Source organism: Pontibacter chitinilyticus (assembly GCF_039748935.1).
GTDB lineage: Bacteria > Bacteroidota > Bacteroidia > Cytophagales > Hymenobacteraceae > Pontibacter > Pontibacter chitinilyticus.
The window spans coordinates 1-57,671 of the sequence record NZ_JBDIZJ010000005.1; the positions used below are offsets into that span (position 1 = coordinate 1).

General features: G+C 51.6%; 34 protein-coding genes (1 of these 34 running past the window's edge). 30 read left to right on the top strand and 4 right to left on the bottom strand.

Features of this window, described 5'->3' with window-relative positions:
- The first annotated feature begins 81 nt into the window (after nucleotides 1–81).
- The 6 genes from ABDW72_RS09810 (at nucleotide 82) to ABDW72_RS09835 (ending at nucleotide 6,942) form a co-directional block, all read left to right on the top strand.
- On the top strand, nucleotides 82–288 hold the full coding sequence (locus tag ABDW72_RS09810; protein ID WP_347158373.1) for a family 43 glycosylhydrolase: 207 nt from the start codon (nucleotides 82–84) through the stop codon (nucleotides 286–288).
- 7 nt (nucleotides 289–295) lie between these two features.
- Nucleotides 296–1,084, top strand: a complete 789-nt coding sequence (locus ABDW72_RS09815; protein ID WP_347158374.1) for a family 43 glycosylhydrolase — start codon at nucleotides 296–298, stop codon at nucleotides 1,082–1,084.
- Between the two features lie 267 nt (nucleotides 1,085–1,351).
- Nucleotides 1,352–3,346 (top strand): alpha-L-arabinofuranosidase C-terminal domain-containing protein, encoded by a 1,995-nt coding sequence (locus ABDW72_RS09820; protein ID WP_347158375.1) that lies wholly within the window; start codon nucleotides 1,352–1,354, stop codon nucleotides 3,344–3,346.
- Nucleotides 3,347–3,408: 62 nt separating this feature from the next.
- Nucleotides 3,409–4,950, top strand: coding sequence for an alpha-N-arabinofuranosidase (locus ABDW72_RS09825; protein WP_347158376.1), 1,542 nt, complete (start codon nucleotides 3,409–3,411; stop codon nucleotides 4,948–4,950).
- Between the two features lie 132 nt (nucleotides 4,951–5,082).
- The gene (locus tag ABDW72_RS09830; RefSeq protein ID WP_347158377.1) at nucleotides 5,083–6,093 is read left to right on the top strand and encodes a glycoside hydrolase family 43 protein; all 1,011 of its coding nucleotides are present in this window, start codon (nucleotides 5,083–5,085) and stop codon (nucleotides 6,091–6,093) included.
- Between the two features lie 180 nt (nucleotides 6,094–6,273).
- Nucleotides 6,274–6,942, top strand: coding sequence for an HAD family hydrolase (locus tag ABDW72_RS09835; protein ID WP_347158378.1), 669 nt, complete (start codon nucleotides 6,274–6,276; stop codon nucleotides 6,940–6,942).
- Between the two features lie 116 nt (nucleotides 6,943–7,058).
- On the opposite strand, the gene thrC is transcribed toward ABDW72_RS09835, so the two are convergent.
- From thrC to thrA, 3 genes are read right to left on the bottom strand one after another with little or no spacing between them, the layout of a single operon-like run.
- Nucleotides 7,059–8,366 carry a threonine synthase gene (thrC, locus tag ABDW72_RS09840; RefSeq protein WP_347158379.1) on the bottom strand — a complete coding sequence of 436 codons (1,308 nt, stop codon included), beginning with the start codon at nucleotides 8,364–8,366 and terminating at the stop codon, nucleotides 7,059–7,061.
- A gap of 10 nt (nucleotides 8,367–8,376) precedes the next feature.
- Nucleotides 8,377–9,324: a homoserine kinase gene (locus ABDW72_RS09845; protein ID WP_347158380.1), complete on the bottom strand. Its 948-nt coding sequence runs from the start codon at nucleotides 9,322–9,324 to the stop codon at nucleotides 8,377–8,379.
- Nucleotides 9,325–9,344: 20 nt separating this feature from the next.
- Nucleotides 9,345–11,792 (bottom strand): bifunctional aspartate kinase/homoserine dehydrogenase I, encoded by a 2,448-nt coding sequence (gene thrA, locus ABDW72_RS09850; RefSeq protein ID WP_347158381.1) that lies wholly within the window; start codon nucleotides 11,790–11,792, stop codon nucleotides 9,345–9,347.
- An 835-nt stretch (nucleotides 11,793–12,627) separates the two neighbouring features.
- On the opposite strand from thrA, the gene ilvD reads away from it, so the two are divergent.
- From ilvD to ABDW72_RS09880, 6 genes are all read left to right on the top strand, one after another.
- Nucleotides 12,628–14,349 carry a dihydroxy-acid dehydratase gene (gene ilvD, locus ABDW72_RS09855; RefSeq protein WP_347158382.1) on the top strand — a complete coding sequence of 574 codons (1,722 nt, stop codon included), beginning with the start codon at nucleotides 12,628–12,630 and terminating at the stop codon, nucleotides 14,347–14,349.
- On the top strand, nucleotides 14,309–16,045 hold the full coding sequence (gene ilvB / locus ABDW72_RS09860; RefSeq protein WP_347158383.1) for a biosynthetic-type acetolactate synthase large subunit: 1,737 nt from the start codon (nucleotides 14,309–14,311) through the stop codon (nucleotides 16,043–16,045). The genes ilvD and ilvB overlap by 41 nt, the downstream gene beginning before the upstream one ends.
- 39 nt (nucleotides 16,046–16,084) lie before the next feature.
- Nucleotides 16,085–16,693 carry an acetolactate synthase small subunit gene (ilvN, locus tag ABDW72_RS09865; protein WP_347158384.1) on the top strand — a complete coding sequence of 203 codons (609 nt, stop codon included), beginning with the start codon at nucleotides 16,085–16,087 and terminating at the stop codon, nucleotides 16,691–16,693.
- A 267-nt stretch (nucleotides 16,694–16,960) separates the two neighbouring features.
- Nucleotides 16,961–18,001, top strand: a complete 1,041-nt coding sequence (ilvC, locus tag ABDW72_RS09870; RefSeq protein WP_347158385.1) for a ketol-acid reductoisomerase — start codon at nucleotides 16,961–16,963, stop codon at nucleotides 17,999–18,001.
- An 11-nt stretch (nucleotides 18,002–18,012) separates the two neighbouring features.
- Nucleotides 18,013–19,287, top strand: a complete 1,275-nt coding sequence (gene ilvA, locus ABDW72_RS09875) for a threonine ammonia-lyase IlvA (protein WP_347158386.1) — start codon at nucleotides 18,013–18,015, stop codon at nucleotides 19,285–19,287.
- Between the two features lie 111 nt (nucleotides 19,288–19,398).
- Nucleotides 19,399–19,530, top strand: a complete 132-nt coding sequence (locus tag ABDW72_RS09880) for a hypothetical protein (RefSeq protein ID WP_347158387.1) — start codon at nucleotides 19,399–19,401, stop codon at nucleotides 19,528–19,530.
- A 12-nt stretch (nucleotides 19,531–19,542) separates the two neighbouring features.
- On the opposite strand, the gene ABDW72_RS09885 is transcribed toward ABDW72_RS09880, so the two are convergent.
- Nucleotides 19,543–21,087, bottom strand: a complete 1,545-nt coding sequence (locus ABDW72_RS09885) for a hypothetical protein (protein WP_347158388.1) — start codon at nucleotides 21,085–21,087, stop codon at nucleotides 19,543–19,545.
- Nucleotides 21,088–21,252: 165 nt separating this feature from the next.
- On the opposite strand from ABDW72_RS09885, the gene ABDW72_RS09890 reads away from it, so the two are divergent.
- The 18 genes from ABDW72_RS09890 to ABDW72_RS09975 all read left to right on the top strand — a co-directional run.
- Nucleotides 21,253–22,419, top strand: coding sequence for a 2-isopropylmalate synthase (locus ABDW72_RS09890; RefSeq protein WP_347158389.1), 1,167 nt, complete (start codon nucleotides 21,253–21,255; stop codon nucleotides 22,417–22,419).
- Between the two features lies 1 nt (nucleotide 22,420).
- The gene (leuC, locus tag ABDW72_RS09895) at nucleotides 22,421–23,815 is read left to right on the top strand and encodes a 3-isopropylmalate dehydratase large subunit (protein ID WP_347158390.1); all 1,395 of its coding nucleotides are present in this window, start codon (nucleotides 22,421–22,423) and stop codon (nucleotides 23,813–23,815) included.
- Complete coding sequence (gene leuD / locus ABDW72_RS09900; protein ID WP_347158391.1) at nucleotides 23,815–24,411, top strand: 3-isopropylmalate dehydratase small subunit; 597 nt, start codon at nucleotides 23,815–23,817, stop codon at nucleotides 24,409–24,411. Before leuC ends, leuD begins: the two co-directional genes overlap by 1 nt.
- A complete protein-coding gene (gene leuB, locus ABDW72_RS09905; protein WP_347158392.1) occupies nucleotides 24,399–25,517 on the top strand; it encodes a 3-isopropylmalate dehydrogenase in 1,119 nt (372 codons plus the stop codon). The genes leuD and leuB overlap by 13 nt, the downstream gene beginning before the upstream one ends.
- A gap of 284 nt (nucleotides 25,518–25,801) precedes the next feature.
- Nucleotides 25,802–29,962 (top strand): two-component regulator propeller domain-containing protein, encoded by a 4,161-nt coding sequence (locus ABDW72_RS09910; protein WP_347158393.1) that lies wholly within the window; start codon nucleotides 25,802–25,804, stop codon nucleotides 29,960–29,962.
- Between the two features lie 401 nt (nucleotides 29,963–30,363).
- Nucleotides 30,364–33,225: a TIM-barrel domain-containing protein gene (locus tag ABDW72_RS09915; RefSeq protein WP_347158394.1), complete on the top strand. Its 2,862-nt coding sequence runs from the start codon at nucleotides 30,364–30,366 to the stop codon at nucleotides 33,223–33,225.
- A 68-nt stretch (nucleotides 33,226–33,293) separates the two neighbouring features.
- Nucleotides 33,294–36,350 carry a SusC/RagA family TonB-linked outer membrane protein gene (locus ABDW72_RS09920; RefSeq protein ID WP_347158584.1) on the top strand — a complete coding sequence of 1,019 codons (3,057 nt, stop codon included), beginning with the start codon at nucleotides 33,294–33,296 and terminating at the stop codon, nucleotides 36,348–36,350.
- A gap of 18 nt (nucleotides 36,351–36,368) precedes the next feature.
- Nucleotides 36,369–37,961, top strand: coding sequence for a RagB/SusD family nutrient uptake outer membrane protein (locus tag ABDW72_RS09925; protein ID WP_347158395.1), 1,593 nt, complete (start codon nucleotides 36,369–36,371; stop codon nucleotides 37,959–37,961).
- Between the two features lie 130 nt (nucleotides 37,962–38,091).
- The gene (locus ABDW72_RS09930; RefSeq protein WP_347158396.1) at nucleotides 38,092–39,474 is read left to right on the top strand and encodes a hypothetical protein; all 1,383 of its coding nucleotides are present in this window, start codon (nucleotides 38,092–38,094) and stop codon (nucleotides 39,472–39,474) included.
- A gap of 226 nt (nucleotides 39,475–39,700) precedes the next feature.
- Complete coding sequence (gene galB, locus ABDW72_RS09935; RefSeq protein WP_347158397.1) at nucleotides 39,701–42,175, top strand: beta-galactosidase GalB; 2,475 nt, start codon at nucleotides 39,701–39,703, stop codon at nucleotides 42,173–42,175.
- Nucleotides 42,176–42,229: 54 nt separating this feature from the next.
- Nucleotides 42,230–42,994, top strand: a complete 765-nt coding sequence (locus ABDW72_RS09940) for a 3-keto-disaccharide hydrolase (RefSeq protein ID WP_347158398.1) — start codon at nucleotides 42,230–42,232, stop codon at nucleotides 42,992–42,994.
- Nucleotides 42,995–44,159: 1,165 nt separating this feature from the next.
- A complete protein-coding gene (locus ABDW72_RS09945; RefSeq protein WP_347158399.1) occupies nucleotides 44,160–47,378 on the top strand; it encodes a SusC/RagA family TonB-linked outer membrane protein in 3,219 nt (1,072 codons plus the stop codon).
- 19 nt (nucleotides 47,379–47,397) lie between these two features.
- Nucleotides 47,398–49,059: a RagB/SusD family nutrient uptake outer membrane protein gene (locus tag ABDW72_RS09950; protein ID WP_347158400.1), complete on the top strand. Its 1,662-nt coding sequence runs from the start codon at nucleotides 47,398–47,400 to the stop codon at nucleotides 49,057–49,059.
- 35 nt (nucleotides 49,060–49,094) lie between these two features.
- The gene (locus ABDW72_RS09955) at nucleotides 49,095–50,252 is read left to right on the top strand and encodes a glycan-binding surface protein (RefSeq protein ID WP_347158401.1); all 1,158 of its coding nucleotides are present in this window, start codon (nucleotides 49,095–49,097) and stop codon (nucleotides 50,250–50,252) included.
- Nucleotides 50,253–50,274: 22 nt separating this feature from the next.
- Complete coding sequence (locus tag ABDW72_RS09960) at nucleotides 50,275–52,326, top strand: IPT/TIG domain-containing protein (protein ID WP_347158402.1); 2,052 nt, start codon at nucleotides 50,275–50,277, stop codon at nucleotides 52,324–52,326.
- A 140-nt stretch (nucleotides 52,327–52,466) separates the two neighbouring features.
- A complete protein-coding gene (locus tag ABDW72_RS09965) occupies nucleotides 52,467–54,140 on the top strand; it encodes a glycosyl hydrolase (RefSeq protein WP_347158403.1) in 1,674 nt (557 codons plus the stop codon).
- 154 nt (nucleotides 54,141–54,294) lie between these two features.
- On the top strand, nucleotides 54,295–56,784 hold the full coding sequence (locus tag ABDW72_RS09970; RefSeq protein WP_347158404.1) for a xyloglucanase: 2,490 nt from the start codon (nucleotides 54,295–54,297) through the stop codon (nucleotides 56,782–56,784).
- Between the two features lie 229 nt (nucleotides 56,785–57,013).
- Nucleotides 57,014–57,671: the start of a VCBS repeat-containing protein gene (locus tag ABDW72_RS09975; protein ID WP_347158405.1), read on the top strand. It continues 2,708 nt past the right edge of the window; only the first 658 of its 3,366 coding nucleotides appear in the window; its start codon is at nucleotides 57,014–57,016; the stop codon falls past the right edge of the window.

Sequence of the window (57,671 nt, forward strand, 5' to 3'; positions counted from 1 at the left end):
CACAGCTTACACTTTCTTGGAGCAGAACAGTAAATTCAAACCTGCCAGAATCAATGCCTAATTTCCGAGTTCACGTTAAGTATGATCGCTTTCCTGTGGCTGACGCTGGCCCAGTTTTCCCTGGCACAAAGCAATCAGATATCCGTGCACGACCCGGTGATCATCAAGCAGGACGACACCTATTACATTTTTGCTACAGGCCCCGGTATTGCGGTCTGGTCATCAAAGGACATGCAGCACTGGAACAGGGGAAAAAAGCGTTTTTGCAGCGGCTCCAAAATGGGCTGATGCGGTAGTGCCCGGCTTTGAGAATCACATCTGGGCCCCGGATATTTCATACCACAACGGCCAGTATTACCTCTATTACTCCGTCTCTGCTTTCGCCAAAAATACCTCCGCTATAGGCGTGGCCACTAACAAAACACTGCACCCCAACGACCCGAATTTCAAGTGGGTAGATCATGGCATCGTGGTGGAGTCGGTGCCCGGCCGCGACATGTGGAATGCGATCGATCCGAACCTTGCCTTGGATGAACAAGGGCAGCCTTGGCTGGCGTTCGGCTCCTTTTGGAAAGGTATAAAGCTCGTTCGGCTGAAGCCGGACCTGCTGTCCATCGCCCAACAGCCGCAGGAGTGGTATACGCTTGTGGAGAGAGCCCGCGCCGATACACTGGATGAAAGAGATCCGGGCGATGGTGCTGTAGAAGCTCCCTTTATTGTGAAGAAAGTGAAGAAAGGCAAGTACTTTTATCTTTTCACCTCCTTCGACCTCTGCTGCCGTGGCGCTCAGAGCACCTATAAAATGATGGTAGGGAGAGCTGAAAAAATCACAGGACCATACCTAGATAAAGAAGGGAAGAAAATGACGCAGGGAGGAGGAAGCCTGCTGCTACAGGGCGACAAAGAATGGTATGGTGTAGGCCACAATGCTGTCTACAGCGAGAATGGCCAGGACTACCTCATCTTCCATGCTTACGATGCTAAAGATAACGGCAAACCCAAATTACGAATAGAGAAGCTGACATGGGACAAAAACGGCTGGCCAGTAGTGCAGCGTCAGAATTCGGCTACCGGGAAGCAGTAGCCGTAAGTGCGATTTAATGAAAGTATAGCAGAAGTATAAACCGGGATGCGGCTTCAGGCAAGTATAAAGCTAGGCTAACTGCTGTCTCTGATAATAAATGTATTTTTTACAATAATAACTTTTTAGTTATTTTCAATACCATTATATTTGATTGGAGTGTTTGGTAGTTTTCAGCACTTTAGGTCTTGCAGATTCTAGGTATGGGGCCAAAATTGTGGGAGTGGTATAAGTTTGTGGCTGGCGCTAGCTGAAATGAAATAATTATCTATGACAAAGCATCATATCATCGCATGCTGCATGGCAGCAGGCTTGTTAGCCGCTCCTGCCGGTGCTTTTGCACAAGCAACCAAGGTTTTCACCGTGAAAGCAGATCAGGTGAAAGCAACGATACAGCCTACCATGTGGGGGCTCTTTTTTGAAGACATCAACATGGGCGCAGACGGCGGCATTTATGCCGAGCTGGTGAAGAACCGCTCTTTTGAATTCTACAATCCGATGATGGGCTGGAAAGAACTGCAGAAGGATGGTGGCCGTGGCAAAGTGCTGGTGCTGAACCAGGAAGCCATCAATCCCATCAACCGGCATTATGTTCGGATTGAGTCAACTTCTGACCAGGCCAACTACGGTATCTCTAACGAAGGCTTCCGCGGGATAGGCATCAGGAAAGGCGACCAGTACAACTTCTCGGTGCTGGCACGCCAGCAGGAAGGCAGCAATGTGGCGCTGGTAGTGGAACTGGTAAACCCAGAGGGCAAATCGATCGGTACGGGAACAGTAACGCCACAGGGCACGCAGTGGAAAACCTATAAGGTGAGCTTTACGGCAACCGACACTGCACCAAAGGCACAGCTCAACGTGTGGTCCAAGGGCAAAGGCACCATCGATCTGGACATGATTTCGCTTTTTCCGGACGCAACCTGGAAGCACCGCGCCAATGGCCTGCGTGCCGACATGGTGCAGCTGCTGGCCGATATGAAGCCGGGCTTCCTGCGCTTCCCCGGCGGCTGTATTGTAGAGGGCCGTACGCTGGACGAGCGGTTTCAGTGGAAGAAAACTATCGGTCCGGTAGCTAATCGGGAGCTGATCGTGAACCGCTGGAACACAGAGTTCAATCACCGCCCCACCCCGGACTATTACCAGTCTTTTGGCCTGGGCTTTTTTGAGTATTTTCAGTTAGCTGAAGACATTGGGGCGGAGCCGCTGCCGATTCTGAACTGCGGCATGGCCTGCGAGTTTAACACAGCCGAAGTGGTGCCGCTAGACCAGCTGGAGCCCTTCATACAGGACGCGCTGGACTTGGTGGAGTTTGCCAATGGCCCCGTTTCGTCGCCGTGGGGTAAGAAACGCGCCGACATGGGCCATCCGGCGCCATTTAATATGAAGTACCTGGGCGTAGGCAACGAGCAGTGGGGCGAGCAGTACATCGACCGCTATAAAATGTTTGAAAAAGTCCTGCACGATAAATACCCGGACCTGGAATTGGTGACCACCACCGGTCCTTTCCCGGAGGGCAAGGAGTTCGATTACCTGAATACGACCTTGCGAAGTATGAAAGACGAGGACGTGGATATCATTGACGAGCACTATTACAAGCCGCCGCAGTGGTTCCAGGATAACGCCACCCGCTACGACAACTACGACCGCAAAGGACCTAAAATATTTGCGGGCGAGTATGCCGCGCAATCCGTAGCGATTGCCAGCCCGGACAACAAGAATAACTGGAACACGGCTATGTCGGAGGCTGCCTTTATGACCGGACTCGAGCGCAATGCCGATGTGGTGGTAATGGCTTCCTATGCCCCGCTGTTTGCCCATGTGGAAGGCTGGCAGTGGACGCCGGACCTGATCTGGGTAGATAACCTCCGCTCGTACGGCACGCCCAATTACCAGGTGCAGAAGCTGTTCTCGACCAACAAAGGAACGCAGGTGGTGCCGGTGCTGCTACAAAACAAGGCTGTTACAGGCCAGGAGGGTTTGTTCGCCACGGCCAGTATCGACAGCAAGACAAACGAGTTGATCCTGAAAGTGGTGAACACCACCGCGAAGGTGCAGGCGAGTGAGTTTGTAGTGGATGGCGCGAAGAAACTCGCCCGCAGCGGCACCCTGACAGTGCTGCAAAGCGACAACCTGGACCAGGTAAATTCCTTTGAGCACCCAGATGCCGTGAGCCCCGTGCAGAAGCCGGTGCAGGTGAAGGGCGGCAAAGTGAATGTGTCGCTGCAACCCTATTCGGTGAACGTGATCAGGGTAAAGCTGTCGTAGTGGCCAGCGAAGTATAAACGCCGCAACGGAGACAAGTATAAAAAGAATCAAAATAGAGCATCATGAAGAAAACCTTACTAGGCGCGCTGCTGCTGGTTGGCAGCTTGTCGGCCAACGCCCAAACCACGGCCCAATTGGAGGCGAAGCCAGCAAAAGAGGTGGTGATTAACCGCAACATTTACGGCCATTTTGCCGAGCACCTGGGGCGCAGCATTTATGGCGGCTTTTACGTGGGCGAAGGCAACACCAAAATTCCCAACACCAACGGCGTGCGCAACGACGTGGTGGAGGCGCTGAAGAAGCTGAAGATACCAAACCTGCGCTGGCCGGGCGGCTGCTTCGCTGACACCTACCACTGGAAAGACGGCGTAGGTCCGAAAGACAAGCGCCCGACGATTGTAAACACTTGGTGGGGCGGCGTGACGGAGAACAACAGCTTTGGTACGCACGACTTCCTGAACATGTGCGAGCTGCTGGGCGCCGAGCCGTACCTGGCCGGCAACGTAGGCAGCGGCACGGTACAGGAGCTAGTGGACTGGGTGCAGTACGTGAACTTCGCGGGGGAGAGCCCCATGTCGAAGTGGCGCCGCGAGAATGGGCGCGACAAGCCGTGGGACGTGAAGTTCTGGGGCGTGGGCAACGAGGCCTGGGGCTGCGGCGGCAATATGACCGCCGAGTATTATGCCGACGTGTACCGCAAGTATGCCACCTTCATGTCGGGCTGGAGCCAGGACGGCCACATCTTCCGTATTGCCTCCGGGGCCAACGGCGACGATTACCACTGGACGGAAGTGCTGATGAAAAACATCCCGCAGCATTTGATAGAAGGCGTGGCGCTGCACTATTATTCCGTGATAGACTGGAGCAAGAAAGGTCCGGCTACCGGCTTTTCAGAGGAGCAGTACTTTACAACCATGAAGCGGGCCCTGCGCATGGAGGAGCTCGTGACGAAGCATGCCGCCATCATGGACAAGTATGATCCCGAGAAGAAGATAGCCTTGGTGGTGGACGAGTGGGGCGGCTGGTATGATGTGGAGCCCGGCACCAACCCTGGTTTCCTGTACCAGCAGAATACGATGCGCGATGCCATGATTGCCGGCTCCACGCTCAACATCTTCAACAACCACTCCGACCGCGTCCGAATGGCGAACCTTGCCCAGGCCATTAACGTGCTGCAGTCGGTGATCCTGACGGATGAGGAAAAGATGATCTTAACGCCGACCTACCACGTGATGGAGATGTACAACGTGCACCAGGATGCAGAACTGCTGCCCCTCACCATCAAAAGCGACGACTATACATTCGGCAACGACAAACTATCGGCTGTTTCCGGCTCGGCTTCAAAAGACAAGAACGGGCTGACGCACGTTTCGCTGGTGAACATTGACGCGCACAAGCCACAGGAAATTACGATTGATGTGGACGGCGCCAAGTATAAAAACGTGTCCGGCCGCATCCTCACCTCCCAAAGCATCCAGGACCACAACACCTTCCAGAATCCGGAAAAAATTAAGCCGCAGACATTTAAAGGCGCTAAGCTGAAAAACGGTTCGCTACAGGTAAAACTGCCGCCGTTCTCAGTGGTGGTGCTGGAGCTGAAATAATAAGCTTTTATACTTCTGTTGAAAGAGACAGGTATGTAGAAAACGCTTTCGGCTGCCATCCAAGCTATTGCCAAGGTGTAGGGGCGCAAATTTTGCGCCCCTACTTTTATCATCTAACCTGATTTATACTTCATGAGCTCGAACATCATTTATAAATCCTGCAGTTTACTGGCAGTTGCTACTTTGCTGTTGTCGGGTCCGGTCGTGGCGCATTCAAGTATAACCAGCCCGGCAGATACCGTCATCCACGCTACCGGAAATCCCATCATCACCCACAAGTATACCGCCGACCCGGCAGCGCTGGTTTACAAGGATAAAGTATACCTGTACACCGGCCATGACGAGGCGGCACCAGGGCGCGAGCAGTATGTGATGCAGAACTGGCTTGTGTTCTCATCGCCGGATATGGTGACGTGGACGGAGCACCCGGTGCCGCTGTCGGTAAAGGATTTTAAGTGGGCGAAAGGTGATGCCTGGGCCTCGCAGGTGGTGGAGCGCAACGGCAAGTTTTACTGGTACGTGGCCGTAGAGCATAGCTCCAAACCGGGCAAAGCTATCGGCGTGGCGGTGGCAGACAGTCCAATCGGTCCGTTCAAAGATGCGCGCGGCTCGGCCCTCATCACCAACGATATGACCAAGGCCACGGATATTACCTGGGACGACATCGACCCGACCGTGTTTGTGGATGACGACGGGCAGGCCTACCTTTACTGGGGCAACACCGCCTGCTACTATGCCAAACTGAAGGACAACATGGTGGAACTGGACGGGCCAATACACACCGTGAAGCTGCCGAATTTTACCGAAGCCCCCTGGCTACACAAGCATAACGGCTGGTACTATCTGTCCTACGCTTACCAATTCCCCGAAAAAACCGCCTACGCCATGAGTCGCCACATCGAAGGGCCGTGGGAGTACAAGGGCATCCTGAACGAGCTGGCCGGCAACTCCAACACCAACCACCAGGCCATCATCGACTTTAAAGGCAAATCATACTTCATCTATCACAACGGCGGCATCCAACCCACCGGCAGCAGCTTTCACCGCTCCGTTTGCATCGACTATTTATACTATAACCCGGACGGCACAATGAAGCGGGTGCAGATGACCACAGAAGGCGTGCAGCCGGCAAAAGGGAAGTAAGCACAGGAGTATGGACAGGATGAGTTTACCTGTCTTTTACTGATGCCTGAGTATACCTGTAGGCCTTTCAGCGCCTGGGATAACTTTAGCAGGAGAGATGTGCTTTGTTAATTGCTAGGAAAAGCAGGAACAAGGCGTGCTTTTCCCGTATAGTATACTTTTGAATTAGAAGTATAACGAATGAAAGTTTCTGCAAAAGCATTTCTGTTCGATCTGAACGGAACGATAATAGATGACATGCATTATCATGCCGAGGCCTGGCACGAGGTGATAGATGATGTGTTGGAAGCCAAACTAAGCTGGGATGAGGTACGGAAGCAAATGTATGGCAAGAACAGCGAAGTATTGGCCCGCATATTCGGAGAGGATCACTTTTCGAAGGAGCAGGTGCATGAACTGTCGATGGAGAAGGAGCAGCGCTACCAAGATGCCTACAGACCACACATGAAGCTGATCGACGGGCTGCACGACTTTCTGGAAGCAGCGGATGCCCATGAAGTGAAGTCAGCAATTGCCTCCGCTGCCATTACCGGCAATGTCGATTTTATACTGGATAACCTCTCGATTCGCCGCTACTTTGATGCCGTGGTGAGTGCCGACGATGTGGAAACCAGCAAGCCCGACCCGGAAACCTTTTTGAAGGCCGCTGAAAAGCTCCAAACAAAACCGGCTGATTGCATCGTATTTGAGGATGCACCGAAAGGCGTAGAGGCCGCCCAAAACGCAGGTATGAAATGCGTGGTGATCACCACGGCGCACCCCAAAGAGGACTTTGAGAAGTATGACAATGTCATCGCCTGCATCGCTGATTACACAGATCCTTTTATCCAGGATTTCTTTAAGGAGTAAGGTATTGAATGGGTGCCAGTGCCAGCAGCTGTGTTATGTGCAAAAGAACAGCAAAATAATACGATAAGCTATCAATAAAAACAAAGACAGCAGGCGTTCACCTGCTGTCTTTGTTTTTAGGCGCTTCTTTGCTGTAACAGTTCTTTCAGTGCCTCGAAGCTGTTCGGCATTGGTACTAGCTTTTCTTCTTTTAACAGAAACGCCTGGAGCTTGGGCGGAACAGAGATGGTTTCTTCCAGCGTATCTTCCATCACCTCCTTGAACTTAGCTGGGTGTGCCGTTTCCAGGAAAACAGCTACGGCAGGTTCCTGATTCTCTCTCATATATTGCTTTACACCGCTGTAAGCCACTGCCCCGTGCGGGTCCAGCAGGTAATGGTGCTGCCGGTATACTTGCCGGATGGCCTGGCGGGTTTCTTCATCGGTGAAGGTATAGCCGGAAATGCTGTCGCGGAAGCGCTGGAGTTCCCCGCCAAACAGGGCGCTCATGCGGGCATAGTTGCTCGGGTTGCCAACGTCCATGGCATTGCTGATGGTCTGTACAGAAGGGCGGGCCTCGTACAATCCTGTTTCGAGGTACTGCGGCACCACATCGTTGGCGTTCGTGGCAGCTACAAAGCGATGCACGGGCAGGCCCATAGCGGCTGCCAGCAAGCCCCCCGTCAGGTTGCCGAAGTTGCCGCTGGGCACGCCGAAGATCACCGGCTTTTGTAGTTGCTGCACCTGCCCATAGGCCCAGAAATAATAAAAGGACTGCGGGATGAGCCGGGCGATGTTGATGCTGTTGGCTGACGTGAGTACATGCTGTTCGTTGAGCGCTTTATCGCCCAGAGCCTGCTTGGCGAGTCGCTGGCAGTCATCGAAAGTGCCGTCTACCTCGATCGCCGTAATGTTGCCGCCCCAGGTGGTCAGCTGCTTCTGTTGCAACTGGCTTACTTTGCCCTTCGGGAAAAGAATGTATACTTCGATGCCCGGCACATTATAGAAACCGGCCGCCACGGCACTGCCGGTATCGCCGGAGGTAGCTACGATTACCTTTAGCGTTTCGCTTTTGTCGCGGGTAAAGTAAGCGAGCAGGCGCGACATAAAGCGGCCGCCAACATCCTTGAACGCCATTGTCGGGCCATGGAACAGCTCCATACTATAGACGTTCTGCTCCACCTCCACCACCGGAATTTCAAAATTGAGCGTTTCTTCTAGCAGCGGCTTCAGCATTTCGGCGGGTACATCGTCTGCTAAAAGCGCAGAAGCTACCGTAAAGGCCATTTGCTGCAACGACTGCTGGTGCAACGTTTCAAAAAAGGCGGCAGGCAGCGTGGGAATATGCGCAGGCATGTATAAGCCGCCATCTTCGGCCAGGCCTTTGAGCACGGCGTGTTGTAGCGGCGCCTCCGCTGCCTGTTGGTTGGTACTGAAATAATGCATCTTGTTTGATTTAAGCTACTGCTGTGTGGAACTGTTCAACCAACGGGCCGCCCAGGTTAATTTCAGAAACATAGGTAGTGCAGCCAATGCCGGCATTGGCGAGTTTAGCGGCCAGCGCCTCAGTTACGTTTCGGGCGATTGTGGCGCTGGTGCACAGGGCAAAAACAGAGGGACCGGAGCCGGAGATGCCGAAGCCCAGCGCCTGCTGCTCCAGCGCCAGTTGGCGCATGTCATAAAAGCAAGGGATAAGCATCGCCCGCACCGGCTCAATAATTACGTCCTGCATGCTGCGGCTGATCAGGCTCAGGTCGTTGGTGCAGAAGCCTGCTACCAGGCCCGCTACGTTGCCCCACTGCGTAACGGCATCGCGCAGCGGCACATTGGTTTTTAGAATCTTTCGCGCCTCTTTTGTAGGGATTTCCACGTGCGGGTATACCAGGGCACAAGCCAGCCCCTCCGGCACCGGCAGCTTCACCACATCCAGCGGATTATAGCTCCGGATCAGCACCAAACCGCCGAGCAGGGCAGGAGCCACATTATCAGCGTGGGCATTACCGCAGGCCAGGCGCTCACCTTCCCGGGCAAAAGGCAGCAGTTGTTCCTGGGTAAGCGGGCGGCCCATTAGTTCGTTTATGGCCACCAGGCCAGCCACGGCACTAGCTGAACTGGAGCCGAGTCCGCTCCCAAAAGGCATCTGTTTGTAGAGTTCTATACTAACGCCCTGCTCCACGCCGATGTGCCGGAGGTAGTTTATCACGACTGCACTAACGGTATTCCGTTCCGGTTCGCGGGGCAGGCGGCCTTCGTCTCCTTCAATTACATCCAGGGTTACACGCCGGCTATCGTTCAGGTGCATGATCACTTCGTCGCCGGGCGCATTTACGGCAAAGCCCAGCACATCATACCCGCAACTGACATTGGCAACGGTAGCCGGGGCAAACACTTTTATTGATTTCATAAGTATAACTGTCTGGTTTACTAATAGGCCGCCACCCGTACCAGGTCTGCCAGTACGCCGGCAGCGGTTACTTCTGCCCCTGCACCGGGACCTTTAATCACCATCGGGTTCAGAAAATAGCGATCAGTGGTAAAAGAGATAATATTGTCGCTGCCTGATAAATTATAGAAAGGATGCTCAGGACCTACCAGTAGCAACTCTACTCTTACTTTCCCTTCCTCCAATGCGCCGATGTAGCGCAGCACCTTATTTTCAGAGGCGGCCTGCTGCTTGAGCTTGTTAAAGTGTTCCTCCGATTGCTCCAGCTCCTGGTAAAATGCGTCTACAGATGGTGCTGTCAGGCAATTCTCCGGAAGTATAGGCTGAATCTGCACGTCCTGCAGCTCCACCGGTAAGCCCGTTTCGCGGGCCAGTATCAGCATCTTGCGGGCAAAATCCAGTCCGCTGAGGTCATCGCGCGGATCCGGCTCCGTAAAGCCTTTCTGCTGCGCCTCTTTAACCACCTCGGCAAAGGTGCGGTCTCCTTTATATTCATTAAAGATAAACGAGATAGTTCCGGATAAGATGGCTTCGATCTTCAGCACCTGATCGCCGCTGATCAGCAGATCGTGCAGCGTTTTAATAATCGGCAGACCTGCCCCCACGTTGGTTTCGAACAGGTAGTCCACGCCATACTTGCGCACTAATTGTTTGTTGCGGTTATACTCGGCAAAAGTGCCGCTGTTGCCGATCTTGTTGCAGGTAACCACCGAGAAGCTTTGCTGAAACAAATGGCTGTAGGTGTTGGCTACTTCGGCACTGCCGGTATTATCTATAAAAACAGAGTTGGGTAGGTTCAGCGATACGGCTTCCGAAATAAACTGCTCCAGGTTGCTTTGTTCGCCCTCCTGCAGGTGCTGCTGCCAGACTGCCAGCGGAATGCCTTCCCGGTTCCAGGTCATCTTTCGCCGGTTGCACACCCCTGCCAGGTTCACCTTCAGATGGCGGCCTGACTCCAGGTAGGCCTGGTGCTGCTCCAGCTGTTTCAGCAGGGTAGCGCCGATATTGCCGGTGCCGCAGCAAAAGACATTCAGTGTTTTTACCGGCGACAGGAATAGTGCATCGTGCACTGAGTTCAGGGCTTTGGACAAATCCTCGCGGCTCACCACCACCGAAATATTCAGCTCAGAAGAGCCCTGTGCAATGGCGCTCACGTTGACGCCGCTGCGACCCAGGGCGCTGAACAGCTTGCCTGACAGCCCAATAGCCTGCCGCATGTTCTCGCCCACGATCGCCATCACACTATAGCCTTCGTCTATCTCGGGCTTGGTCAGCTTGCCGGTTAGCAGTTCATACTCAAACTCCGCCTCTATGGCTTGCCGGGCCGCTTCCACATCCTCCGGCGACACCGCCAGCGTGATGCTGTGCTCGGAGCTGGCCTGCGTGATCAGGATAACATTCACATTTCCTTGTGCCAGCGCACCAAACAGGCGGCCGCTAAAGCCCTTGTGTCCCACCATGCCGCCGCCCTGCACATTGATCATACTTATCACAGGTATAGACGTAATGCCCTTCACCAGCGAACCGTTTGCCGAAGACTGCGGCCCGATCACAGTTCCTTCAAATGCGGCATTAAACGTGTTTTTAACGACCAGCGGGATGTTTTTAGAGATAGCCGGCAGCATGGTGGGCGGGTGAATCACCTTGGCCCCGAAATAAGATAACTCAATAGCCTCGTTGTAAGACAGGCTCTTTAGCGAGAAAGCTTTTTTCACGAGGCGCGGATCCGCGGTCATAAAGCCATCCACATCCGTCCAGATCTGCACCTCGTCAGCATCTACGGCAGCACCTACAATGGCGGCCGTATAGTCGGAGCCGCCGCGCCCCAGGGTGGTGGTGTTGCCCTGCGCATCAGAAGCAATAAAGCCTGTGATAACCGGAATTGCCCCACTGTGCTGCTGGAAGAACTCCTGGATGAGCTGGTTGGAAAGGGACTCATTCAGCACTGCTTTGCCGTAAGTGCTATCCGTTTTGATGAACTGGCGGGCATCGGCAAAAACAGCATTGCCACATTTTTCATTGATCACATACGATATGGTATAGTTAGAGCAAAGCTCTCCGTAGGCCACCACCCGATCGCGGATGCGGGGCGATACTTCTTCCAGTGCCCTGACACCGGCTAATAGCTCCTCTAGTTCATTGAAGTAAATCTTTAGGCCCAGCAAAACCTGGTTCTGGTGCTTTACCTCCAGCAGCGCTTTCACAATTGCGAAATGGCGATCTTCAATGGCTTTTAATTCGGAGGTATACTCTTTTCCCGTAGCTGTTTCAGAAACAACCTGTAAGAGCGTGTTGGTAACGCCGCTCAGGGCAGAGCACACCAGGGCCAGGGGTTCGCCGCCTCTTTGCTGCTCATTTACAATTTCTACCAGCGTGCTGATCGCCTGCGCTGAACTGACCGAAGTACCTCCGAATTTCAGGATTTTCATATCGTATGGTGTTAAATCAAAAGAGCCTTCCCCGTTTTTCGAGGAAGGCTCTTAGCTTATTTACGAAGTATCTTAACTTCTTTTGCTATCGTTTGCCGTTCCCCATGGGCCATACCCGGTCGTTCCGGTAATCATAAAGATTCCGGTAATAATGCCCGTGGTAGAAAATGTGTGTTGGCTCATAGGTTTTGCAAGTATAAAGCTTTTTTGAAAGTTTACTATCAAAACACCTGTTTTATTAAAATAAATTTTACAAAAAGGAACATACGTTGATAGCATTTGGCAACACTTTTACTCTTGGTTAGCCGCCAGGATTTGCGCTATAGGCCGTTTTTTAACAGGCAGTGCTGGCAAAGATAAAAAGGAGCAGCATGCCTCTTTGCAAAACCTACTCTGCATTGCTTCCTCTGTCCTGAACATGAAACTAATCATATCCAGCTGTGATGATTTCAAAAGCACATTAGCTGGCAGCAAGAATAAAACCTGTTAACAGAATGGGCAAAAAGCCGTGTACGACGTGAGCGCTGCCGCAAGAAAGTGGGTTCTTTTTAGAGTTTGATATTGTATTTTGTAAATTGGTAAGTTGTTGATATTTAACCTGTTAATATGTTGTGAGCAGATTTTAGAAATAGTAGCCAAGTATAGAACGTGTTTCCGAAAGCAGGGGTAGCCGCTGTACTTTTGAAGGACATTGAAGGTATGGTTTGCCTGCACCGGCATTATTCTTATTGATCTTGTACAGGTACAGACCAGACCTCTAACTGAATATAGGCAGGTGTTGCAGAGCGGTTGCAGCGCACCTGTCTTATACTATAAAATCTGAATCACTTAAAGAATGGCACTAAACAAGTATAGCCGCCTATACACGCAGGACGACAGCCTGCCCGCTTCACAAGCCATGCTCATCGGCTCCGGCTTATCGGAAGAAGACCTGCGCAAACCTTTTGTAGGCATCTGCTCCACCGGCTTTGAAGGCAACACCTGTAACATGCACCTCGACGGACTAGCCGATGAGGTAAAGAAAGGTGTCGGTGAGTTAGGTATGGTCGGGCTGCGTTTCAATACGATTGGCGTCAGCGACGGTATCACGAACGGCACCGAAGGCATGCGTTATTCGCTGGTTTCGCGGGAGGTGATCGCCGATTCTATCGAAACGATCTCAGGTGCCCATAACTATGATGCGCTGGCTTGCGTGGTGGGCTGCGATAAAAACATGCCCGGCTCCCTTATTGCCATGGCCCGCCTCAACCGGCCCTCGCTCATGGTGTATGGCGGCACCATCAAAGGCGGTATGTTCAAAGGCGAAAAGCTGAACATCGTGTCCTGCTTTGAAGCGTATGGCCAGAAACTGAATGGCAACATATCGGAGGAAGATTACCGGGGCATTATCCGTAATGCCTGTCCCGGACCGGGTGCCTGCGGTGGTATGTATACCGCCAACACGATGGCCTCTGCGGCCGAAGCACTGGGTATGGCCATTCCTTATACCTCCTCTTTACCGGCGGTGAGCCAGGAGAAAGTAGAGGAATGCCTCCAGACGGGCCATTACCTGTTCAACCTGTTAGAGAAAGATATCAAACCAAGCGACATTCTGGTGCGGGAGGCATTTGAGAATGCCATGGTCCTGATCACCGTCCTTGGCGGATCAACGAATGCAGTGATTCACCTGATTGCCATCGCCAGTGCGGCTGGTATTAAACTGACGCTGGAAGATTTCCAGGCAGTGAGCAACCGCGTGCCGGTGCTTGGCGACCTGAAGCCAAGCGGCAAGTACCTGATGGAAGATCTTTGCGCCGTGGGCGGCGTGCCGGCGGTGATGAAGACGCTGCTGAACGCAGGGCTCATCAACGGCGACCTGTTGACGGTAACCGGCAAAACAGTAGCTGAGAACCTGGCCAATGTGAAGCCGCTGGGCGAAGAGCAGGACCTGCTGCGGCCATTCTCTAACCCGATCAAAGCAGACGGACATATACAAATTTTATACGGCAACCTGGCCACCAAAGGCGGCGTGGCCAAGATAACAGGAAAAGAAGGCCTGCAATTCCAGGGGCCAGCGGTGGTATTCGATTCGGAAGAAGAACTGAACGAAGGGCTGAAAGCGGGCCGGGTAAAGGCCGGTAATGTGGTGGTGATCCGCTATGTCGGTCCGAAAGGCGGCCCGGGAATGCCGGAAATGCTCAAACCAACTTCTGCCATTATGGGGGCCGGTTTAGGCGATAAAGTAGCCATGGTAACGGATGGCCGCTTTTCCGGTGGCACGCACGGGTTTGTGATCGGCCATGTGTGTCCGGAAGCATTTGACGGTGGCAACATCGCTTTGGTAGAAGAGGGAGACACCATCACCCTGGATGCCGCTACCAACACCATTCACCTGCACGTAGACGACGCCCTGCTGGAACTGCGCCGTAGCAAATGGGTTGCCCCGGCACCACGCGTAAAAAGAGGAGTGCTTCAGAAGTACATCAGAACCGTGAGCGATGCCAGCCACGGATGTATAACCGATTTAGAAGAGGCCTATGTTAACGAAAGAGAAACCACAAGCTCCGGAATTGCTTGAGGATATAAAAACAACGTCAGGGGCGGAGGCGCTTATCATGGCGCTGCTCGAAGAAAAAGTGGATACCATCTTCGGCTATCCGGGCGGGGCCATCATGCCCATCTATGATGCGCTGTATGATTACCGGGACAAACTTAACCATGTGCTGGTGCGCCACGAGCAGGGCAGTATCCATGCGGGGCAGGGCTATGCCCGCGCCTCCGGTAAAGTAGGGGTGATATTTGCCACCAGTGGCCCCGGCGCTACCAACCTGGTGACAGGGCTGGCAGATGCCATGATCGACAGCACTCCGCTGGTGTGTATTACCGGGCAGGTATACGCACACCTGTTGGGGACCGATGCTTTTCAGGAGGCCGATGTGGTGAGCATTACGGCAGCTGTGACCAAGTGGAACTACCAGGTAACAGAAGCAGAGGAGATTCCGGAAGTGCTGGCTAAAGCTTTTTACATTGCCAGAAGCGGCCGCCCCGGTCCGGTATTGATCGACATAACAAAGAACGCGCAGCTGCAGCAGTTCAACTTCGAAGGCTATACGTGCTGCCAGCACATCCGCAGCTACCGGCCAAAGCCCATTGTGCGCAAAGAATACATTGCGCAGGCAGCCGAACTGATAAACCAGGCGCAGAAGCCTTTTGTGCTGTGGGGCCAGGGCGTGATGCTGGGCTCTGCCGAGCAGGAATTTAAAGCCTTTATAGAGAAAGCAGGCATCCCGGCCGCCTGGACCATTATGGGCGCGGGTGCCCTGCCAAGCGACCATTACCTGAACGTAGGTATGCTGGGCATGCACGGCAACTATGGCCCGAATGTGCTCACCAACGAGTGCGATGTGCTGATCGCTATCGGCATGCGCTTCGATGACCGGGTAACGGGGCGATTGGATAAGTATGCGAAGCAGGCAAAGGTCATTCACCTGGATATCGATCCTTCTGAGATAGATAAAAACGTGCAGACAACGGTGCCGGTGTGGGGCGACTGCAAAGAAACGCTGCCCCTGCTCACAGAATTGGTGCAGGAGAAGACGCATGCCGCCTGGCTGGAGAAATTCAGAACCTATGAAGCCGAAGAAGTAGCCGCTGTCATTCAGGAGGAGCTATACCCCACCTCCGGAGAACTGACGATGGGCGAGGTGTTGGAGCAACTAAACAGGCAAACCAACGGCGATGCCATTATTGTGAGCGACGTGGGCCAGCACCAGATGGTGGCCTGCCGCTACGCCAAACTCAACCACACCCGCAGCAATATTACGAGCGGTGGCCTGGGCACGATGGGCTTTGCGCTGCCAGCGGCAATTGGCGCCAAATTCGGTGCGCCGGACAGAACAGTGGTGGCCGTGGCCGGGGATGGCGGTTTTCAGATGACGCTGCAGGAACTCGGCACGATTATGCAGAGCGGCGCTAATGTGAAGATCATCATCCTGAACAACCAGTTTCTGGGCATGGTACGGCAGTGGCAGGAGCTTTTCCACGACCGCCGCTACTCTTTTGTAGACATCACCAGCCCCGACTTTGTAAAGGTGGCAAGCGGCTACGGCATTGCCGGAAGAAGCGTTTCGCAACGCGAGGACCTCGAAGGCGCTCTGAAAGAAATGCTGGCGCACCCCGGTTCTTTTCTGCTGGAGGTGATGGTGACCAAAGAAAACAATGTTTTCCCGATGGTGCCGCAGGGCTGCAGTGTGAGTGAGATCAGGTTGAAGTAATGTTTTTTGCGAAAGCAGAAACACCTAAAAGAATCAGCTATGAGTAATGCAAATCATATCGACAGGAAAGAGTTTAACATCACGGCTTATACCGAGAACCAGATCGGGCTGCTCAACCGCATCGCCATCATTTTCTCCAGGCGGAAAATCAATATCGAGAGCCTGAATACTTCTCCCTCTGAGATCGAGGGCATACACCGCTTTAACATTGTGATCAACGAAACAGAGGAAGTGGTGTCGAAGCTGGCGCGGCAGATAGAGAAGCAGGTGGAAGTGCTGAAAGTATACTACAACACCAACGACGAGGTGATCTGGCAGGAAATGGCGCTTTATAAAGTGCCGACCGATGTGATAGCCGAAAAAGCGCTGGTAGAACGGCTGCTCCGGGAAAACGGGGCGCGGGCCGTCGTGATCCGGAAAGACTACACGGTGTTTGAAACCACCGGTCACCGCGAAGAAACCGATAACCTGATCCGGGTACTGCAGCCGTACGGGCTGATTGAATTTGTGCGGAGCGCCCGCATCGCAATCATCAAAAACAGCGAAGGCTTTAACCGCAAACTGCGCGAGTTTGAGCAAACGGAGCCAAGCCATGAGGTAACAGAAAATGAGTACCTCAATAGCCGCGATAAGGTCTTTACCATGTAGTCTTCCCGGACAAAAGAGTTTGTGACAAAGGACAAAAGGACTTTATGCAGTAAAAGCCAGAGTTCAAAATGCTTGCAAGTCCTTTGGCCACCTACAGGTAAGTTTAAAGACAGAATTAGATTGAAGTATAAATAAGAATTGTCATTCTGAAAGAAGCTTGGTAGAAGGAAGGTTAAGCTATTGCGGCTCGCCCACAAGATCCTTCCAGGATGACAATTACCAGGCAGTAAAAACAAAGTATAAACCATAAAACTAGCTAGACACAAAATGGCAACTATCAATTTTGGAGGAGTAAACGAAACAGTAATCACCCGTGACGAATTCCCTCTTTCTAAAGCGCAGGAGGTTTTAAAAGACGAGGTTATCGCCGTAATCGGTTACGGCGTGCAGGGCCCCGGCCAGGCATTGAACATGCGCGACAATGGGTTTCATGTGATCGTTGGCCAGCGTAAAGGTTCTTCTTCCTGGGATAAAGCCGTGAGTGACGGTTTTGTGGAGGGTGAGACCTTGTTTTCTATCGAAGAGGCAGCAGAGCGCGGAACGATCCTGGTGAACCTGTTGTCGGATGCCGGACAGATTGCCGTATGGCCTACGCTGAAAGAAAAGCTGACTCCCGGTAAAACATTATACTTCTCGCACGGCTTCGGCATCACCTTCAAAGAGCAGACCAACATCATTCCTCCCGCTGATGTAGACGTGATCCTGGTGGCTCCGAAAGGCAGCGGCACCAGCCTGCGTCGTCTGTTCCTGGCGGGTGGCGGCCTCAACTCGTCGTTTGCCGTGTACCAGGATGCGACCGGTAAAGCGTATGAAAAAGCCATTGCCATGGGCATCGGTGTGGGTTCCGGTTACCTGTTTGAAACGGATTTCAAAAAAGAAGTATACAGCGACCTGACCGGCGAGCGTGGCGTGCTGATGGGTGCCCTGGCCGGTATCATCGAAGCACAGTACCAGGTGTTGCGCCAGCGCGGGCACTCTCCGTCTGAGGCCTTTAACGAAACGGTGGAAGAACTGACGCAAAGCCTGGTGCCCCTGGTAGGCGAAAATGGCATGGATTGGATGTTCTCTAACTGCTCCGTAACCGCACAGCGTGGTGCCCTGGATTGGAAAGGAAGATTCAGAGAAGCAACACTGCCGGTGCTGAACGAACTATACGACAGCGTTGCATCCGGTAAAGAGGCAGCGCGCACCATTCAGCGCGGTTCTAACCCCGGCTACCGCCAGGACCTGGAAGAAGAGCTGAAAGAACTGCGTGAATCAGAATTATGGCAAACCGGAGCGGTAGTGCGAAAGCTGCGCTCCAAGTAAAGTATAAGCAAATGCATAAAGATGTAGTTTCGTTTGATACGGTAGTGGAGCTGGTGAACGTCGAGAAGGCGGCAAGGAATCTGAAGGGCGTTATCTCCAAAACCCCGCTGTTGCTGAACCTCTCCCTGTCGGAGCAGTATGGCGCTAACATTTACCTCAAGCGCGAAGACCTGCAGATTGTCCGTTCCTACAAGATCAGAGGAGCTTACAACAAGATGTGCAGCCTGCCCCGCGAGGAGCAGCCCAACCTGGAGATTGTTTGCTCCAGCGCCGGAAACCATGCACAGGGCGTGGCCTATGCCTGCCAGCTGCTCGGTATCAAGGGCTACATCTTTATGCCTGCCAAAACACCTGCTCAAAAGGTAAACAAAGTACGCCTGTTTGGCAAAGATAAGGTGGAGGTGGTGCTGACCGGCAGCACCTACGACGATACTTTTCAGGCGGCCAAAGCTTTTTCGGATGAGCGCGGCAGCACCTTTATCCCGCCTTTTGATGATCTGGCGATTGTGGAGGGGCAGGCCACAGTAGGCCTGGAAATTCTCAAAAGTGCCGCTTTTTCCATCGATTACCTGTTTATGCCCATCGGCGGTGGCGGCCTGGCTGCAGGAGTTTCAAGCGTTTTCAAACAGCTCAGTCCGGATACAAAGCTCATCGGGGTGCAGCCGGCGGGCGCTCCTTCTATGTATCAGTCTGTGAAAGAAGGCAAACGCCTGATGCTGGACCAGATCGACAGTTTTGTGGATGGCGCGGCTGTAAAATGTCCCGGCAAGCTGACGTTTGAGATTTGCCGTGAGCTGCTCGATGACATTGTGCTGATCCCCGAAGGGCAGATTTGTGTGGATATCCTGAAAATGTATAACGAGGAAGGCGTGGTGCTGGAGCCTGCCGGTACCTTGTCTATCTCCGCACTGAAGACCTATGCGGAAGCGATAAAAGGCAAAAACGTAGTATGTGTGGTGAGCGGCAGTAACAACGACATCACCCGCATGGAGGACATCAAGGAGCGGGCGCTGCAACACCAGGGCCTCAAACATTACTTTATGGTGACGTTCAGTCAGCAGCCCGGCGCCCTGCGCACGTTTGTCAACAAGGTGCTCGACACGGACCAGGATATCATCCATTTCCAGTACATCAAGAAAAACAACAAGGAGAAAGGGCCAGTCTTTATCGGCATTGAAGTGAAGCAGCCGCACGATGTGGAGCAGATCAAGCAACGCATGGCCGAAGAGGGCTTTACCTACGAGTACCTCAACGGCAAACAGGATTTCCTGAGTCTGCTGGTGTAGCGGCTATACTTGTTTCCTTTGCAATCCTTTGCTGGCGCGGGTATTTTACCCGTGCCTTTTTATGAAGGTTGAGTCTCCCAATTCAACGCGCCTGCAAGGGGATCAAGAGCAATGCAGCGAAGACTGTCGCTATACTTTATACTTCATCAGCCTGTTTATACCTTTGTCTTTGGCTCCCGCGAGTCACAGACTCGCTTTTATACTTCGTCACAGGTGAATACCCGCGCCAGTCAGGTGATGTAAATAATATAGCATTTACTTCAGCTCCATAAACTTGCGGCGCATCACTTCCTGCACGGGCAGGTTCTCGATCTTGCTCTCGAGCCACGAAATAATGTCTAAGTATAAAAAGGGCCGTCGCTCCAGCGGGTTGGCGGCAATACGCACCAGCTTTTCTTTCAGCGCGACAAATGCCTCCTTCAGTTGAAGCGGTGTAATATCACCCAGGCTACGCAGAAATTTGAAGATCTCGATCTGCATCTGCTGCTGGTTGTTCATTTTGCCCAGGAAGTGGTACACCGACTTGATCTGGTATTCCAGCGCCTCGTCCTCACCGGCCTCGTAGTGCGCAATCAGGTTGAGGATACGGGCAAAGCACTGGATGTCTTCGCGCAGGCTGGTGTCTTTGTAGCGAATGATCTTGTTGAGGTAATCAATGGCTTTATAGTTGTCGCCGCTGCCAAAGTATAAGCTGGCAATCTTAAAGTAAAATACCAGCCGCCGGTGCGAATCGAGCTGCACCTGGAAGTAGTCGAGCTTCTCCAGGATGTCGGGCACAATTTCGAGGCCATCCGTAAACCGACCCTCCATAAAATACAGGTTGATCTTGTTGGTATTGATATAGAGGAACAGCAACATCTCATTGTTGGTGCTGATGCGGCGGGTTTCGTCCGTTGCAAAAGCTTCCAGCCGTGCTAGTATCTGCTTAAATTTGCTGTAGTATAGCAAATTAAACGAAGCAGTCAGCATGTTGTGGAGGCCCTTGATATACAGCATTGTCTGCTTGTCTTTCATGCCCGGGTTCTCCTCAAACAAATCTACCCACTTGGTGGCATAGCGGTAGGAGGCCCTGAAATCCTGGGTAATATGATAGTACCAGACGTGCGCCTGGTAGTAGTATAGTTTCTCAAAAAAGCCGGCCTTCTTCAAATCTAAGGCAGGCAGGTTTTCTTTAAAAAAAGCGGTAATGCGCTCATGATCTTCTGCATTGCGGGCATGGCCCACTTTGATGTAAAGGCCATACAGGCGGAGCGCCACATTCGAGAGATCGTGCGTGTGCGTGACATGCAGGGCCGTATCCATTGCTTCGGCCGATAATGTTTCCGCTCTGTCGCTCAGGCTGCGGGTGATGTGCTGCGACTCGATCAGCTTTTCGAAATCCAGAGCAGCGAGGGCAACGTGCGGCAACTCGGCCTGCAGGGCCTGGGCCTTCACCTTCTCCAGCATCTTGAGGCTTTGCTGGTAAAAGCCTTTGTTATAGAGCACCCGGGCATAGTCCAGCTGCTCGTGTAGTTGGATGTCGAGGTTCTGGTTGGCCTGGTATAGCCGCAGGCTGGACAGCAGCTGCTTGTAGAGGTTGGCTTTCAGGTTGGCCAGCTGCACTTTTTTAATGGCCGGTGCCTGCCGCAGCACTTTCTCATCATCATATACCTCCTGCTGGTCTAGCGCATCGAACAGCTGCAGGAATTTGAGCCCCTCGTTGGAACCCTGCCGGTTTGTAAACAGCCGGAAGTGCCGCTTTTCAGAGCGGGTCAGGGACTTAACCAGTTGAAATACCGGATCGGTGTTTTCGTTAGGCATTGTATCTTTTTGGTTGCTATATAACTGATAATAAATAATTTATACTTTAAGTTTCTGCTTTTAGAAATAGTAGACAAGTATAAATAAGGTTTTTGGAGCTGCCGCAAAAGACGGTAATTGTACTTAGATTAAAATACTGTTTTTGTATTAAAGACTAAATAAACGATGTCAGCTCAGAAAATACAAATTTTTGATACAACGCTGCGGGATGGCGAGCAAGTACCGGGATGTAAGTTAAACATGAACGAGAAACTCATTATTGCCAGACAACTGGAGCTGCTGGGGGTAAATGTGATTGAAGCAGGCTTTCCGGTTTCCAGTCCGGGCGATTTTGAGGCGGTGAAAGCTATAGCGGCGCAAACAAAGGAAGCAACCGTGTGCGGCCTTACGCGTGCCGTGGAGAACGATATCCGCGTAGCCGCCGACGCGCTGAAAGCTGCCCGTTTTCCGCGCATCCACACCGGAATTGGTACCTCCGAGCTGCACATCAAGTATAAACTACGCTCTACGCAGGAAGAAGTAATGGAGCGCGCGGTGGCTGCGGTACGCCTGGCGAAAAGCTTTGTGGAAGACGTGGAGTTTTACGCTGAAGACGCCGGCCGCACCGAGAATGAGTTCCTGGCCCGCGTTTGTGAAGCGGCCATTCAGGCGGGTGCTACCGTGCTGAACATTCCGGATACCACCGGCTATTGCTTGCCCAACGAGTATGGCGACAAGATCAAATACCTTTACGAAAACGTGAAAGGCATTGAGAAAGCCTGCCTCTCCACCCATTGCCACAACGACCTGGGCCTGGCTACGGCTAATTCTATTGCCGGTGTGATAAACGGTGCCCGGCAGATTGAATGCACGATCAACGGCGTAGGCGAACGCGCTGGCAACACCGCGCTGGAAGAAGTGGTGATGATCCTGCGCCAGCACCCTTACCTGAACTTAGAGACGAGTATAAATACCAAGCTGCTGGCCGAAGCTTCGGCCATGGTGTCGCACATGATGCGTATGCCGGTGCAGCCCAACAAAGCCATAGTCGGAGCAAATGCTTTCTCACACTCCAGTGGCATTCACCAGGATGGCGTGATCAAGTGCCGCGAGACCTATGAGATCATTGACCCGAAAGACGTCGGGGTGCAGGATTCGTCTATTGTGCTGACAGCCCGTTCCGGCCGTGCGGCCCTGGCTTTCCGGCTTCAGAAGATCGGCTATGCCTTTGATAAGTTCACCCTCGACAAAGCCTACGCTTCTTTTTTGATTGTAGCCGACAGCAAGAAAGAGGTTGTGGACCAGGATTTGCATGAGTTAGTGGAACAGGAGAACCTGATTACAGCAAACTAAAATGGCGAAGTCGTTATTTGATAAAATATGGGATGCCCACGTGGTGAAATCCATGGCGGGCGGATTGGATGTGTTTTACATTGACAAACACCTGATACATGAAGTAACCAGCCCACAAGCTTTTGATGAACTGGAGGCCCGCCACCTGCCTTTGTACCGCAAAGAGCAGATTGTGGCTACCGCCGACCATAACGTGCCGACCCGCAACCAGCACCTGCCCATAGAGGAGCCGCTCTCGCGCTTCCAGGTAGAGAAGCTGACGGAGAACTGCGCTAAGTATGGCGTGGAACTCTATGGCCTGGGGCACCAGCACCAAGGCATTGTGCACGTCATCGGCCCGGAACTCGGCATTACGCAGCCCGGCATGACAATCGTGTGTGGCGACAGCCATACCTCCACCCACGGCGCCTTTGGGGCAATTGCCTTTGGCATTGGTACCAGCCAGGTGGCGCAGGTAATGGCCTCGCAATGCCTATTGCTAAGCCGCCCCAAGCGCATGCGCATTGTGGTAGACGGTGAACTGAAAAAGGGCGTAACCGCCAAAGACCTGATTCTGTATGTCATCTCTAAACTGGGTACAGGTGGCGCCACCGGCTACTTTGTAGAGTATGCGGGCAGTGCTGTACGCGGCTTAAGTATGGAAGGCCGCATGACGGTGTGCAACATGAGCATTGAGATGGGTGCCCGCGGCGGCATGATCGCCCCGGACGAAACCACTTTTGCTTACCTGCAAGGCCGCCCCTTTGCGCCGCAGGGAGAGCGCTGGGAGCAGGCAGTTACCTATTGGAAAACCCTTTACTCCGAAGAAGGAGCTACGTTCGAGGCCGAATTTACCTTCGATGCCAGCGACATTGCTCCTATGATTACGTATGGCACGAACCCGGGGATGGGCATTGCCATTAGCGACGCTATTCCGGCAGCAGTGCCAGCCAGTGAAACGGTGAGCTTTAACAAATCGCTCGAATACATGGGCTTTGCACCCGGCGAGTCGCTGGTGGGCAAAGAGATCAACTATGTATTTATCGGCAGCTGCACCAACTCCCGCATCGAGGATTTGCGCACCGTAGCGGACTTTGTGAAAGGCAAGCACAAGGCCAGCAACGTGGAGGCTATTATAGTGCCGGGCTCCAAGCACGTGGAACTGCAGGCCAGAGCCGAAGGGCTGGATAAAGTACTGGCCGAGGCCGGTTTTGAACTGCGGGAGCCGGGCTGTAGCGCCTGTCTGGCTATGAACGAAGATAAGATTCCAGCCGGTGCTTACTGTGTTTCTACCTCTAACCGCAACTTCGAAGGCCGCCAGGGACCTGGCTCCCGCACTTTGCTGGCCAGTCCACTGGTAGCAGCGATAACGGCAGTAGAAGGAAAGATTGTGGACATCACCCCATACCTAAACTGATGGAGAAGTTTGAAGTTTTACGGTCGGCCGCCGTGCCGCTCCCGATAGAGAATATAGATACCGACCAGATCATACCGGCCCGTTTCCTGAAGGCGACTTCCAGGGCGGGCTTTGGCGAAAACCTGTTTTGCGACTGGCGCTACGACAGCAGCGGCCATCCGAAGCAGGACTTTGTGCTGAACAACGGGAAATACCAGGGCCAGATCCTGATAGCTGGCAAGAACTTTGGCTGTGGCTCCAGTCGCGAGCATGCGGCCTGGGCCATCTATGATGCCAACTTCAAAGTGGTGATTTCAAGCTACTTTGCCGATATCTTCCGGGGCAATGCCCTTAACAACGGACTGCTGCCCTTGCAGGTAAGCGATGAAGTGCTGCAGCAGCTTTTTGAGCAGATAGAACGGGAGCCGCAAACAGAATTTATAGTGGACCTGCCGAGCCAGCAACTGGTAGTGCCTGTATGGGAGAAGAACATTCCCTTCGAGATTGACCCGTATAAGAAAGAGTGCCTGATCAACGGGTACGATGACATTGATTTTTTAGTGAATCAGAAAGACGCGATTGAGGCGTACGAAAACAACAGACCATGGGCGTATTAAGAAAAAGAATTGCAGTGCTTCCCGGCGACGGAATAGGTCCGGAAGTATGCAACGAAGCAATAAAAGTATTAACAGCGGTATCCGAACGATTCGGACACCAGTTTGATTTTGATACCCAACTGATGGGCGCCTGCGCCATTGATGCCACTGGCACCCCGCTGCCGGAGGAGACGCTGGATGCCTGCCTGGAGGCCGATGCCATACTATTGGGAGCTATCGGCGATCCGAAGTATGACAACAACCCGGCCGCTAGGGTACGACCGGAGCAAGGCTTGCTGCGGCTGCGCAAATCGCTGGGCCTATACGCGAACATCCGCCCGGTAACGGCTTATGATGTGCTGCTCGACCACTCGCCGCTGAAAAACGACCGCATTGCGGGGGCCGATATGCTCATCTTCCGGGAATTGACCGGCGGCATCTACTTCGGCGAGAAAGGCCGCACTGCCGACGGAGCGTTTGATAACTGTACCTATAGCCGCGAAGAGATTGCGCGTGTGGCGCACCTTGCCTTCGAAGCAGCACTCAACAGGCGTCGGAAACTGACACTCGTAGACAAGGCTAACGTGCTGGAAACTTCCCGTCTGTGGCGTGAGGTGGTGCAGGAGATCGCGCTGGATTACCCGGAAGTAGCGGTAGATTACCTCTTTGTAGATAACGCTGCGATGCAGCTCATCCTGAATCCCCGGCAGTTTGATGTGGTCCTAACGGAGAACATGTTTGGTGATATTCTGTCGGATGAGGCTTCGGTGATTGCCGGGTCGTTGGGCCTGTTGCCCTCCGCTTCGGTAGGTGATCGGGTTGCGCTTTTCGAACCTATTCACGGTTCTTTTCCGCAGGCAAAAGGCAAAGGCATCGCCAACCCAATAGCCACGATCTTATCGGCTGCCATGATGCTGGAACATTTCGGCCTGCAGGATGAAGCAGACCTTGTAAAAGAAGCCGTGCAGAGTGCGCTGCACAAACGCATCCTGACGCCGGAGCTGAATGCCGCCTCGCCCTACAGTACCGAGCAGGTAGGCAGTTACATTGCCTATTATGTAGTGGAAGGCAGCGAGTCGCTTCCGCATAAAAACAATATTGAGATCGGCCTGAGTACGATTATTTAAAGTATAGCAAGCCGCTGGTTCAGGTGGTTGTTAAAATATATTGTTTGTTTAATGGTGAGTTCTCCCACTCACTTTTGAAGCCCGGGCACTCGCCTGGGCTTCTCTCATTACTGGGCCTGGCGTTTCAGGAATCAGACCATTAACTTGCCTCAAGAACGGGTTCTGCACGCAGGTAACGCACACTTTGTACTTATCTGTACTTAGAGCATAAAAAATTGGAACTTATACTTTGTGTAATCTTTTTACTACTTTGGAATTACAATCAGTCTGCGCTTACCGCATTTATGTCCTATAAAAAGCTTTTAATTGTTGTCCTATACGTGCTGGGGAGTATATCCCAAGCCTTTGCGCTGCCTGCTCAGTACCGGTTTTCTCTGCTGGATATTAACAACGGCCTGTCGAATAACCAGGTAAAGTGTTTTCTGAAGGATAGCCGGGGTTACCTGTGGATCGGGACAGTGGCCGGCCTGAACCGGTATGATGGCTTTAAAGTAAAAACTTTCCGCTATCACTCCAGCGACTCTTCCTCGCTGGCTGGTAACGATGTGTTAAAGCTGTTTGAGAGCCCGGATGGCCGCCTGTGGGCACAATCCGTGACAGGCTACAGCGCCTTTGATCCGGTAACGGAGAAGTTTCAGCGGGGGCAGGGCCAGCTGGCAAAGCAGTACAAGCTGCCAGCAGGCACTGTAGAGGATATCACCACCGATACCGAAGGCAACTACTGGTTTATAACCACCGGAAAGGGCATTACGCGCTACAACCCGAAGACGCATGTTGCTGTAAACCTGAAGCATTCTTTTTCGCGCAAAAGCTCTCTTAGCACCAACTATATTTCTGCCATACATGCCAATGCGGCCGGAGACATCTGGGTGATTCACAGCAACGGCATCCTGGAAAAGCTGGACCGGAAAACGTTGCAGGTGGTGGAGCGCAACGACGACATCTATAAACAATATAACCAGGAACTGCTGCATTATGATTTTATCGTGGACAGCGATAACGACTTGTGGCTTTACCAGTCCCTGAACGAAGGCGGCGTGTTCTTTTATGATCATAAGACCAGGTCGCTGGCGCACTTCGATAAAAAATCAGAGCGGGTGCCCCTCAACAACAACATGGTCCGGAGTATTGTGGAAGGGGAGAAAGGCCTTATCTGGATCGCTACTGACCACGGCGGCATCAACCTGGTAAATAAGCGGGATTTTTCGGTGCAGTACATCCGGCACGATGAAGAAGTGCGCAACAGCCTGGCGCATAACAGTATCAATACCTTGTACAAAGATGCTGAAGGCATTATCTGGGTAGGTACGTTTAAAAAAGGGGTTAACTTCTACCACCCGAACATCATCCGGTTCCCGCATTACAAACACCAGGCCTCCGACAGCAGAAGCCTGCCTTACGATGACGTGAACACCTTTGTGGAAGACGACAAAGGCAACCTCTGGATTGGCACCAACGGTGGCGGCCTGCTCTACTATAACCGGAGCGCCGGCACCTACACCCGCTATTCCCACGACGGAAGCGACAGCAACAGCGTCACGAGCGATATCATTGTGAGCCTGCTGATCGACCGGAACAAGGAACTCTGGATCGGCACCTACCTGGGCGGGCTCGACAGGTTTGACGGCAAAACGTTTGTGCACTATAAAAATAAGCCTAATGATCCGCAAAGCCTCTCAGACAATAGCATCTGGGAGCTTTTTGAAGACTACGGCGGCAATGTTTGGATCGGTACGCTGCACGGCGGCTTGGAGCTGTTTGACCGTGAGCGGAACATGTTTCATCACTCCAGAGCTGCAGGAGGCGAGTACCCCATCCATTGCGATTACATTTCTACCATTACCGAAGACAACCGGGGCAACCTGTGGGTGGGCGGCGGCTTTGGCGTTGATGTGTTTAACAAGGAGACCGGCAAGAGCACGTACTTCACCCATGAACCTGCCAATCCGGGTAGTCTGATCAGCAATAACATCCAGTCCATTCACCAGGACAAGTATAACAACATCTGGATCGGCACCAGCGAAGGGCTGGACCTGTACCAGGAGAAGCAGAACACATTTACCCATTTTACAACAGAAGATGGCCTGCCCAGCAGTTCCATCATTTCTATACTTGAGGACGATAAAAGCAACCTGTGGCTCAGCACGCCCAACGGTATCAGCAACGCCGAGATCAGCCGCGCTGCTGGCAGTGCCGGGAAGGTGCGCATCACCTTTCGCAACTTCGATGAACTGGATGGCTTGCAGGGGAAGGTGTTCAATGAGAATGCAGCCCTCAGAACGAGCAAAGGCGAGCTCATCTTCGGCGGTCCGAACGGGTATAACCTGTTCTATCCACATAATATAAAAGTAAATACCACGGCGCCACGCATTCTGTTCACCGATTTCCAGCTCTTTAACAGGAGTGTGGAGGTGAACAAGGCGATAGGGGGCCGCATTATACTTCCGAAGTCTGTCTCCGAAACAAAGCTGATCACGCTGAAGCACGATGAGAATGTGTTTTCGGTGGAATTTGCCGCTCTTAATTATTTCCACCCCGAAAAGAGCCGGTACAAGTATAAACTGGAAGGATTTGACAAGGAGTGGCATACGGTGGATAACCTGAACAGGCGCGTGACTTACACCAACCTCGACCCGGGCAAGTATGAGCTGAAGGTGCTGGCATCGAACAACGATGGCATCTGGAACGACAAAGGAACGAGTGTTGAGCTTGCGGTGCTGGCCCCGTTCTGGCGTACAAAAGAAGCTTTCCTGCTATATTTTGTTCTTGGCATTATCATCCTGGTAGTAGCCCGGAAGCTGGAGCTACAGCGGGCCAGGTCTAAGTTTCTGGTAGAGCAGCAGCGCCGCGAAGCCCAGCAACTGCACGAGCTGGACATGATGAAGATCAAGTTTCTGACCAATGTGAGCCACGAATTCCGGACGCCGCTCTCACTTATACTTGCGCCCATCGACAAGCTGCTCAACAGCACAACCGATCAGCAGCAGCAACAGCAATTTCAGATGATCAACCGCAATGCCAAACGGCTGCTGAACCTGGTAAACCAGCTGCTGGACTTCCGCAAAATTGAAGTGGATGAAATCAGCTTTCATCCGGCGGAAGGCAATGTGGTCAAGTTTGTGCAGGAGGCGGTTTACTCATTCTCCGACTTGTCAGAAAAGAAAAACATCGCTTTGACTTTCCATTCGGCTTTAGAGGAACTGCAGGTTTCTTTTGATATGGACAAGATGGAGAAGATCCTCTTCAACCTGCTCTCCAACGCCTTTAAGTTTACACCAGAGTTTGGCCGGATTGAGGTGGAGCTGGGCTTTTTTGATAACGACTCCTCCTCCGAAGGGATCAAGATACTGGAAATCAAAGTAAAAGACACCGGCATTGGCATACCTAAAGAGAAGCAGGCAAAAGTATTTGAACGCTTTTTCCGCGACGATGTGCCGGATAATATCCTAAACCAGGGCAGCGGCATTGGCCTTTCGATCACAAAGGAGTTTGTGAAAGTACACGGCGGCATCATCACCGTAGATAGTGAGCCGGGAAAAGGAAGCTGCTTTAAAGTGTCGCTGCCGGTGAAAGAGTTGAACTACTGTGTCTTACCGGTAGCTGAAATGGCAAACAGTGAGGAGCAGCAGGTAGTGGTGGAGCCGGTGCCGGTTGCGGGCGCCAACAGTGTGCCGGTGGTGCTGCTGGTGGAGGACAATGAAGATTTCCGGTTTTACCTGAAAGATAACCTGCAGGAGCACTTTACTATCATCGAGGCCAAAGACGGCAAAGAAGGCTGGCAGAAGGCCCTCTCGCACATGCCTGACCTGATCGTAAGCGACCTGATGATGCCGCAACTGAATGGCATTGAGTTCTGCCAGAAGATAAAGCAGGACCCGCGCACTTCGCATATTCCGTTTATCCTGGTCACGGCGCATGCATCTGAGGAACAAAAGCTTAAAGGGCTGAACATTGGCGCCAACGACTACGTGACCAAGCCATTCAACTTCCTGATCCTTTTCTCGCGCATCAAAAACCTGATTAAACAAAACGAGCAGCTGCAGAAAGTATTCGAGCGGAAGATCAGTGTGCAAACTACCGAAGAGCAGATCGTGTCCTTGGACGACAAGCTCATCCAGAACGCCATCAAAGTGGTGGAGGAAAACCTCTCGGAACCTGATTTCTCAGTGGAAGCTCTTAGCAAAGAGCTGGCGGTGAGCCGGGTGCACCTGTATAAGAAAATGGTTGCCATAACGGGGCAATCGCCGGTGGAGTTTATCCGCAAGATCCGGTTGAAGCATGCTGCGCAGCTGCTGGAGAAAAGCCAGCTCACTGTAGCTGAAGTGGCCTATAAGGTAGGCTTCAACAACCGGAAATACTTTACCAAGTACTTTAAAGACGAGTATAAAATTCTGCCTTCGCTTTATGCTGAAAGTAAGCAGCAGGAGAGCGAGAAGCACACATAGTATACTCCTGAAACTAGTTTATACCTGAAAGCTGCGCGAGCCATCGCGCAGCTTTTTTTGTCTTCGCCTGTGCCCTTCTCATCCAGCGAAGTATGGCTTTGTTAAAGAGGTTGACTTTGTAAAGTGCTATTCAGGTGCAGGAGGCTGATGCCGCTGAGGCTGCTTGCGGGCATATTGCGCTGGTATACTTAGCTGTGCGAATAATCAACGAAGGCAGCACGAAACAGACGTTTTTCTGCCGCTTCGGCAACATTAGGTGCTCTGTAGCTCTAATGTTAACACAGTGTTATCACATCGGAAACATTTGGTACCCCCCGTTATGGAAGCCCTTCGCTACCTTGTTTACCGGAATGTCAGTCTGCTCTGAGCGAGCTTGAATTGGAATATTACTAAAAACATATATGAAGAGAATCACTATTCTATACCTGGTACTATTTATGGCGTTCTCGTCTTTCAAGGGGCCGGGAATTAAAAGCTATAAAAAGCTGGACGATGGCGTGCTAATAGAACTACAGCAGGAGAACCCTGGCGACGCCCGTTTTGTGAAGCTGCAGGTAATCGCCGATAACATCATTCATGTGTCGGCCACGCCCACCAGCAGTTTTGCCGATACCAAAAGCCTGATGGTGCTGGAGAAGGCTGCCAATGCCAAAACACCCTGGAAAATAAATGAAACCAAAGAGGGGCTGGTGCTAAGCACCGATAAACTGCAGGTAAAGGTAGCCAGCAACACCGGAGAGGTCACTTTTTATGATAAGGCCGGCAAGCAGATCCTGCAGGAGAACAAGGGCAACTATGCCACCTTCGCGCCTGTGCAACTGGGGCAGGAAAAGGCTTATAAACTGCAGAAGTCGTTTAACGTAACGCCCGACGAGGCTTTTTATGGCCTGGGGCAGCACCAGGCAGGCCTGATGAACTACCGCGGCTGGCAAGTGGACATGACACAGTATAACTCGGTAGCCGTGGTGCCGTTTTTCGTGTCCAGCAACAACTATGGCGTGCTTTGGGACAACAACTCCATCACCAAGTTCGGTGATGTGCGGCCGTACCAGGAGCTATCTGCACTCAAACTTTACAGCAAAGACGGACAGCCCGGCGGCCTAACCGCTACTTATGCCTTTGACCCCAAAGCTGGCAAAGCGCCTATCGTGCGGCAGGAGAAGGAGATCAGCTACGAGTTTCTGGAGGATCAGAAAGATTTTCCGGAAGGGTATAACCTGCAGGATGGCACCATTACCTGGGAGGGCTACATCGAGAGCGACCAGAGCGGCGAGCATCATTTTACCATGCCCGGCTCCGGCTATGTGAAAGTATGGGTGAACAACGACCTGGTACTCGACAAGTGGCGCGAAGCCTGGAACCCGGGCCTGTCGGTGTTTAAGCACGACTTGCCAAAAGGGCAGAAGGTGCCTTTTAAAATTGAGTGGCTGCCGGATGGCGGACAATCCTACCTGGCGCTCCGCTACTTAACGCCACAAAGCCCCGAAGAACTGAACCGCTTTGCCTTTGCCTCGGAGGCCGGCGACAAGCTGGATTACTATTTTGTGAAGGGCAACAACCTGGACGAAGTAATCAGCGGCTACCGCACCTTAACAGGAGCTGCACAGGTGATGCCGAAATGGGCGATGGGCTTCTGGCAGAGCCGGGAGCGCTACAAAACACAGGACGAAATTCTGAACACAGTAGCTGAGTTCCGGAAGCGCCATATTCCGCTGGATAACATCGTGCTGGACTGGTCTTATTGGAAAGAGGACCAGTGGGGCAGCCATGAGTTTGATGAAACGCGCTTTCCAGACCCGGCTGGCATGATCAAACAACTGCATGACAAGTACCACACGCATTTCATGATCTCGGCATGGCCCAAGTTTTACCCGCAAACCGAGAACTACAAAGCCATGGACAAGCAAGGGTTTCTATACAAAACAAGTATAAACGAAGGTATAAAAGACTGGATCGGGAAAGGCTATATTTCTACGTTCTATGATGCCTTCAACCCGGCAGCCAGAGCGCTGTACTGGAAGCAGCTGAGTGAGCAGCTGTATGTAAAAGGTGTGGATGCCTGGTGGCTGGATGCTTCTGAGCCGGATATTCTGTCGAACTCTACCATAGAGCACCGCAAAGCGCTGATGAATCCAACTTACCTCGGCTCTTCAGACAAGTACTTCAACGCTTATGTGCTGGTGCACAACAAAGGCATTTACGAGGGGCAGCGGGAGATGAACCCTAATCAGCGGGTGTTTATACTTACCCGCTCGGCCTTTGGCGGCCTGCAGCGCTACGGGGCCGCCACCTGGAGCGGCGACATTGCCGCTACGTTTGAGGAGATGGGCCGCGAAATTCCGGCAGGCTTGAACTTCTGTATGTCCGGGCTGCCTTACTGGACCACCGATATAGGCGGCTTTTTTGTGGAGAACAAGTATGACCGGCCACGGCCGGAGGGCGAAGCGCTGGAGCAGTGGCGCGAGCTGGAGACCCGCTGGTACCAGTATGGCACCTTTACGCCGCTGTACCGCTCACACGGGCAGTTCCCGTACCGCGAGGTATTCAACATCGCTCCCGAAGATCATAAAGCCTACCAGTCTATTGTATACTATAACAAGCTGCGGTACCGCCTAATGCCCTATATCTACTCGCTTACCGGCCAGGTATACCACAACGATTACACCATTATGCGGGCGCTGCCCATGGACTTTGCCCAGGATAAAAATGTGCTCAACATCGGCGATCAGTTTATGTTTGGCCCCAACCTGCTCATCAACCCGGTGCATACTGCTAAAGCGACTTCGCGTGCGTTATACTTGCCGGCAGGCACCGGCTGGTATAACCTGTACAATGGCACATACCAGCAAGGTGGCCAGCACATTACAGCCGCAGCTCCTTACGAGCGCATACCGATCTTTGTGAAAGCAGGCGCTATCCTTCCCTTTGGGCCGGAGATCGAGTATACGGACCAAAAGCCAGCCGACGTGATTACGCTGTATGTATATGGCGGCAAAGATGGCCAGTTTACCCTCTACGAAGACGAGAATACCAACTACAACTATGAGAAAGGCAAGTTCGCCAACATCCCGATCACTTATACCGATGCGTCTAAAACGCTGACCATTGGCAAGCGCCAGGGAACCTTCGATGGCATGCTGCAGAACAGGACCTTCCACATTGTGTACATCAATCAAGCCAAACCCCACAACTTAGAATTCGATGCGAAGCCGGACCAGGTAATTCCCTATACCGGAAAAGCAATGTCTGTGAAGCTGAAGTAGATCATAGTGCCTAAAAGAGAGTCTCTTACACTTAATTAGATTAAAACATGAGGAAATTACTTACGCTAATGTTACTGTGCTGCTTATGCGGAACAGTATATGCGCAACAAGTTGTCCGGGGGCGGGTAACCTCCCAGGCTGATGGAACCGGATTGCCTGGAGTAAGCGTGCGCGTGAAAAGCGACCCTAGCAAGGGAACAGCTTCTGATGTAGAGGGTAACTACCAGTTGGAAGTGCCTGCTGGTGATGTAACGCTGGTGTATTCCTTTACCGGATTTAAGCCGCAGGAAGTGCCGGTGAACAACCGATCAGTGATAGATGTAGCCTTGGGCGAAGATGTGCAGGCACTGGAAGAAGTGGTAGTAGTAGGCTATGGTACACAGCAGAAAAAGCTGGTAACTGGCGCTACAACGCAGGTTTCGGGCGAGGACATTCAGAAGCAAAGCACCACAAACGCTTTGCAGGCCTTGCAGGGCCAGGCACCGGGCGTGCAGATCGCATCTACTTCCGGCCAGCCCGGAGAGGGAATGCGGGTGATTGTGCGTGGCCTGGGTACTGTGGGGAATGCCGGGCCGCTTTATGTAGTGGATGGCGTGCTGACAGGTGATATTTCATACCTGAACCCGGCGGATATTGCCTCTATTGATGTGCTGAAAGATGCAGCCTCTGCTGCCATTTACGGATCGCAGGCAGCTAACGGCGTGGTGTTGATCACGACACGGCAAGGCAAATCAGGACAGCCGGCCAAGATCACGTTTGATACCTACTATGGGCTGCAGAACATTGCTAGAAAGGCCGATATGCTGAATTCAAGCGAGTACGCCGCGATTATGAACGAGGCCGCTGTGAACTCCGGCAAGCTGCCTTACTTTACCAATGAGCAGATTGGAGCGATGGGAGAAGGTACTAACTGGATGGATGAGATGTTTGTAAAGAACGCCGTTACCCAAAGCTACACGCTGGGCGTGAGCGGGGGCTCTGAAAACTCAACCTTCTCTACTTCTCTTGGCTATACTTCGCAGGAAGGCATTGTAGGGGGCAAGAGCCTTTCCAACTATGAACGCTACAACTTGCTCATCAACTCAGAACACAGCCTGTACAAGGATGTGATAAAAGTAGGAGAGCACCTGACCTTTGCTTACATCAATAACAATGGTATCGGGGTAGGCAACCAGTACAACAACTCGCTGCGCGGCGCTTTTAATACCAGCCCGTTTGTGCCGATGTATGATGAGAACGGAAATTTTTACGACAACAGCAATTCCACGTGGAATACCGGCGAGGCCAACCCGTATGCGCAGATGGTGTATGGCAACCAGAACAAACGAAACAATCAGCGCTTGTTAGGAGATATGTACCTGCTGGTGCAGCCGCTTAAAAACCTGCGGTTCAGAACCAGCATAGGCCTGGATTATGGTGCCAACGAAAGCCGCTCTTTTGCCCCAACTTATACCTTATCTGCTTACGCCTTTAACAACACCACCCGCGTAAACCAGTCGCTGGGGAAAGGCAGAACCTTGCTCTGGGACAACTTACTGACCTATAACTTTAACCTCAATGAGGACCACGCTTTTGAAGTAATGGTGGGTACATCTGCCTACCAGAATGACGGCAGCAGCATCTACGGCAGCAACACCGACCTGGTCTTCAACGACCTGGAGCATGCCTGGCTCTCAAACTCTACTAACAGCCTTGGTGCTCCTTACATGTCTGTTACCGGTTCTCCCTATCCGCAGGACAGAAGAATGTCTTACTTCGGAAGGCTGAACTATAACTACAAAGAAACTTACCTGCTGAATACCACTTTCCGGGCTGATGGGTCTTCGCGCTTTGCCAAAGGCAACCGCTGGGGCTATTTCCCTTCTGTTTCTGCAGGTTGGGTGATCTCGAACGAGTCGTTCATGCAGGACACGCAGGATTGGATGAGTTTCTTTAAACTCCGCGCCAGCTGGGGACAGGTTGGTAACCAGAACATCAACTTCTTCCAGTACCTGGCACCGGTTGCCTTTGCTTACACCAACTATACTTTCGGCACCAAAGAAGGTGTGCTGACGCCTGGCGCTTATCCAAGCCGTCTGGGTAACCCTGATGTGAGATGGGAAACCTCAGAGCAAACAGACATCGGCTTTGATGCCCGTTTCCTGAACAGCAAACTGGATGTGAACTTTGACTGGTACGATAAAACCACCAAAGACTGGCTCATCGAAGCACCTATCTTAGCCACTGCCGGTGCTGCCCCTCCTTTTATTAACGGAGGCGACGTAAAGAACACCGGCGTGGAACTTGGCCTGACCTACAACGATAACATCGGCGAGTTCAACTATTCGGTTGGCGTAAACGGGGCTTACAACAAAAACAAAGTAGGCCGCATTCCTACTGCCGATGGCATCATACATGGCGAGGCAAACCAACTGTTCGACAACTCGCTGGAGTTCTACAGAGCACAGAATGGTTATCCGATCGGCTACTTCTGGGGCTTGCAGACTGCCGGTATTTTCCAGAACGAAGAAGAGGTTGCTACCTACAGGTCTCCGGATGGCGGGCAGCTTCAGCCAAATGCTGAGCCGGGCGACGTGAAGTATGTGGACCAGAACGGCGACGGCATCATCAACGACCAGGACAGAACCATTATCGGCAATCCTAACCCGGATTATACTTTCGGCCTTACGCTTTCGGCTGATTACAAAGGGTTCGACTTTTCTTTGCTGGCTTCCGGTGTTGCCGGTAACCAGATTGTGCAGTCGTACCGCAACCAGGCCAACCAGTATGCCAACTATACCTCGGCCATTCTGGATCGCTGGCATGGACCAGGCTCCTCTAACACCATGCCGCGTGTAACAGAGGATGCCCGCAACTGGACCAATTTCTCGGACCTGTATGTGCACGACGGCGACTTCCTGCGCATCAGTAACCTAACCGTTGGCTATGATTTTGGCAAAATGATCAAGAAGAGCTACCTGAGCCAGGTACGCATTTACGCTTCTGTACAGAACCTCTATACTTTCACAAAATACGAAGGAATGGACCCGGAGATTGGCTACAGTATCGGCTTTTCGCAGGGCGTGGACCTGGGCTATTACCCAAGACCTAGAACAGTGATGATTGGCGCAAATCTTAAGTTTTAAGAATTGAATTGTAAACGTATGAAAAATATAAAAGTATTAGTCCTGACATTCGGTATTCTGTCCCTCGGGTCCTGTAAAGATGATTTTCTGGATACAGAGCCCATCACCACTGTTACCGATACCAACTTCTACCGGACGCCAGAAGATGCTTACAAAGCCCTGGTAGGGTGCTACGACGGCTTACAACGCGTATGGGCTGGTGGCGTCAGCTTCCCGGTGGCTTCCATCGTGCTCTCCGACAATGCCTTTGGAGGCACAGGAAACTCAGACGGGTATGGCTACCAGATGCTGGATGAGTTTGACAGATCGCGTTCTCCTTCAGATCAGAACCTGTTTGGCGACAACTGGGCCGCTTACTACAGTGCCGTACTCCGCTGCAACACCCTCCTCAGCAAGATGGACCAGATAGACTGGACCGGTAAGGAAGAGCTGCGCAACACCTATGAGTCAGAGGCCAGGTACTTGCGGGCATTCCTATACTTTGATATGGTGCGGCTGTGGGGTAACATTCCGCTGCTCACGGAGCCATCGGCCGAGAACGTGCCGCAGGCAGCGCCCGAAGAAGTATATAAGGTGATTGCCGAAGACCTCAAGTTTGCAGCCGAGAACCTGCCTGCCACTGCTTACACGTCCCAGAACCCGGAAACATACGGCCGCGTTACCAAATGGGCTGCGGAAGCACTGATGGGGCGTGTGTACCTCTACTATACCGGCTATTATAAAAAGGCTGATCTGGCAGGTGTAGTAGACAAAACACAGGCGCTGGCTTACTTAGAGGACGTGATCACGAACGGAGGCTTTGGTCTGGTGAGCGACTATGCCGACCTGTGGCCAGCGGCGTCGGTGGCAGATTATGCCGGAGAGGATAATAAGGAAACCGTTTTTGCCATCAAATATACCTATACCAGCGACTACAACGGCAACGTAGACGGCAACCAGTGGATGGTGATGCTCGGCTTACGGGAGCAAGCCAGCTACCCCTATGGAAACGGATGGGGAGGAGGTACTGTTAACCCGGAGCTCTGGAATGCCTACAGCGACAATGACACCCGCAAAACAGCTTCCATCATCTCGATCACCGATGAAAATATCGACTTCAAGAGCAAAAATAAGCAGCGCGAATATACCGGCTATTACATAAAGAAGTATACCCCGATGGTGGATGAGGACGGCAACAGCATTCCTGTTAACCTGGGGGGCACCAACTTTATGATTGGCCAGTTTCAGGACTTCGTTTCGATCCGCTACGCGGATGTGCTGCTGATGGCCGCGGAGCTGGGCAGTGCCAACGCACAAGCCTATTTTGATGCCGTGCGGCAACGTGCTTACAAGGACAATTTTACAGCCTTACCAGTAACAGAAGCAAACATCATGAAGGAGCGCCGCCTCGAGTTTGCCTTTGAAGCGCTTCGTTACTGGGACCTGCTGCGCCAGGGGGTAGATGTGGCTGCTGCCGCTGTTGCCGAAACTACTACGGTACAGAACGGCGGTACGACGGCTACCAAAACCATAGCGGGCAGCAACCTGCTGCAAACGCAAGGCCTGCAGCAAATCCCCTATACGCAGATTACGCTATCCAATGGCGTGCTGCAGCAAAATCCGGGATGGTAAGGCGTAACGATGCTGTCAATGTATGAAACCTGTTTGTATCAATACAAGAAAAGTTCTCGCGCTGCTTGCTGCAGAATAGCTGTTGTGTTGATCCAGACAGGTTCCATCTGAACATTTAAGATATAAACAGATGAAAAACTTCCGAATACTATTGTTACTGCTTCTTGCGCCGGTGTTCTTCTTTTCCGCGTGCCAGGATGACGATCATGACCTGGGCAGAATGCTCGACAGGTCCGAAATTCATTTTAAAGTGGTGCAGGACCTCGAAGCCGATCCGGGCGGCAACACCGTTATCCTGATCAACGAAACACCCGGCACCGTATCGATGTGGGATTATGGAACCGGACGCTCCAACCGCATGGTGGATACGGTCCATTTTGCCTTTCAGGGCGACTATGTTATCAAGTTTTCTGCCCTCACAGCTGGCGGCGTGGTAGAGATGGACCCTGTTACCGTGCAGGTAACAAAGGACAACCTCAACTATGTGAACGATCCGTTGTGGACCAACCTGACCGGGGGCGTAGGGAAGGAGAAAACATGGGTGCTGGACTATGGCGGGCACGGCATATTCGACGGCCCCGTATACTACTATGAGCCGCTCACTACCTGGAACGAAATGCAGGCCGGCACTGCAAAGCTTGGCTGGGCGCCAGCTTATGCTGACAATACCTGGCTGATCCCGGCGGCGGATACTGCCAGCACCATGACCTTCAGCCTGAAGGGAGGCCCTATCCTGACTACCCATAAAGTATCGGAAGGGGTGAATGAAAAAGGAACGTTCTCTTTCAATGCCAAAGAGCACACGCTCAGTACCACCGATGCAACCATACTTCGCTCGACCGGCTTTATTGCAAATGCCAAGAACTGGAACAACAATCTGGTGGTATTATCCTTAACAGAAAACGCACTGCAGGTGGGGGTACGCCGCACCAACAGCGAAGGTGACTACCTGTATGTATGGAATTTTATTTCGAAGGAGTATGCCGATAACTATGTGCCGGAGGCGCCGGCGGAAACAGGTCCGGATGCAGGCTTTGATCCGAAGTTTGCTGCGGGCGAGTTGCTCAACATGCTAACCGGAGGACCTTCTTCTGGCCGCATGTGGAAACTAGACGTGGCAGGCAATCCGGTTGACTGGATAGCACACGGCAAGGGATGGACCACCGGTGCCGCATCTTCCCAGGATTGGGGCTGGAATAATGCCTGGGTAACAGCCGTTGCGGATTCCTGGATTCGGTTCGATCAGTTTGGAGGAACGAACAACTACAGCCGCTATCAGAACGGAACCTTAACGACAGGTACCTTCACTATCAAAGAAGATACGAATGAAATTACGCTGAGTGATGGGAACACGCTGCTTCAGAATCCGGGCAACTGGATGAACCCGGCGGCAAATACTATAAAAGTAGTAAAGGCTTTCCCGGGTGAGTACCAGAGCAAAGGAATTTGGTTTGGTACCAGCTATGACGCCGGAAAAGATGAGTGGCTGGCTTTCCACTACATTTTACCTTAAGTCTATGGCTTTCATCCTGGTGCTGTAATTAGCAGAACCGGCAGGAAACAAAAGTGGAGCAGGGGAAGTAGCCTTTGCTCCACTTTTGTTTTTAGTCCGAGCAGATTGACCGCTTCTTAAGATATATTAACATTTAGTCTCCATACCGGAAACATTTGATGCTGCCTGCTGCACTTATACGTTGTATATTTATTCCGCCTTACCAAAACAGCTATAGAAGCCTCTGATGATGCAACATGTTTTTAAAAGCGCCGCTGCAAACGGCCTTAAATTCGCACTTATCCTGATCGCCATGTTTACCTTGTACGCCTGCAAAACTACCTCTACCGGGGAGTCTGCCAGCGCCACTGTGCGGGAGCGGACCGACTTCGACAAAGGCTGGACGTTCCATCTAGGCGATACTGCGCATGCGGAGGAACCCGGCTTTAGTGATGCCGGTTGGCGGCAGTTGAACCTTCCGCATGATTGGAGCGTGGAAAGCAGCTTCAGCAAGGATAACCCGGCCGGAACAGGTGGCGGCGCGTTACCCGGCGGCATTGGCTGGTATCGGAAAAACTTCACAGTTAATGAGGCTGATAAAGGTAAGCTGTTCTTTATCGACTTCGATGGGGTTTATACCAACAGCGAAGTATGGATCAACGGCCACTACCTGGGCAAGCGCCCCTACGGCTATAGTTCTTTCCGCTACGAACTCACACCTTACCTGACGTATGGCGACCAGGCCAATACCATTGCAGTAAAAGTAGACAATGCACAGCAGCCTAACTCCCGCTGGTACTCCGGCTCGGGCATTTACCGCAACGTATGGCTCGTAAAAACCAACCCGGTGTACGTGAGCCAGTGGGGCACTTATGTGACCACGCCGCATGTAGATGAGGGGGCCGCGAGCATTGAGATCAAAACTAATATCCACAATCAAAGCGATCAGCAAGGCCCTTATACGTTGCAAACGGTGGTGTATGATGCGGCAGGCAACGAGGTGGCCTCTACCACAGCCGAAGGCTTGCAACTGACCGACAGCACCACAGAGGTGGAGCAGCAGCTAAAGGTATCAAACCCTAAACTGTGGTCGGTAGCACAGCCATACTTGTACAAGGTGGTGTCGCGGGTGAAGCAAGGCGGCCAGGTAGTGGACAACTATGAAACGCCACTGGGCATCCGGACTTTTGAATTTGATGCGCAGAAAGGCTTTTCGCTGAATGGCAAGCCGATGAAAATACTGGGTGTTTGCAACCACCACGACCTCGGCGCGCTGGGTGCTGCCGTGAACACGCGTGCATTGGAACGCCAACTGGAAATTCTGCGTGGCATGGGTGTCAACGGCATCCGCACCTCGCATAACCCGCCCGCTCCCGAACTACTGGACCTCTGCGACAAGATGGGCTTTATTGTAATGGATGAAGCCTTTGACATGTGGCAGAAAGGCAAAAGTAAGTATGATTACAGCACGCATTGGGATAAGTGGCACAAGCGTGACCTGGAGGATTTTATCCGCCGCGATCGCAACCACCCGAGCGTATTTATCTGGAGCATCGGCAACGAGATACCGGAGCAGTGGGATAGTATTGCCGGGCCGAAGATCACGAGAGAGCTGGCTGGCATTGTTAAGAATCTCGACAAAACCCGCCCCATCACCTCTGCCCTGAACGATCCGCAGCCGAATAACAACATCTATAAATCCGGTGTACTGGACCTGGTGGGCTTCAACTATCACCACGAACTCTACAAAGACTTCCCGAAGAACTTCCCCGGCCAGAAGTTTATAGCCACCGAAACAACGTCGGCACTGGCAACACGCGGCGTGTACAACATGCCTTCCGACAGCATCCGCCGTTGGCCCATCCGCTGGGACATCCCGTTCCACGACGGCAACCCGGACCTAACCGTGTCATCTTACGACAACGTGAGTGCGCCATGGGGCTCCACGCACGAGGAAACCTGGAAAGAAATCAAGAAGTATCCCTTTCTCTCCGGCATGTATATCTGGACGGGCTTCGACTATATTGGCGAGCCAACGCCTTATGAGTGGCCAGCCCGCAGCTCCTACTTTGGGGTGGTAGACCTGGCCGGTTTCCCGAAAGACACCTACTACATGTATAAAAGCGAATGGACAGATGAGCCGGTGCTGCATGTATTTCCGCACTGGAACTGGGAACCCGGCAAAACGATCGATGTTTGGGCTTATTACAACAACGCCGATGAGGTAGAGCTATTCCTGAACGGTAAGTCGCTGGGTACTAAAAAGAAGCAAGGCGATGACCTGCACGTGATGTGGCGCCTGAAGTTTGTGCCTGGAACTTTACGTGCCGTATCGCGGAAGAATGGCAAAGAGGTGCTGACGCAGGAAATCAAAACGGCCGGCACACCTGCTAAAATCATACTGGAAGCCGATAGGAGCAGTATCAAAGCAGATGGCAAAGACCTGTCGTTTGTGACGGTACGCATTGTAGACAAAGATGGGGTAGAGGTGCCGAATGCAAATAACCTGGTGCAGTTCAAACTGGACGGCAAGGCAAGTATAGCCGGCGTGGACAATGGCCTGGAGACAAGTATGGAGTCATTTAAAGGCAACTCCCGTAAGGCTTTCAACGGCAAAGCCCTTGCCATTGTGCAAGCGCAGGAGGAAGCCGGCGAGGTAAAGCTGACAGCTACTTCCGAAGGACTGGCGCCAGCGACTATACGTATTAATCTAAAAAAATAATTTACAACTGCCAGTGTATACTTCACCGGCCTTCATAAAATTTAAAAGGAACAGATGAACAGGACGCTTTTTAAAAAAGCCTTAATGGCAACAGTAGCGGTAGGCTTGTGCGCTTACACCCAAACGCAGGCCCAGAACACCCCAAAGCCGCCCAAGATGGAACCTGAAATGACTGAGTTCTGGGAACCGGAAGTGCGTGTGGTAACGCCAGGCGTCGGCACCGCTGCTCCTGCCGATGCTATCGTTTTGTTTGATGGCAAGAACCTGTCGCAGTGGAAAGCCAAGAGCGAAGGCAGTGAAGCTAAATGGCCCGTGAAGGACAATGCTTTTACAGTGGGCAAAGGCGATATCTCCACTAAAAAAGATTTCCAGGACTTTCAGCTGCACATTGAGTGGAGCGCGCCCGACGAAGTGAAAGGCGAAAGCCAGGGACGAGGCAATAGCGGTATCTTTTTGCAGGACCGCTACGAAGTGCAGGTGCTTGATTCGTACAATAACCGTACGTACGCCAACGGACAGGCAGGCAGCATCTATAAGCAGCACCGGCCGCTCGTAAATGTCACGCGCAAGCCAACCGAATGGAACGTGTATGACATCATCTATACGGCACCGCGCTTCAAAGAAGATGGCTCTGTTTTTACTCCTGCCCGCGTAACCGTGCTGCACAATGGTGTGCTGGTGCAAAACAACGTGGAGGTCAAAGGACCTACCGAGTATATCGGGTTGCCGGAGTATAAGCAACACGGCAAAGCACCTATCACCCTGCAGGACCACGGCAACCCCGTGCAGTACCGCAACATCTGGATAAGAGAACTATAGCTAGCGGAAAGTCAAGTTGCATTAAGCAGTGATAACGAGGAGCGGTGCTCAGGACAGTCTGAGTTGCCCGATACGATAGACCTTGATCAGAAGCATTTCAAAACCAGGTACCTCAGAGGATCGGACGCATTTTGTGTGTCCAATCCTCTGAGGTTTTGTTTGCTATCCATGCTGTTTCAACCCTAAAGATCATGAATGGCTACCCTTAGCCTCTGCTCCTTTAGCACAGCACCAACTCATATCATTCGCCGTTTTTAGCTAATAGAAGCCTGTACTTCAGGTGCTGTTAACATTATAGCCACTAGTCTGAAACAAATTATACCCTCATCTAATCCTTTCCTTTGGTACATTTAGGTTGTAATAATAAGGCTTCGTTCGCACCAGTTATGCTTTGAAGCCAAAACCATTTCATACAACAATAGCCCCAAGGCATAATTTGTAAAGATACTTATGCAAGCAAAATGTGCTATAGCATATAAATGGTGTTATTAAAATAGCAGAAGTATGATGTAAAACTGCTAATCAAGAACTATACAATATAACGGCAACTGGAAGCCGCAACAAAGGGCTATATAGCTGCTGCAATGATTAATTGTAAGAACTTCGAAGTTTAACAGGAGCTGCATAATTGCTGTTTTAGCGTCTTACTGCTAAGAATTGATAATTTTGTATTACTACTTTGTGTATCCGTTGCTAGTATAAATCGTTATATTTGTTCCAGGATAGCTTGCATTGATTAAAGAACAACTACGCTTTATTCCTGTAAGAGAAGTAAAGTGAAAGCTGTTAAGCTGGTGTTCCGGCAAGAGTTGAACTTACCAGAATGAAGGCAGCGTTACGAGGCAGAGCAGAATTCAAGGTTGAGGGAGCCTGAACAAGTATAACACTCCTTTTTAGAGGGAAAGCAACCAGTGTTATTGAAGATGTTCTGATGGAGAACCAATTTTTACGGTGTTGGCGAGGCGATAAGTGATTACTCAAATATATAAAACATGTATACTTTGAATGGATGCACGACGAAGTTTAAACCTCGCTTGGCTTGCTGATTACAACGTTAGGTAATGCATAAATCAGAAACATCAAACAATACCCGAAATAAACGATGAAGCACTAAAAAATACTAACTAAACCAATTTTACTTTATTCAAAAACCTAAGAAGATTTTATGAGATATTTGTACTATTACAGAGATTATTCGGGAAATAATCCTGTTTTGAATTTCTTGAACAAATGGCGGATGGTTTCTGTGCTGTTAGCCATTTTGTTGCTACAAAGCTTTGCCAGCTTTGCACAAACACCGCAAACAATAAAAGGCAAAATCACCTCTGCCGCTGATAACACAGGCCTTCCTGGGGTAAGTGTTAGTGTTAAAGGAACTTCTACCGGTGCTATCACCGATGTGGATGGCAACTTTACAGTGCAGGCCGCTGATGATGCGGTGCTGATCGTTTCGTACATCGGTTTCAAATCGCAGGAAGTGCCGGTAAACGGCCGTTCCCAAATAAATGTGGCGCTTGCTCCGGACCAAAAATTACTGGATGAAGTAGTGGTAACAGGATATGGCGAGGTACGAAAGAGCGATGTAACGGGTGCCCAGACAACCATCACATCTGAGGCCATCAACAAAACGGTAAACACTACCATCGAGCAAGCCATTCAGGGCCGTGCGGCTGGTGTGTATGTAACCCAGAACACTGGTGCGCCAGGTGGTGGTATTTCGGTTAACATCAGAGGCATTAACACGATTGGCGGGTCAAATGAGCCGCTTTACGTGATTGACGGGGTGCAGATCGCCGGTTCTACTTCTCCTTCCGGATCTAACCCATTGTCTACGCTGAACCCTGCGGATATTGCTAGTATGGAAATTTTGCAAGGTCCCTCTGCTACGGCAGTGTATGGCTCCAGAGCAACTAATGGCGTGGTGCTGATTACCACTAAGCGTGGCCAGGCAGGCGAGATAAAGATCAATTACGCTTACCTTTATAGTATCCAGACCGCTCCGAAAGAGCTTAGCGTGATGAACCTGCGCGAATATGCCCAAATGGACAATGAGTATAAGGCCATAGCAGGTGGTAACGTGCGCGAAGACTTTCTGGACCCTTCTTTATTAGGTACCGGTACAGACTGGCAGGATGAACTGTTTCAGAGCGCTCCGATGCAAAAGCATCAGGTAAGCCTCAGCGGTGGTAGCGACAAAACAGTTTACTACCTGTCAGGTGAATATTTAGACCAGAATGGTATAGCGCTTGGCTCAGGCTTCAACCGCTATTCGCTTCGCTTAAACTTAGATAACAAGGCAAAAGAGTGGTTGCGGTTTCAGACAAACATCAACTATGCTCAAACAGATGAGAGCCTTTCTACCACTCAGTCAGACATCATTACAAGAGCCATTCAGCTGGCTCCTCACATCCCGGTTCGGAACCTGAACGGTACGTATGGCGGTGGTGTGGTAACAGCAACTAACACTGCCGAGCAGTTTTCGCCACCCAACCCAATTGGTCTGGCCAATATCACGCAAAATGATTTGACCAGAAGGCAGTTACTGGGCGGTGGAACCGTATTTTTTAAGATACTGGACGGCCTCGAGTTTAATACTTCTTTCAACGGCAATGTAAATTTCTCAAATTCTACCTATTTCCTGCCGACCTACCAGTTTGGTTACCAGCAAAACGCAGTAGCTGTATTGAATAACAATAACAGCCTGAATACTTACTGGAACTGGAACCAGATGCTGACCTACAAAAGAAAGTTTGGCCAACACAGCTTTGATCTGATGGCATCACATGAAGCACAAGAGTCAAACTGGAGGAATCTTTCCGGTGAACGACGTGGTTTTCAGACCAATGATGTGATTGATCTGAACGCGGGTGATGTGCTGACCAGTGTATCCAATGGTGGCCACGGCGACTGGGCAATGGAGTCTTACCTGGGCAGGGTGATCTATAACTTCAACGACCGGTATGTAGTAACAGGCACTTTCCGTGCAGACGGTTCTGTTAACTTCGGTCCTGAAAACAGATGGGGTTACTTCCCCGCTTTGTCAGCTGCCTGGCGTGTGTCGGAAGAAGACTTCTTCCAGGTTCCGTTCGTAAGTGATTTCAGACTTCGCTACGAAATAGGCTTAACAGGTAACCAGGGTGGCAGCGGCGCAATTTACGGTACCTTGTCGCCCGGACCTACTCCGTGGGGAACTGGCTTCATTGCCAGCCGTTATCCAAACCCTAACTTCCAGTGGGAAGAGACCAAGACCAACAACTTTGGTGTTAACCTGGGTTTGTTTGAGAACCGCGTGCAGTTAGAGGCTGACTATTATATTAAGAATACCGATAACCTGATCATGGACAGCTCGCTGCCATGGTACATGGGCACAAACGGTAATGGCGCCATCAACCCGCCTAGTGTTAACATCGGCTCCTTACAGAACAAAGGCTGGACCTTTAGCCTGAACACGATAAACATCGATAATGCTGATTTCAAGTGGTCCTCTAATTTCAACCTGTCGCATAACAAAACAGTGGTGAAAAGCTTAACCACCGAAACCAGCCAGATCGACAAGATCAACTGGTGGATGAATAACTGGACGCAGCGAACAGTTGTTGGCGAAGCACCTTGGTTGTTCTATGGTTATGTAGAGGAAGGCATCTTCCAGTCGGTAGAAGAGCTGGAGAACAGCGCTTTGCCAGCTGATAACAATGGCAACGAGTTCCCTATTGCTGAGAACAGCATCTGGGTAGGTGATGTGAAGTATAAGGACATCAACGGTGACGGAATCATCACTGGTGAAGACCAGACCTTTATTGGCAATCCTTATCCAGATTTTACCGCTGGTTTTACCAACACCTTCTCTTACAAAGGTTTTGATCTGAGCGTGCTGATCACCGGCCAGTCCGGCAACGACATCTACAATTACCTGCGCAACGAAAACACGAACCCGAACAACATCAACCTGGGCCGTAACCTGTTTATAGGTGCTTTCGATTATGCCAGAGTAACCTACAGTGACGATGATCCGGATCACCTGCGTCCATTCCTTTCGAACCCGGAAACTACTGTGGCCCGCATGTCAGGAGGTAACAAGAACAACAACTTCCAGCGCCACACAGACAAGTATGTAGAGGACGGATCTTACTTAAGATTGAAGAACGTTACCCTAAGCTACAACCTGCCTAGCGTTGCGGTAGATAAACTTAAGTATATCAAAGGAGCCAGAATTGGAGTTAGCGCCCAGAACGTGTACACCTTAACACATTATTCAGGCTATGACCCGGAAGTTGGGTCTTATGTAGGTGCCAATGCAACCACCGGAAGTGCTGCAATCGGCGTTGACTACGGACGTTACCCGCTCACACCGGTTTACTCTGTAAACGTTGGGATCGATTTTTAATTAAAACGCAAAAAGCAACATGAAAAATAAATTCTTATATGTAGGCGCGCTTCTGACCATGTCCGTTTTTTCGGGCTGTGACAAGGAATTCCTGGAGAGGCCGCCACAGGATACGTTGGTAGATGCCAACTTCTTTAAAACTGATGACCAGCTGCTGGCGGCATCAGCCCCCCTTTACAGTGTAGTGTGGAAAGACTATGTAGATCAGGCCTCTTGGGCGCTGGGAGACCTGCGCGCAGGTACAACCTTCCGTGCCTGGGGATACCGCGACGACGTATTATTTAATACCACAGAAGTTTCAACGTCAAACAGCCAGGCGTACCGTGCTTTCTGGATTGTAGTGGGCCAGTCGAATACGCTCATCCAAAACGTAGAGCGTTATGCCGGCGCAGGCGTTTCTGATGCGATCAAGAAGCATGTTATTGCCGAAGCCCGCTTTATGCGTGCTACTGCATACGCTATGTTGGTGATGAACTATGGCCCGGTGCCTATCATCGAAAACAACGTAGACCTGCTTAATTCGCCGCAGGTGAAGCGGAATGACGTGGAAAGCGTGTGGGAATTTATTACACGAGACTACCTCTATGCTGCTGAAAATCTTCCATCTACTCCTTTACAGCCCGGCAGAGTTACCAAGTGGTCGGCTGAGGGAATGCTGGCCCGTACGTACCTGACCAGAGCTGGAGTAGGCGGTAGCATGAACCAGGAGTACCTCGACAAAGCAAAGGAGTATGCCGAAAGAGTAATTACTATGAGTGGTAATGCGCTGCTGGCAAACTATGCTGATCTTTTTAAGTTCCCATACGACAACAATGCTGAGTCGCTTTTTGAGCAGCAGTGGGTGTACACTACTAACTATGGCTATGCCAATACCATGGTGTCGCAGATCACTTATAGCAACGACATTGCCAACGGCGATGGCTGGGGCGGTGACCTGAGCGCCTCCTGGTGGCAGCTGAGCCTCTATGATGGCTTGTTTGAAGATGGTTTTACTAATGATACCCGGCTCAAAGCAACGTATATGCTGCCCGGCTTCCATTACCCGGAGATCTCGCAAACCGTTAGAGATGCCGATGGTAACCAGAAAGAGCAAGAGCTGATCTTTCCGGCTCCGGCTACCACAGGCGATAATAGCTTTGCCAACATCAAAAAGTATGTGGTAGGCAAGGCTGCTGACCTGGGAGGTCAGGCTGCGGCGCAGCGCTATCCGAATGATACGTACATGCTGCGCTTAGCCGAAATGTACCTGATCTATGCCGATGCCGTGATCGGAAGTGGAGAGTCTACGAGCGATGCGAAAGCATTAGAGTATGTAAACGTGATCCGCAAAAGAGCCGGTGTCGCTCCACTGGAAGGCCCGCTGACCTGGGAGGATGTGTTTCATGAGCGTATGAAGGAGTTTGCTATGGAAGGCCTGGCCTGGTATGATCTGGTACGCATTCACTACTTCAATCCGGAAAGAGCCTATAACATTATCAACAGCCAGGACCGCGGCCTCTTTGTCGTGCATCCGAACCGCATGCCAAACCCTACCTCATGGGATTTTATAAAGACCTCATGGTTCGCTGAAAGAACAGCTACGGCAAATTCAGGTAACTTCCTGCTTCCGATCCCGGCTGCCGAAGCAAGCCAGGCGCCATGGCTGCGGGACGAGCCGGTTCCTTATGATTTTGGCAAATAACAATGGTCGTTTACGCATTAAAAAAGAACTTTTATATGAAATTGAATTATAAATCATTGTTATTCCTCTTCTTCGCTTTTGCGATGGTGGGAGTGTTTTCAAGCTGTTCGGGAGATGAGGATCTCCCGAACGGTGGGAAGCCTATGATCAGCTACATTCGGGTAACCAGGCCATCAGCATCTGACTCGCTGCTGGCAAAGGCAGGGCAGGGTGCCATGATCGCCATCATTGGTGAGAACCTGCAGGATGCCCGCGAGATCTGGTTTAACGACCTGCAGGGGTCGCTTTCCCCAACCTTTATCACCAATACCTCTATTATCACCCGCGTACCAACAGATATTCCAACGGACATCACCAACCAGATAAAGCTTGTCTTCGCCAACGGAGATTCGCTGATGCATGACTTTGTGGTAGATATTCATGAGCCGGAGATTACGGGTATGTTAAGTGAGTATGTGAACACAGGGGAAGTGGCAACCATCATGGGCAACTACTTCTATGAGCCGGCTACCGTCATGTTCACTGGCGGCGTTGAAGGTACTATTGTAGACATAAAGGATGATGCGATACAGGTTACTGTACCCGAAGGCGCCGAACCTGGTCCGATTACGGTTACGACCAACTTTGGCGAGACAAAATCGGGCTTCTGGTTCCGCGATAACCGCAACATCATTGCCAGCTTCGATGAATCTACTTCCGGCTTTTGGACTGGTGCCGACTACGTCAAAACCACTGATGCGGATATCAAGCCTATCAACGGCAAGTTCCTTCGCTTCAATAAAAACCTGAATGCATACCCTTATGCTGAATTCTGGGTGGCCCCTACTGCAAGCGATGTAACAAAAGAGACCAAAAATATCCCGCAGGCAGCTTTTGCTAACCCAGGAGACTATGTACTGAAGTTTGAGATCAACACACTGGCTCCTTTAACCGGTGCTGAGATGCACATGTACATGGGCAACAACATGAGTGCTGAAAGAAACGACATCTACTATAACTGGAAACCAAATGTGAGCACCGGTGGAAAGTGGGAGACGGTGAGCATTCCTTTCAAGGACTTCCTAGCGGGCAACCACGATTTTGCCTACAACCCGGCCGGTTATGGCGTGTCGTTCATTTTCCATGGGCCACTTCCTGTAAACACCAACTTCGCGATGGATAACATGCGCGTGGTACCTAAAACAGCTAAATAAAAATTATTTAAGAGATATAAACATGAGAAATTTCTATAACCTGAAGCTACTCCTGCTGTTGTGCCTGGTGTTATCGTTTGGCATTTTGGTGTCGTGTAACGATGACGATGATGCTACGCCGAACACAGGACAGGTAGAACTGCTTAGCTTTGGCCCAACGGGTGTGCAGCACGGCGAGGAAATCCGCTTCATAGGCCACAACCTGAACAAAGTAGAGGCTGTGGAGCTGGCGGGCGTAACCGTGAACAAGGCCGATTTTATTGAGCAAACCTCAGACCTGATCCGCATGATTGTGCCCCAGGAAGCCATGGAAGGCAAAGTAACGCTGGATGTGACAGGCGGGGAGAAGGTAATCTCTAAAACGGTGCTGAGCTTTAATGTGCCTATCACCATTACCTCCATGACCGAAAAAGCCAAGCCAGGCACTAATATTACGCTGACTGGTACCAAGCTTACTTGGGTAGAAGGAGTGGTATTCGGCCAGGATACAGTTGATACCTTTGTAAACCAGACACCGACTGAGCTGGTGCTGCAGGTGCCAATGACGGCGAAGACCGGCACACTGCTTATACTTGGCGGCGGCACTGACCCGGTAGCCGTGGAAACGGAAAACGAGCTGGAAGTAGTCCTGCCGCAAGCAACTTCCATGTCACCAAACCCGATTAACAACGGTGCAAACCTGACGATAAAAGGGACTGACCTGGACCTGGTGAAGGAAATACATTTCACAGGCGTGGGCGATGCAATAGCAACTACTTTTGTAAGCCAGACGCCAACGCAGATTGTGGTGAAGGTGCCGGATAATGCCTCAATGGGAAAACTGACACTGGTGGCACTGTCTGGAGTGGAAGTAACCACAGACGAAGACCTGACACTGGTGCTGCCTGCCGTAACGGCCTTGGCTCCTAACCCCGTAAAGCACGGCGACAACCTGACGATTACAGGTACCAATCTAAACTTGGTTGACAAAATTACTTTTGTAGGTGTTGGCGAAGCCGTAGCAACGAAGTTTGTAAGTAAGTCTGCTAACCAGATTGTAGTGACAGTGCCCGATAATGCATCGAAGGGAGTGCTGAAGTTGACAGCACATTCTGGTGTGCAGGTTACAAGCAGTCTGGAGCTGAACATTATCCTGCCTGCGATCACTTCGCTTTCTCCGGCACCGGTAGATCCGGGTCAAAACCTGACCATCAGTGGGACAAACCTGGACCTGGTGAAAAGCATTGCATTCCAGGGCGGCGCAGTAGCCAGTACGTTTGTAAGCCAATCGGCTAATCAAATTGTGGTAAAGGTGCCAATGGATGCCAAAAAAGGAGCCCTGACGCTAACTACCGTAAAAGATTACGTGGTGGCGACAGACGCTAAAGTGTCAATTATCTTACCTGAAATTACCAGCGTAACACCAGAGCCTGTTATTGCCGGAAACTATCTGACGATAAGCGGTAGTGAGCTGGACCAGGTAAAATCAATTGTATTTACCGGCGGCGCTACCGTATCATCTTTTGTAGCGCAAAACGCGAAGCAGCTAGTGCTGCTGGTGCCTGCTGATGCTGAAACTGGCGTGCTGTCGCTTATTACAAAGTCAGGTTTTACGGTGAAGACAGATAAGCAGGCAAAAATTGGAACAGCAGGACCGGACATTACAGAGTACATTTACCAGGATGCCCTTAGCAATAAGTGGGAGAAGTGGGGCGGCTGGGGTACAACGGCTCAAGTAATGGATGACACCACTAACGTAAACAACGGCTCCAATGCTATCAAAATAGAATATAACGATGGCTACGGTGCTTTGCAACTGCACCCTAAAAGTGCAAATGTATTGCAGGGCTATTCTACGCTTGTGCTGTACGTGCGTGGCGGAGCAAGCGACAGCCGTGTTGCCATACAGGTGAAGAACGCCGCAGGCGCTTCACTGGCTGATGTGCCGTTTGATGTAAAGGCTGGAGAGTATAAGCTGATCGAAATTCCCATTAGTTCCTTGGGAGACGTATCAGGCGGTCTGGCGGAGTTATACATCAAGAACTATGGTACTAACCCGAACACGATCTACGTGGATGATTTCGGATTGCGGTAGCCATACTTACTGACAAACTAAAAAGGAAGGGTAACAGCCCTTCCTTTTTAGTTTAATACCTGGCCTGCTTTACATTTCGGTACTTTACATGCATTGGTTGATTCACCGCAAGGCATCTTTTCTTTCTACTTATTTTTAGGATGATACATTTTTACAGACAACTTTGCTTACTGCTTATACTTCTGATCCCGGCGCAAGTTTTTGCCCAGAAGTATGAGGCGGAGAACGCTACGCTTGCCGAAGGTGCAGCAAAGCAGGCGTGTGGTACCTGCTCCGGCGGCTATTACGTGGCGCAGAGCGAGGGTAGCCTCACCTTTGATGTCACGCTTCCGGAAGCAGGTTTTTACAACATCTACATACAGGTAGCTGCTCCTGGTGGCGATAAGGTAAACACATTTGAGATTGGCGGAAATACGCTGGACTTTTCGGTGAAGAAATGTGACCAGTATAGCATGTTACAGCTGGTGAGTGCACAAAAGCTGCCGGCTGGCAAGCTGCAGGCGAAGATCACCAAGTCCTGGGGGTGGATCAACATCGACTACATCACGTTTGAAAAAGTAAAAGACGCCGACCGGTTTAAGCTGAACCAGACCCTGGTAACGCCGGACCCCACAAAAGAGGCAAAGGCCCTGTACAACTTCCTGCTGGATAACTATGGCGACAAGATCATCTCCGGCGTGATGACGCTCAACAGCTTTGACGAGTCAAACTGGCTGAAGGAAAAGACTGGCAAAGAACCTGCTTTACTGGGGATCGACTTCATGCACACCGGCAGGGGGTATACCTGGTACAATGACAAAACGCCCATAAACGATGCCAAAACCTGGTACAGCCGCAACGGCATACCGGCTATGATGTGGCACTGGCGCGACCCGTCCCGCACCACAGAAGAGTTTTACACTAAGAATCAATCAAAGCCCGACGGCACCTCCTTCGATATCTCCAAAGTCTCTGACCCGAGCTCAGCGGAATACAAAGCCATGCTCGCCGACATTGACTACACAGCGGGTCTGTTGAAAGAACTGCAGGACCAGCATGTGCCGGTGATCTGGCGACCCTTGCATGAAGCGGCGGGTGGCTGGTTCTGGTGGGGAGCGAAAGGACCGGAGCCGTTAAAAGCCCTGTGGCACCTGATGTACGACCGTATGGTAAACTATCATGGGCTGCACAACCTGATCTGGGTTTGGACGCGCGAGCCCAATGATGATGCCTGGTATCCAGGGGATGCATACGTGGACATTGTAGGACGCGACTTGTATAAAGACGGTGATCACAGCTCGCAAACGCTGGAGTTCAGCGATATGAATAACCGCTATGGCGGCAAAAAGATGCTTACGCTGAGCGAAACAGGTTCTTTCCCGGATGTAGAGAACCTGGTGCAGGACGGGGCGGCCTGGTCGTGGTACATGCCCTGGTACGGAGGCTACACCGAAGATAGCAAGTATAACGCGCTTAACTTGTGGAAAAAGATGTTTGCCAGCGAGTATGTGATTACGCTGGATGAAATGCCGGACCTGAGCAATTATGAAAGGCAGGATACGGCTACTACACCTTCGGTGCCAACTGGCTTGTGGGGCAGCAAAGCGGAGAGACCAGCTTTTATAGTATACCCAACGGTGGTAACGGACAACATCGTTATCAGCGGTGAGCGCCCAATGGCAGAAGTGGCGGTATACGATGTGCAAGGGAAAATAGTGAAGCAGCAAAAAGTAAGCGGCACAAAAGGTATAATTTCCTTTGCTGGCCTGGCAGCCGGGGTATACATGGTGAAGGTAGATCAAAAAAGGGCTGTGGTGAAAGTAGTAAAGAAATAGGCGCAGAACTTATCTGAGCTAAAATCCGGCAGGTAAAGCTGATGGAAGTTAACACAACAGCTCAAAGCTGCAGCGCTTCTGTGTTTAACCCATAAATATAAATGCCTCAGTATCAATATACATGGCAGTTGCCCGAATTAATTTATTTCATTCTATGAAGAACCACTACTTTGCTTTTTTACTATTGCTTGTTTGTTGTTTCGAAGGCACTAAAAGTAGCGCTCAAACACCTGGCAGCTACGTTTGGCAAAACGTGCAGATACAGGGCGGCGGCTTTGTATCGGGACTCATCTTTAATCCGGCTGAAAAAGACCTGCTCTACGCCCGGACAGACGTGGGAGGCGCCTACCGGTGGGATGCCGCGACCAGTACCTGGATACCTTTAACAGACCAGTTAGGAAGAAGCGAACAGGATAATACAGGGGTGCTCAGTCTGGCCACTGATCCGACAGACCCGAACCGGGTATACCTGGCCACCGGCCTCTACACGCAATCCTGGGCCGGACCAGGCGCCATACTTGCCTCTACTGATAAAGGCAGTACCTGGACGAAAACAGAACTACCCATTAAACTCGGGGGCAACGAAGATGGCCGCTCTACCGGCGAGCGCCTGCAGGTAGACCCCAACCTGGGTAGCAAATTATACCTAGGGACCAGCACCGACGGCCTCTGGCAAAGCACGAACTATGGTGCCAGCTGGAGCAAAGTCACTTCCTTTCCAGTTGCCACGTCGCCGATAGGTTCCGGCGGAATTTCGTTTGTGCTGTTCGATCAGGCGAGCGGCACGGCAGGAGCAGCTACTCTAACAATTTATGCGGGGGTATTACAGACTGGCACTAACCTGTACAGGAGCACTGATGGCGGGGAGACATGGCAGACCGTGCCCGGACAACCAACTGGCAACATGCCGCACCATGCAACGCAGGCAGCGGATGGCACCCTGTACCTGACCTACGCCAATGGGCCCGGCCCAAATAATGTCACGGCCGGGGCAGTATGGAAGCTCAACACAAGCACCGGTAACTGGACCAACATCAGCCCACCGGAAGGGCAGGGCGGTTTTGCCGGGCTGGCGCTTGATCCGCAGCATCCCGGCACCTTACTTGTCTCGACGCTGGACCGCTGGTGGCCGGGTGATGAAGTATACCGCAGCACAGATGACGGCACTACCTGGAAACCTATACTTGCTTCTGCAACCTGGGACTATTCACTGGCACCATATGCGGCCACTTCCAAGCCGCACTGGATTGGCGATATTGCCTTCGACCCTTTTAATCCGAACAGCGCCTGGTTTATAACGGGGTATGGCGTGTTTCAGACCCGGAACCTGCTTGCTTCAGATGAAAACAAGCCAGTAACATGGACTTTCCAAAACAAGGGGCTGGAGGAGACGGTGCCATTGGAGCTGCTAAGTCCATCTGCGGGAGCGCACTTGGTTAGCGCGCTAGGCGATATAGATGGCTTTGTGCACGACAGCCTGGGTGTTTCCCCTGCTGCTGGTCGCTTGGCGCCGTCGTATGGCACGAACAACAGCATCGACTTTGCCGCCAAGGTTCCTGCTTTTATGGTGCGCACCTACAACAGCGCCTCGGGTAAGTACGGCGCCTATTCCGCTGATGGCGGCCGCACCTGGACAGCTTTTGGTAGCGCGCCGGCCGACACGAACGGCGGCGGTAGCATCGCTGTTACAGCTGATGGCAAGACGGTGATCTGGTCACCAAACGGAGCTGCCGGAATCTTTTACTCTGCAGACAACGGAACTACCTGGAAAAGTGCAGCGGGCGTAGCAAAAGGCGATTTGAAGCCGGAGACTGATCGGGTGAACGCCAAAAAAGTATACTTGTATGATGCCGAAGATGGCAAAGTGCTGGTCAGTAAAGATGGCGGTGCGTCATTTGCAGCAGGTGCCGGCGGTATGAAATCGGTGCCAAGCTGGCAAACCTGGGCGGCCTCTGTGAAGGCGGTGCCTGGAGTAGAAGGGGAACTGTGGCTGACAAATCCGGGCGCGGGGCTGTTTCGCTCCGTGGATGCAGGGAGCAGCTTTGTAAAGGTGGCCAATGTGCAGGAGGCAGTAAAAACAGGCTTCGGAAAGGCAGCGCCGGGCAGCACGCATCCGGCCGTATACATTGCCGGAAAGGTGAACAATGAGGCAGGGTACTTCCGGTCTGATGACGCTGGCGCTACCTGGATGCGCATCAACGATGAGCAGCACCAGTTTGGAGGCGTAAACGATATCACAGGTGATCCGCGCGTGTATGGCCGCCTGTATGTGGCCACCTCCGGCCGCGGCATTGTGTACGGCGACCGCTACGACTGTAATAGCGTGTTAGGCGGCGCAGCTTACATAGATAAATGTAACACGTGCGTAGGCGGAAACACTGGCAAAACCGATTGTGCTGTGACCGGGCTGGAGGACAACTTGGTGGTGACATTTACTTACTGGCCAAACCCCTTCACCATGGCCCTACAGGTGAGGTCTGAGGTGCCTTTCAGCTATCGGATCATAAGTATAACAGGGGCTGAACTAACAGCAGGAACGAGCAGCGGCCGCTGCACACTGGGGCAGCAACTGGCCAAAGGCATTTATACTTTGATCATCACTACCAGCAAAGGGAGCCGCGCTGTTAAAATAGTGAAATATTAAGTATAAGCTTGTACAATAATCAGAAATCCCAAGTATAAGATGCAACTTTTCAGTGCGTAAAATCCTTTTAAGAGCACAACGGCAGGCCAAGTAAGCGCTCCTGAGATCAATGCTACAGTGCTGATTTCATTTCGTTAAACTCGGCTAATTGCATGAAATCAGCAGGTAAAGCTTGTTTTTGGCAGTTAGCGCCTAATTACTTACTTTTAAGAGTAAAATAATCTGAAAAATGCAGTCCATTAAATCTGGTTTCCTGGTGCTGTGCATAGGGCTAAGTACTATTTTCCTGCCTGGTTGTAAAAACGACAAGGCAAAAGAAGATAAAAGTGCCGCCACTGTAACAGACACGCCGCCTGCCAACACCCTTTTCCGCCTGCTACCCGCCTCCGAGACCAACGTGTCGTTCAGCAATACGCTAAAGGAGAATCCCTACGGCAACATCCTCATGTACCAGTACTTCTATAACGGAGGGGGCGTAGCTGTGGGCGATGTGAACAACGACGGTCTGGACGATTTATACTTCTCCGGCAACATGGTAGACAACCGGTTATACCTGAACAAGGGCAATATGCGCTTTGAGGATGTGACGCTACCTGCCGGAGTGGCTGGCAGAGCCAACACCTGGAAAACCGGCGTGACAATGGCCGATGTGAACGGCGATGGCAAGCTGGACCTGTACGTGTGCTATTCAGGCAATATGCCGGCCATGGCACGGGTCAACCAGCTTTTCATTAACATGGGGGCCGACTCGGCTGGCGTGCCTAAGTTTGAAGAGCAGGCGCAGCAGTTTGGCCTGGCAGACGCTTCTTTCAGTACCAGCGCCAGCTTCTTCGATTACGACCAGGACAATGACCTGGATATGTTCCTGCTCAACCACAATCCCATCC

Excerpts from the sequence above, each read along its gene's own strand:
- ilvC (WP_347158385.1), top strand. The coding sequence starts at position 16,961 with ATGGCAACTATCAATTTTGGAGGAGTAAACGAAACAGTAATCACCCGT.
- leuC (WP_347158390.1), top strand. The coding sequence starts at position 22,421 with ATGGCGAAGTCGTTATTTGATAAAATATGGGATGCCCACGTGGTGAAA.
- ABDW72_RS09915 (WP_347158394.1), top strand. The coding sequence starts at position 30,364 with ATGAAGAGAATCACTATTCTATACCTGGTACTATTTATGGCGTTCTCG.
- ABDW72_RS09925 (WP_347158395.1), top strand. The coding sequence starts at position 36,369 with ATGAAAAATATAAAAGTATTAGTCCTGACATTCGGTATTCTGTCCCTC.
- ABDW72_RS09950 (WP_347158400.1), top strand. The coding sequence starts at position 47,398 with ATGAAAAATAAATTCTTATATGTAGGCGCGCTTCTGACCATGTCCGTT.
- ABDW72_RS09885 (WP_347158388.1), bottom strand. The coding sequence starts at position 21,087 with ATGCCTAACGAAAACACCGATCCGGTATTTCAACTGGTTAAGTCCCTG.
- ABDW72_RS09825 (WP_347158376.1), top strand. The coding sequence starts at position 3,409 with ATGAAGAAAACCTTACTAGGCGCGCTGCTGCTGGTTGGCAGCTTGTCG.
- ABDW72_RS09820 (WP_347158375.1), top strand. The coding sequence starts at position 1,352 with ATGACAAAGCATCATATCATCGCATGCTGCATGGCAGCAGGCTTGTTA.
- thrC (WP_347158379.1), bottom strand. The coding sequence starts at position 8,366 with ATGCATTATTTCAGTACCAACCAACAGGCAGCGGAGGCGCCGCTACAA.
- ABDW72_RS09940 (WP_347158398.1), top strand. The coding sequence starts at position 42,230 with ATGAACAGGACGCTTTTTAAAAAAGCCTTAATGGCAACAGTAGCGGTA.
- ABDW72_RS09930 (WP_347158396.1), top strand. The coding sequence starts at position 38,092 with ATGAAAAACTTCCGAATACTATTGTTACTGCTTCTTGCGCCGGTGTTC.
- ABDW72_RS09845 (WP_347158380.1), bottom strand. The coding sequence starts at position 9,324 with ATGAAATCAATAAAAGTGTTTGCCCCGGCTACCGTTGCCAATGTCAGT.
- ABDW72_RS09890 (WP_347158389.1), top strand. The coding sequence starts at position 21,253 with ATGTCAGCTCAGAAAATACAAATTTTTGATACAACGCTGCGGGATGGC.
- ABDW72_RS09910 (WP_347158393.1), top strand. The coding sequence starts at position 25,802 with ATGTCCTATAAAAAGCTTTTAATTGTTGTCCTATACGTGCTGGGGAGT.
- ABDW72_RS09920 (WP_347158584.1), top strand. The coding sequence starts at position 33,294 with ATGTTACTGTGCTGCTTATGCGGAACAGTATATGCGCAACAAGTTGTC.
- ABDW72_RS09970 (WP_347158404.1), top strand. The coding sequence starts at position 54,295 with ATGAAGAACCACTACTTTGCTTTTTTACTATTGCTTGTTTGTTGTTTC.
- ilvB (WP_347158383.1), top strand. The coding sequence starts at position 14,309 with ATGTTAACGAAAGAGAAACCACAAGCTCCGGAATTGCTTGAGGATATA.
- ABDW72_RS09945 (WP_347158399.1), top strand. The coding sequence starts at position 44,160 with ATGAGATATTTGTACTATTACAGAGATTATTCGGGAAATAATCCTGTT.
- ABDW72_RS09830 (WP_347158377.1), top strand. The coding sequence starts at position 5,083 with ATGAGCTCGAACATCATTTATAAATCCTGCAGTTTACTGGCAGTTGCT.
- ABDW72_RS09960 (WP_347158402.1), top strand. The coding sequence starts at position 50,275 with ATGAGAAATTTCTATAACCTGAAGCTACTCCTGCTGTTGTGCCTGGTG.
- thrA (WP_347158381.1), bottom strand. The coding sequence starts at position 11,792 with ATGAAAATCCTGAAATTCGGAGGTACTTCGGTCAGTTCAGCGCAGGCG.
- ABDW72_RS09835 (WP_347158378.1), top strand. The coding sequence starts at position 6,274 with ATGAAAGTTTCTGCAAAAGCATTTCTGTTCGATCTGAACGGAACGATA.
- leuD (WP_347158391.1), top strand. The coding sequence starts at position 23,815 with ATGGAGAAGTTTGAAGTTTTACGGTCGGCCGCCGTGCCGCTCCCGATA.
- ABDW72_RS09955 (WP_347158401.1), top strand. The coding sequence starts at position 49,095 with ATGAAATTGAATTATAAATCATTGTTATTCCTCTTCTTCGCTTTTGCG.
- galB (WP_347158397.1), top strand. The coding sequence starts at position 39,701 with ATGATGCAACATGTTTTTAAAAGCGCCGCTGCAAACGGCCTTAAATTC.
- ilvN (WP_347158384.1), top strand. The coding sequence starts at position 16,085 with ATGAGTAATGCAAATCATATCGACAGGAAAGAGTTTAACATCACGGCT.
- leuB (WP_347158392.1), top strand. The coding sequence starts at position 24,399 with ATGGGCGTATTAAGAAAAAGAATTGCAGTGCTTCCCGGCGACGGAATA.
- ABDW72_RS09810 (WP_347158373.1), top strand. The coding sequence starts at position 82 with ATGATCGCTTTCCTGTGGCTGACGCTGGCCCAGTTTTCCCTGGCACAA.
- ilvA (WP_347158386.1), top strand. The coding sequence starts at position 18,013 with ATGCATAAAGATGTAGTTTCGTTTGATACGGTAGTGGAGCTGGTGAAC.
- ilvD (WP_347158382.1), top strand. The coding sequence starts at position 12,628 with ATGGCACTAAACAAGTATAGCCGCCTATACACGCAGGACGACAGCCTG.
- ABDW72_RS09880 (WP_347158387.1), top strand. The coding sequence starts at position 19,399 with ATGCAGCGAAGACTGTCGCTATACTTTATACTTCATCAGCCTGTTTAT.
- ABDW72_RS09965 (WP_347158403.1), top strand. The coding sequence starts at position 52,467 with ATGATACATTTTTACAGACAACTTTGCTTACTGCTTATACTTCTGATC.